This window comes from Zobellia sp. 1_MG-2023, assembly GCF_030549125.1.
GTDB lineage: Bacteria > Bacteroidota > Bacteroidia > Flavobacteriales > Flavobacteriaceae > Zobellia > Zobellia russellii.
Genome location: NZ_JAUOSY010000013.1, coordinates 1 through 57,671 on the forward strand (window position 1 = coordinate 1; position 57,671 = coordinate 57,671).

General features: G+C 38.9%; 55 protein-coding genes and 1 tRNA gene (1 of these 56 running past the window's edge). 22 read left to right on the top strand and 34 right to left on the bottom strand.

Annotation, left to right across the window (positions count from 1 at the left end; genetic code table 11):
• Positions 1-91: 91 nt before the first annotated feature.
• Together Q4597_RS18710 and Q4597_RS18715 are read right to left on the bottom strand one after the other, a co-directional pair.
• A complete protein-coding gene (locus tag Q4597_RS18710) occupies positions 92-2,347 on the bottom strand; it encodes a S41 family peptidase (protein WP_303407616.1) in 2,256 nt (751 codons plus the stop codon).
• 245 nt (positions 2,348-2,592) lie between these two features.
• A tRNA-Met gene (locus Q4597_RS18715) sits at positions 2,593-2,665 on the bottom strand.
• 192 nt (positions 2,666-2,857) lie between these two features.
• Between Q4597_RS18715 and Q4597_RS18720 the strand changes: the two genes are divergently transcribed.
• The 5 genes from Q4597_RS18720 (at position 2,858) to der (ending at position 8,657) form a co-directional block, all read left to right on the top strand.
• Positions 2,858-4,222 (top strand): sodium:alanine symporter family protein, encoded by a 1,365-nt coding sequence (locus tag Q4597_RS18720; RefSeq protein WP_215438123.1) that lies wholly within the window; start codon positions 2,858-2,860, stop codon positions 4,220-4,222.
• Complete coding sequence (locus Q4597_RS18725) at positions 4,209-4,673, top strand: RNA methyltransferase (RefSeq protein WP_289061063.1); 465 nt, start codon at positions 4,209-4,211, stop codon at positions 4,671-4,673. The genes Q4597_RS18720 and Q4597_RS18725 overlap by 14 nt, the downstream gene beginning before the upstream one ends.
• Before the next feature lie 10 nt (positions 4,674-4,683).
• Positions 4,684-5,568: a GTPase Era gene (gene era / locus Q4597_RS18730; RefSeq protein WP_289042288.1), complete on the top strand. Its 885-nt coding sequence runs from the start codon at positions 4,684-4,686 to the stop codon at positions 5,566-5,568.
• A 107-nt stretch (positions 5,569-5,675) separates the two neighbouring features.
• A complete protein-coding gene (locus Q4597_RS18735) occupies positions 5,676-7,208 on the top strand; it encodes a choice-of-anchor I family protein (RefSeq protein WP_303407621.1) in 1,533 nt (510 codons plus the stop codon).
• 144 nt (positions 7,209-7,352) lie between these two features.
• Positions 7,353-8,657, top strand: coding sequence for a ribosome biogenesis GTPase Der (gene der / locus Q4597_RS18740; RefSeq protein ID WP_289042292.1), 1,305 nt, complete (start codon positions 7,353-7,355; stop codon positions 8,655-8,657).
• 52 nt (positions 8,658-8,709) lie between these two features.
• Here der and Q4597_RS18745 read toward each other — a convergent pair whose 3' ends face one another.
• The 7 genes from Q4597_RS18745 to Q4597_RS18775 all read right to left on the bottom strand — a co-directional run bounded on the left by Q4597_RS18745 (position 8,710) and on the right by Q4597_RS18775 (position 13,553).
• Positions 8,710-9,003, bottom strand: coding sequence for a hypothetical protein (locus tag Q4597_RS18745; RefSeq protein WP_303407624.1), 294 nt, complete (start codon positions 9,001-9,003; stop codon positions 8,710-8,712).
• Between the two features lie 386 nt (positions 9,004-9,389).
• Positions 9,390-10,226, bottom strand: a complete 837-nt coding sequence (locus tag Q4597_RS18750; RefSeq protein WP_303407626.1) for a hypothetical protein — start codon at positions 10,224-10,226, stop codon at positions 9,390-9,392.
• A 127-nt stretch (positions 10,227-10,353) separates the two neighbouring features.
• Positions 10,354-11,142, bottom strand: coding sequence for a YgcG family protein (locus tag Q4597_RS18755; RefSeq protein WP_289042298.1), 789 nt, complete (start codon positions 11,140-11,142; stop codon positions 10,354-10,356).
• On the bottom strand, positions 11,123-11,560 hold the full coding sequence (locus Q4597_RS18760; protein WP_303407627.1) for a TPM domain-containing protein: 438 nt from the start codon (positions 11,558-11,560) through the stop codon (positions 11,123-11,125). The genes Q4597_RS18755 and Q4597_RS18760 overlap by 20 nt, the downstream gene beginning before the upstream one ends.
• A 3-nt stretch (positions 11,561-11,563) precedes the next feature.
• Entirely contained in the window at positions 11,564-12,163 is a 600-nt protein-coding gene (locus Q4597_RS18765; protein WP_215438130.1) for a LemA family protein, read from the bottom strand.
• Between the two features lie 83 nt (positions 12,164-12,246).
• A complete protein-coding gene (locus Q4597_RS18770; protein ID WP_215438131.1) occupies positions 12,247-12,576 on the bottom strand; it encodes a MerR family transcriptional regulator in 330 nt (109 codons plus the stop codon).
• On the bottom strand, positions 12,576-13,553 hold the full coding sequence (locus Q4597_RS18775) for a M23 family metallopeptidase (protein ID WP_215438132.1): 978 nt from the start codon (positions 13,551-13,553) through the stop codon (positions 12,576-12,578). Before Q4597_RS18775 ends, Q4597_RS18770 begins: the two co-directional genes overlap by 1 nt.
• Before the next feature lie 101 nt (positions 13,554-13,654).
• Here Q4597_RS18775 and alaS point away from each other — a divergent pair, with 101 nt between their 5' ends.
• Positions 13,655-16,270 (top strand): alanine--tRNA ligase, encoded by a 2,616-nt coding sequence (gene alaS / locus Q4597_RS18780; protein WP_303407630.1) that lies wholly within the window; start codon positions 13,655-13,657, stop codon positions 16,268-16,270.
• Between the two features lie 167 nt (positions 16,271-16,437).
• Here alaS and Q4597_RS18785 read toward each other — a convergent pair whose 3' ends face one another.
• Complete coding sequence (locus Q4597_RS18785; protein WP_303407631.1) at positions 16,438-19,701, bottom strand: two-component regulator propeller domain-containing protein; 3,264 nt, start codon at positions 19,699-19,701, stop codon at positions 16,438-16,440.
• A gap of 234 nt (positions 19,702-19,935) precedes the next feature.
• Here Q4597_RS18785 and Q4597_RS18790 point away from each other — a divergent pair, with 234 nt between their 5' ends.
• From Q4597_RS18790 to Q4597_RS18815, 6 genes are all read left to right on the top strand, one after another.
• Entirely contained in the window at positions 19,936-20,646 is a 711-nt protein-coding gene (locus tag Q4597_RS18790) for a hypothetical protein (protein ID WP_303407633.1), read from the top strand.
• Positions 20,647-21,516, top strand: a complete 870-nt coding sequence (locus Q4597_RS18795) for a hypothetical protein (RefSeq protein ID WP_303407635.1) — start codon at positions 20,647-20,649, stop codon at positions 21,514-21,516.
• Positions 21,517-21,567: 51 nt separating this feature from the next.
• A complete protein-coding gene (locus Q4597_RS18800; protein WP_303407636.1) occupies positions 21,568-22,122 on the top strand; it encodes a Crp/Fnr family transcriptional regulator in 555 nt (184 codons plus the stop codon).
• Between the two features lie 86 nt (positions 22,123-22,208).
• Positions 22,209-22,637 carry a DUF3995 domain-containing protein gene (locus Q4597_RS18805; protein ID WP_303407638.1) on the top strand — a complete coding sequence of 143 codons (429 nt, stop codon included), beginning with the start codon at positions 22,209-22,211 and terminating at the stop codon, positions 22,635-22,637.
• Between the two features lie 64 nt (positions 22,638-22,701).
• The gene (locus Q4597_RS18810; protein ID WP_303407640.1) at positions 22,702-23,658 is read left to right on the top strand and encodes a GSCFA domain-containing protein; all 957 of its coding nucleotides are present in this window, start codon (positions 22,702-22,704) and stop codon (positions 23,656-23,658) included.
• Between the two features lie 64 nt (positions 23,659-23,722).
• Positions 23,723-24,337, top strand: a complete 615-nt coding sequence (locus tag Q4597_RS18815; protein ID WP_303407642.1) for a DUF4230 domain-containing protein — start codon at positions 23,723-23,725, stop codon at positions 24,335-24,337.
• 7 nt (positions 24,338-24,344) lie between these two features.
• Here the strand turns inward: Q4597_RS18815 and Q4597_RS18820 are convergent, their stop codons facing one another.
• The 4 genes from Q4597_RS18820 to Q4597_RS18835 all read right to left on the bottom strand — a co-directional run bounded on the left by Q4597_RS18820 (position 24,345) and on the right by Q4597_RS18835 (position 28,339).
• Positions 24,345-25,601, bottom strand: coding sequence for an acetylxylan esterase (locus Q4597_RS18820; RefSeq protein WP_303407644.1), 1,257 nt, complete (start codon positions 25,599-25,601; stop codon positions 24,345-24,347).
• 38 nt (positions 25,602-25,639) lie between these two features.
• Positions 25,640-27,403: an aromatic amino acid hydroxylase gene (locus Q4597_RS18825; RefSeq protein WP_303407646.1), complete on the bottom strand. Its 1,764-nt coding sequence runs from the start codon at positions 27,401-27,403 to the stop codon at positions 25,640-25,642.
• 142 nt (positions 27,404-27,545) lie between these two features.
• Entirely contained in the window at positions 27,546-28,103 is a 558-nt protein-coding gene (locus tag Q4597_RS18830) for a DUF4136 domain-containing protein (protein ID WP_215913947.1), read from the bottom strand.
• A 77-nt stretch (positions 28,104-28,180) separates the two neighbouring features.
• Positions 28,181-28,339, bottom strand: coding sequence for a DUF5522 domain-containing protein (locus tag Q4597_RS18835; protein WP_303407704.1), 159 nt, complete (start codon positions 28,337-28,339; stop codon positions 28,181-28,183).
• A 204-nt stretch (positions 28,340-28,543) separates the two neighbouring features.
• Here Q4597_RS18835 and Q4597_RS18840 point away from each other — a divergent pair, with 204 nt between their 5' ends.
• The 4 genes from Q4597_RS18840 to hemL all read left to right on the top strand — a co-directional run bounded on the left by Q4597_RS18840 (position 28,544) and on the right by hemL (position 31,989).
• Entirely contained in the window at positions 28,544-28,873 is a 330-nt protein-coding gene (locus Q4597_RS18840; RefSeq protein ID WP_215438142.1) for a hypothetical protein, read from the top strand.
• A gap of 72 nt (positions 28,874-28,945) precedes the next feature.
• The gene (locus Q4597_RS18845) at positions 28,946-29,857 is read left to right on the top strand and encodes a 1-aminocyclopropane-1-carboxylate deaminase/D-cysteine desulfhydrase (RefSeq protein ID WP_303407647.1); all 912 of its coding nucleotides are present in this window, start codon (positions 28,946-28,948) and stop codon (positions 29,855-29,857) included.
• A complete protein-coding gene (locus Q4597_RS18850; RefSeq protein ID WP_215913949.1) occupies positions 29,854-30,708 on the top strand; it encodes a glucosaminidase domain-containing protein in 855 nt (284 codons plus the stop codon). The genes Q4597_RS18845 and Q4597_RS18850 overlap by 4 nt, the downstream gene beginning before the upstream one ends.
• Positions 30,709-31,989: a glutamate-1-semialdehyde 2,1-aminomutase gene (gene hemL / locus Q4597_RS18855; RefSeq protein WP_303407650.1), complete on the top strand. Its 1,281-nt coding sequence runs from the start codon at positions 30,709-30,711 to the stop codon at positions 31,987-31,989. It abuts the gene before it with no gap.
• Between the two features lie 20 nt (positions 31,990-32,009).
• Here the strand turns inward: hemL and Q4597_RS18860 are convergent, their stop codons facing one another.
• The 9 genes from Q4597_RS18860 to Q4597_RS18900 all read right to left on the bottom strand — a co-directional run bounded on the left by Q4597_RS18860 (position 32,010) and on the right by Q4597_RS18900 (position 38,467).
• Positions 32,010-32,249: a DUF1059 domain-containing protein gene (locus Q4597_RS18860; RefSeq protein ID WP_303407651.1), complete on the bottom strand. Its 240-nt coding sequence runs from the start codon at positions 32,247-32,249 to the stop codon at positions 32,010-32,012.
• A gap of 22 nt (positions 32,250-32,271) precedes the next feature.
• A complete protein-coding gene (locus Q4597_RS18865) occupies positions 32,272-32,781 on the bottom strand; it encodes a MepB family protein (RefSeq protein ID WP_303407653.1) in 510 nt (169 codons plus the stop codon).
• A gap of 98 nt (positions 32,782-32,879) precedes the next feature.
• The gene (locus Q4597_RS18870; RefSeq protein WP_303407655.1) at positions 32,880-33,326 is read right to left on the bottom strand and encodes a hypothetical protein; all 447 of its coding nucleotides are present in this window, start codon (positions 33,324-33,326) and stop codon (positions 32,880-32,882) included.
• A gap of 173 nt (positions 33,327-33,499) precedes the next feature.
• Positions 33,500-33,655, bottom strand: a complete 156-nt coding sequence (locus Q4597_RS18875) for a hypothetical protein (RefSeq protein ID WP_215913954.1) — start codon at positions 33,653-33,655, stop codon at positions 33,500-33,502.
• A gap of 191 nt (positions 33,656-33,846) precedes the next feature.
• Entirely contained in the window at positions 33,847-34,491 is a 645-nt protein-coding gene (locus Q4597_RS18880; protein WP_303407658.1) for a hypothetical protein, read from the bottom strand.
• Positions 34,492-34,495: 4 nt separating this feature from the next.
• Positions 34,496-34,939, bottom strand: a complete 444-nt coding sequence (locus Q4597_RS18885) for a DUF1569 domain-containing protein (RefSeq protein WP_303407660.1) — start codon at positions 34,937-34,939, stop codon at positions 34,496-34,498.
• 13 nt (positions 34,940-34,952) lie between these two features.
• Positions 34,953-35,303: a YciI family protein gene (locus tag Q4597_RS18890; protein ID WP_289061102.1), complete on the bottom strand. Its 351-nt coding sequence runs from the start codon at positions 35,301-35,303 to the stop codon at positions 34,953-34,955.
• A gap of 87 nt (positions 35,304-35,390) precedes the next feature.
• Entirely contained in the window at positions 35,391-35,975 is a 585-nt protein-coding gene (locus Q4597_RS18895; protein ID WP_246560304.1) for a Crp/Fnr family transcriptional regulator, read from the bottom strand.
• Entirely contained in the window at positions 35,972-38,467 is a 2,496-nt protein-coding gene (locus Q4597_RS18900; protein WP_303407663.1) for a zinc-dependent metalloprotease, read from the bottom strand. Before Q4597_RS18900 ends, Q4597_RS18895 begins: the two co-directional genes overlap by 4 nt.
• A gap of 461 nt (positions 38,468-38,928) precedes the next feature.
• Between Q4597_RS18900 and Q4597_RS18905 the strand changes: the two genes are divergently transcribed.
• Positions 38,929-39,336 (top strand): hypothetical protein, encoded by a 408-nt coding sequence (locus Q4597_RS18905; RefSeq protein ID WP_289042347.1) that lies wholly within the window; start codon positions 38,929-38,931, stop codon positions 39,334-39,336.
• Between the two features lie 125 nt (positions 39,337-39,461).
• On the opposite strand, the gene Q4597_RS18910 is transcribed toward Q4597_RS18905, so the two are convergent.
• The 8 genes from Q4597_RS18910 to lysS all read right to left on the bottom strand — a co-directional run bounded on the left by Q4597_RS18910 (position 39,462) and on the right by lysS (position 51,672).
• Positions 39,462-40,148 (bottom strand): HupE/UreJ family protein, encoded by a 687-nt coding sequence (locus Q4597_RS18910; RefSeq protein ID WP_303407665.1) that lies wholly within the window; start codon positions 40,146-40,148, stop codon positions 39,462-39,464.
• The gene (locus tag Q4597_RS18915) at positions 40,149-41,381 is read right to left on the bottom strand and encodes a DUF4198 domain-containing protein (protein ID WP_303407666.1); all 1,233 of its coding nucleotides are present in this window, start codon (positions 41,379-41,381) and stop codon (positions 40,149-40,151) included. It abuts the gene before it with no gap.
• Positions 41,382-41,558: 177 nt separating this feature from the next.
• Positions 41,559-42,989, bottom strand: coding sequence for a DASS family sodium-coupled anion symporter (locus tag Q4597_RS18920; RefSeq protein WP_215438157.1), 1,431 nt, complete (start codon positions 42,987-42,989; stop codon positions 41,559-41,561).
• A gap of 51 nt (positions 42,990-43,040) precedes the next feature.
• The gene (locus tag Q4597_RS18925; protein WP_303407669.1) at positions 43,041-44,432 is read right to left on the bottom strand and encodes a c-type cytochrome domain-containing protein; all 1,392 of its coding nucleotides are present in this window, start codon (positions 44,430-44,432) and stop codon (positions 43,041-43,043) included.
• A gap of 9 nt (positions 44,433-44,441) precedes the next feature.
• The gene (locus Q4597_RS18930) at positions 44,442-45,314 is read right to left on the bottom strand and encodes a sugar phosphate isomerase/epimerase (RefSeq protein ID WP_303407670.1); all 873 of its coding nucleotides are present in this window, start codon (positions 45,312-45,314) and stop codon (positions 44,442-44,444) included.
• Between the two features lie 40 nt (positions 45,315-45,354).
• Positions 45,355-46,866 (bottom strand): DUF1501 domain-containing protein, encoded by a 1,512-nt coding sequence (locus tag Q4597_RS18935; RefSeq protein ID WP_303407671.1) that lies wholly within the window; start codon positions 46,864-46,866, stop codon positions 45,355-45,357.
• 3 nt (positions 46,867-46,869) lie between these two features.
• Positions 46,870-49,608, bottom strand: a complete 2,739-nt coding sequence (locus Q4597_RS18940) for a PSD1 and planctomycete cytochrome C domain-containing protein (protein ID WP_303407673.1) — start codon at positions 49,606-49,608, stop codon at positions 46,870-46,872.
• A 372-nt stretch (positions 49,609-49,980) separates the two neighbouring features.
• Entirely contained in the window at positions 49,981-51,672 is a 1,692-nt protein-coding gene (lysS, locus tag Q4597_RS18945) for a lysine--tRNA ligase (protein ID WP_303407675.1), read from the bottom strand.
• A 218-nt stretch (positions 51,673-51,890) separates the two neighbouring features.
• Between lysS and Q4597_RS18950 the strand changes: the two genes are divergently transcribed.
• Genes Q4597_RS18950 through lipB form a run of 3 tightly spaced genes read left to right on the top strand, consistent with a single transcriptional unit; the run spans position 51,891 to position 53,538 of the window.
• Positions 51,891-52,046, top strand: coding sequence for a YqaE/Pmp3 family membrane protein (locus Q4597_RS18950; RefSeq protein ID WP_215438162.1), 156 nt, complete (start codon positions 51,891-51,893; stop codon positions 52,044-52,046).
• A gap of 10 nt (positions 52,047-52,056) precedes the next feature.
• Positions 52,057-52,794, top strand: a complete 738-nt coding sequence (locus tag Q4597_RS18955) for a hypothetical protein (RefSeq protein ID WP_303407678.1) — start codon at positions 52,057-52,059, stop codon at positions 52,792-52,794.
• Between the two features lie 27 nt (positions 52,795-52,821).
• A complete protein-coding gene (gene lipB, locus Q4597_RS18960; protein WP_303407680.1) occupies positions 52,822-53,538 on the top strand; it encodes a lipoyl(octanoyl) transferase LipB in 717 nt (238 codons plus the stop codon).
• A gap of 22 nt (positions 53,539-53,560) precedes the next feature.
• On the opposite strand, the gene Q4597_RS18965 is transcribed toward lipB, so the two are convergent.
• The 3 genes from Q4597_RS18965 to Q4597_RS18975 all read right to left on the bottom strand — a co-directional run bounded on the left by Q4597_RS18965 (position 53,561) and on the right by Q4597_RS18975 (position 56,287).
• Positions 53,561-54,898 (bottom strand): kelch repeat-containing protein, encoded by a 1,338-nt coding sequence (locus Q4597_RS18965; protein WP_303407682.1) that lies wholly within the window; start codon positions 54,896-54,898, stop codon positions 53,561-53,563.
• A 187-nt stretch (positions 54,899-55,085) separates the two neighbouring features.
• Positions 55,086-55,451, bottom strand: a complete 366-nt coding sequence (locus tag Q4597_RS18970) for a hypothetical protein (RefSeq protein ID WP_303407684.1) — start codon at positions 55,449-55,451, stop codon at positions 55,086-55,088.
• 149 nt (positions 55,452-55,600) lie between these two features.
• Positions 55,601-56,287, bottom strand: a complete 687-nt coding sequence (locus tag Q4597_RS18975) for a collagen-like protein (RefSeq protein ID WP_215913970.1) — start codon at positions 56,285-56,287, stop codon at positions 55,601-55,603.
• Positions 56,288-56,762: 475 nt separating this feature from the next.
• On the opposite strand from Q4597_RS18975, the gene Q4597_RS18980 reads away from it, so the two are divergent.
• Complete coding sequence (locus Q4597_RS18980) at positions 56,763-57,332, top strand: RNA polymerase sigma factor (protein WP_303407687.1); 570 nt, start codon at positions 56,763-56,765, stop codon at positions 57,330-57,332.
• Between the two features lie 2 nt (positions 57,333-57,334).
• Positions 57,335-57,671 carry the start of a tol-pal system YbgF family protein gene (locus Q4597_RS18985; RefSeq protein ID WP_303407689.1) on the top strand. It continues 404 nt past the right edge of the window, so the window shows 337 of its 741 coding nt (coding positions 1-337); its start codon is at positions 57,335-57,337; its stop codon lies beyond the right edge, outside the window.

The window sequence follows — 57,671 nt, forward strand, 5'->3', positions numbered from 1 at the left end:
AGACATAAAAAAAGCCCCGTAAAGAGGCTTATATGAATCCGTTCCGTGGAGAATCAACGGCTTGTGCAACGGTTACTATTGTTGGCAATAGTTATTTTTTCTCCGTCAGTTCAATGGCTTTTTCCAAGAATTCATCCTTCCCCGCTTTTAATCCTTCAATTGTGGGTTTTACATAAACGTCAGGTAGAAAACCGATTCCGTGTAATTGCGAGCCATCATGTTTAAGAACTTTCATTCCAGTCCATCTTATGCTAAACCCTTCCGATAATTTAAATCGATTAATATTACCGTTTGTACCTGCAGTTGGTTGCCCGATTATTGTAGCTAATTTATAACCTCTAATAAAACCCATATAACTTTCGGCATAGCTGATAGCTGTACCTTTGGTTATAAATATAATTTGTTTGTCACCTAAGTATGGTTTTTTACTGGGTAGCAACCAATTCGAATTTTGATAGGTTAATTTTTCTCTGTCAGGGTATATGTGTTGAGGAATTTGCATCCATGATTTTGTTGTGTCCTTTTCTTTTAATAAATAAGAAATAAAACCGTGGTTACCTCTTGGATAAAATCTTAAATCACAAATAATAGACTTCGATTTCTCCAGCTCTGGAATGAGTTTTTCAATCTCCTCCATTGGAATGCTGTTTAGATTCAGATAGAAAACGCTATCATTGATTTTTTCATAATTAGATTGTCTACCACGAGAAGAGCCATATGGATAATTATTTCTTAAAAGTTTTATGTTTTTGTTATTGACTTTAATATTTAATTTCGAGTCATGTTCACCTCTTAGGCTTAGTGCTTCGGCTTGTGAATTTAGTAAACCTTTTGTTCCAGCAGAAATTCTCGATTTTACTTCTTCAAAATAGTGCATAGCATTTTCACCATTAATTTCTGTGACAATATCGCCGACGTTTAGAGGAATTGTATCATTTAAAACATTTGTTATTACAAGTTTATCATCTATCCATTCCCAAGTAATTGGAGGTGTAGCCCATTCTGAATTTCTATTGTACGAAACTACTATATGACCGTCATTTAATGGAGAAGCAAATTTTTGTAACGTTATCAAATGGTCTTTGGGGATGGAGTCTTTAAAACTTCTTTCCAATGCTTTTTCAAGTTCATTGTTCCAGTTAACATCAACAACATCAAAGTATGGGTAAAAATGTTGAAATACGTTGTACGTATTAATAACATTACCTAGTCTAACGGACAAATCAGAAGTTTCTTGAGGTACTTCTTTTAAGTTGTCTTTTAATTTTTTCAAGCTAAGGGAATCGGATTTTGGATAAGTGCCTTTATCGTTGGAATATAGCACTAATGGTATTTGAAGATATATTCCTGCACCAACTTCTTTTTCAATGATATGACCAAAAGAAGGTTGATTATCGAAAAGTTTTTCACCTTTTTCTTCTTCTATAATTCCGGAATATTCCAAAACTGCGGATTTATTTCCTTTGTAAGAATCCGTATTTGTCAGTAAACACGAATAACCGATGCCCTCAAAATACCAATTATTAATTTTATAGTCACTAAAAGATTCTTCCTTTTCAAAATCTTGATTTTCTAATGGAACTTCTATCCATTTACCATTGTTCTCATAAAATAGCTGTGGTAAGTCATAAAGAATAGAGCCCTTACCTCTAAGGGCAATACCCAACTGAATTAATGATGTAAGAGAGTCGACTTTAGCAATAACTTCATACTGCTTCCATTGTTCATCAACAACGGGTGCTTTTTTTAAATCTGATGTTCCATCTGATTTTTCTAGTACAAGTCTTAAATATCCATTGTTGGAATGGGCATCATCTCTTTTTGCCCATGCTTTATATTTAATTCTATTACCTAAGAATTTAGCGGATTCAATTCGCATTGCAAGCTTGCTAACAACATAAGAATAATCTTTGTTTATGATTCCATTTACTCTGGAACTTTGGTAAGGTGTTCTAAGTTCGGGGTCCATGCCAATACCAACACCGCTGTGTTGCCAAAAGGTAGGTTTGAAATCCTGCGAGTTTTCTGGAGTTATAATTGTTAAATCGAATTTGTTTGATTTTGTTGTAGTAAAATTTATTGACGGTGCAATTGGCTTGAAAAGAGTGTCAAAAGCATTAATTAATTCATTGCGAGATTCGCATTTTTCAACAATTTTAGCTCCGTGAATAGCAAAGGAATTCCAATCGATTTCTGACGCACCATCACTTGGATGAAAATATTTTACGTATCCATAAGCTTTAGCAAAGGTTTTTAAATTTTCAACCTTCTGAGCGCTCTCCTTGTTTATACTTTTTTCGGTACAACTGAGAAAGATTAAAACTAGAACGTAGATAAATGGTTTCAATATTGTCATAATTATTGCCGACAATTGTATAAAGCAACTAGTTGCTATACGTTTATTTTAACGGTAATTTACTCAAATCTTGGATACTGCCAATGTATATAGGAAAATAAGAAATTATTATACGTATAATATACCTTTACAAACGCTTAGTAGGTGGTGTTTTTTTATTCGCATAGCGTAATAAAAAAAAGAAATACAAGGCATAAAAAAAGGCCTCTGATTTATCAGAAGCCTTTTTTACTTAGTAGCGGGGACTGGACTCGAACCAGCGACCTTCGGGTTATGAGCCCGACGAGCTACCTACTGCTCTACCCCGCGATATGGGTTTTTATCTCACTTGTCTTGCGACTTCAGGTCATTACTCTGACGAGATAAGGGTGCGCTACTATTTGTAACGGGCTGCAAATATACAACTGTTTTTTACTTAAAACCAAACTTAGAGCAGAATCTTTTTATGCATACCCTAAAAAATCTCCAAATTCCATACCTTCGGGACTAGCAAGCCTACGTATGGATACAATTAACGATTTTATTTCTGCAGCGCTACCCTTTACGGAGTGGCCCATGTTTCTTTTACTTATTGGAGGTGGACTTTTTCTAGTCTTCTATTCTAAATTCTTACCCTACAGGTACTTTGGTCACGCCATTGCCATAACGGCAGGTAAATATGATAATGATAAGTCAGAAGGAGATGTAAGTTCCTTTCAGGCCTTATCGGCCGCTGTTGCTGCAACAGTTGGTTTGGGAAACATTTCCGGGGTAGCCATTGCCATTCATGACGGTGGTCCGGGTGTAGTGTTTTGGATATGGGTTACCGCCCTTATCGGTATGTGTATCAAATTTTATTCCTGTAGTCTGGCCATTATGTTCCGTAGTACGGACTCCGATGGTAAATTGCAAGGTGGTCCCATGTATTATATTACACAAGGTTTGGGACCAAAAGCAAAGCCATTGGCATTATTTTTTGCGGTCTGTGGTCTATTCGGGTTTTTAGGTGTTTTTACGGCAAACCAGTTTACGGAAACTTTTATGAGCGTTGTGGAGCCCAATGAAACCATAGCCAATTTTGGCGATTTTAATTGGCAGTTGGGTATTGGGGTTGTTCTGGCCGTGGTAACATCGTTCGTCATTTTTGGTGGACTTACCAAAATTGCCAAAGTAGCATCAGCCATAGTTCCATTTATGGTGTTGGTTTATCTAGTGGCGGTGGTTGTGGTTATGGTTTTGAACGCTTCGCAGATAATACCTTCATTAAAGTTGATAATTACGGAGGCCTGGAATTTTAAGACCGTTGTAACCGGGGGTTTCTGGGGTCTGGTCATTATTGGGGTTCGTAGGGCTATGTTTTCCAATGAAGCAGGTTTGGGTAGTGCGCCTATGTACCATGGTCAGTCCAAAACGGATAACCCTATTAAAGAAGGGTTGGTTGCCATGCTCGGCCCTTTTATAGATACTATTTTGGTATGTACATTTACTGCCGTAGTCATTATATTAAGTGGTGCTTATTTAGAGGATGGAAGTGGAATAGTCATGACCCTTTCGGCATTTGAGACTACATTGTTCGGTTATGGCGATGTTTTGCTCATGATAATTGTTACGGCATTCGCCTTTTCTACCTTGTTTACGTATTCGTACTACGGTGTAAAATGTCTTTCTTTCTTGACCAATGCAAAAATCGGCAAGTTTTATAACTGGTATTTTGTACTTATGATCGTATTTGCGGCCGTAGCTTCTTTGGATTTGGTAAAGAACCTTATAGATCTTTCCTACGCTTTAATGGTCATACCCAATATGATTGCCGTACTTTTGCTGGCACCAAAGGTGAACAAAGAGGCAAGAAAATATTTTCAGAGGTTAAAAGGTGAGCACGGATAATTTTGAACATGAGTTTTTTGGTATCGGTATCCAAAACGGAAAAACACCGGAAAATTTAGGGGTGTTGTGGCGAACGGCACAAAATCTAGGGGCCAGTTTTATCTTCACGATTGGTAATAGATATGCCAAACAGGCAAGTGATACGCACCATGCGGTGAAGGCCATGCCTTATTTTCATTATGAAACGTTTGAAGCATTCTATGAAAATTTGCCCAAGGGTGCTATGCTGGTAGGCGTGGAAATGAAGGAAAATGCGGTAGACTTGGAAACTTTTGAACACCCAAGACGATGCGTATATTTGCTGGGTGCTGAGGACCACGGACTTTCCAATCAAGCTTGTGAAAAGTCGCACCATTTGGTTCGTTTTAAATCGGTAAAAAGCCTCAATGTGGCCGTAGCCGGAAGTATTGTTATGTATGATAGGAATCTATCAAAACCGCGAATGCGTTAAAAGATAAAGTATGGGAAATCATAAATCTGGATTTGTAAATATTATTGGTAATCCCAATGTGGGGAAATCTACTTTAATGAATGCCTTTGTAGGCGAGAAACTATCTATAATTACCTCTAAGGCGCAGACCACAAGGCACCGTATTTTGGGTATTGTTAATGGCGATGATTTTCAGGTGATACTTTCGGATACCCCGGGAATTATCAAACCGGCCTACGAACTGCAATCTTCCATGATGAATTTTGTAAAATCTGCTTTTGAGGATGCAGATGTACTTCTGTACATGGTAGAGATTGGCGAAAAGGCATTAAAGGACGAAGCTTTCTTTGAGAAAATAAAGAACAGTAAGATTCCCGTTTTACTTTTGTTGAATAAGGTAGATACCGCAACGCAAGAGTTGTTGGAGGAGCAGGTGCAGTACTGGCAAGAAATGCTTCCAACGGTAGAATTGCATCCTATTTCGGCCTTGTCCAACTTCAATATTAAAAATATTTTTGAACGTATAATCGAATTGCTTCCAGAGGCGCCCGCTTATTATCCAAAAGACCAATTGACGGATAAGCCCGAGCGGTTTTTTGTTAACGAGAATATCAGGGAGAAAATCTTGATGTACTATAAAAAGGAAATTCCTTATTCCGTAGAAATAGAGACCGAAGAGTTTTTTGAAGATGAGGATATCATTAGAATGCGCGCGGTAATCATGGTAGAGCGCGACTCTCAAAAGGGTATTATAATCGGTCATAAGGGTGCTGCACTAAAAAGGGTAGGGGTAGAATCACGTAAAGACCTTGAACAGTTTTTTGGCAAGCAGGTACATTTGGAGTTGTACGTAAAAGTCAATAAAAATTGGCGTAGTGATGCCCGTCAGCTAAAACGTTTTGGTTACAATAACTAAAACTTCTTAACTATTTGGTAGCGTTCTTTTAAACATTGGTTGTTTTTTAGCTAACCTTAAAGTGATCCTGAAATTTCATCTTTGGCGATTAATAACCAAACTTGAAGATGAAAAATTTTAGAAGTATTTCACTTGCCCTAGTGGCACTTACAGCTTTTTCCTGTGAGAAATTAGAAGACTTTGTTGGTCACCCGGATGAGGAGCCAATCGTAAACACATCAGAACTTACTTTTACAAAAATTGGAGGATTTGTAAATGGCTCCGGTGATGAGGGCTTCGCCGAGATTAGTGCGTATGATTCCAAAACCGGTAAGTTATTCGTGGTAAACCCTGTAGAGACCGAGGTTTCTGTTTGGGATATTTCCGAACCTACAATTCCATCTAAACAATCTTCTATTTCCTTAAGCGGAACACCTAATAGCGTTGCGGTTCACGGTGGGCTTTTGGCCATAGCCGTAGAGAACAGCAACAAACAGGCAGATGGCACTATAGAGGTTTACGAAACAGAGACTATGGCTTTGGCAAATTCCTATCCTGTTGGTGCATTGCCGGATATGGTTACATTTAGTCCTAATGGTAAGTATATTGTTTCCGCTAACGAAGGGGAGCCAAATGATGACTATACCGTTGATCCAGAAGGCTCTATTTCGGTAATAGATGTAGAAAACAATAAGGTAAATACATTGGCTTTTACGAGCTACAACGGTCAGTCTATAGGTAATGATTTTAGGGTTTTTGGTCCCGGTGCTACAGTTGCCCAAGATATTGAACCGGAATATGTTGCTGTTTCCGATGATAGTAAATATGCCTATGTTAGCTTACAGGAAAACAATGGTATGGCCGTGGTGGATCTGACCACAATGACCTTGACCGATGTTTTTGGTTTGGGCGTAAAGGACCACTCACTTCCTGAAAATGCTTTGGATGCAAGTAACAAAGATGATATTGTTGGAAACTTTAAAACATGGCCGGTTCTAGGGTTTTATATGCCCGATGCTATCACTTATGCCAAAATTGGAGGTGCAGGTTACATCATTTCTGCTAACGAAGGAGATTCCCGTGATTACGATGGCTATTCAGAAGAGGAAAGAGTAAAGGACCTGGAATTGGACGCAACGGTTTTTCCAAATGCAGAGCAACTTCAAGCTGATGAAAATTTAGGTAGATTAAAGACTACAACGGCCAATGGTGATACAGATGGCGATGGCGATTTTGATAAAATCTATTCTTACGGTGCACGATCGTTCACGATTTGGAGCCCTCAGGGCCAAATGGTTTATGATAGTGGTGATGATATAGGAAGAAGAACTTTGGAAATTGCACCTGCATTGTTCAATAATGATGAAGGTGAAGCAGATGGTAGAAGTGATGACAAGGGCGCGGAACCTGAGTCTGTTACTACCCTTAAAATTGGTGAATCTACATTGTTGTTCGTAGGCTTGGAAAGAACCGGTGGCGCTATGGTGTACGATATTAGCCAGCCTTCGGCTCCTGAGTTTTTAAAGTGGATTTTCAATACACAAGACGTTGCTCCAGAGGGACTTTTGGTAATTCCTTCCGATGACTCGCCTAACGGTGAAAACCTTTTGGTAATAACCAACGAAGTATCAAATACCGTTTCTATTTACGAGATAAAATAGTAGGTTTCAACAGACTATAAAGACAGAATCCCCTAATTTCATTTTGAGATTTGGGGATTCTCTTTTTAATTTACTTACGATTAGTGGTTTAGAATTGCGATTCCATCGGGATTAATACTATTTTTGCAGCAAATTTAAGGAAGTATGAGTGCTATTGTAGCCGTTGTAGGGAGACCAAATGTAGGGAAATCCACGTTTTTTAACCGTTTGATTCAAAGAAGGGAAGCTATTGTTGATGCCGTAAGTGGCGTTACCCGTGACCGTCATTATGGAAAAAGTGATTGGAACGGAAAAGAGTTTTCATTAATAGATACAGGTGGCTACGTACAGGGTAGCGACGATATTTTTGAGCAGGAAATAGATAAGCAGGTAGAACTAGCCATTGATGAGGCCGATGCCATTATTTTTATGGTAGATGTTGAAAGTGGTATTACGGGCATGGATGAAGATGTAGCCAATTTGCTCCGTAGGGTTAAAAAGCCCGTATTTCTTGCTGTGAACAAAGTAGATAATGCCAAACGTGCCGAAGATGCAGTAGAGTTCTATGCGTTAGGTTTAGGTGATTATTATACGCTGTCCAGCATTAACGGTAGCGGTACGGGAGATTTGTTGGATGCTTTGGTAGAAGTGCTTCCTGAAAGTGAAAAAGAAGAAAGTGAGTTGCCAAGGTTTGCCGTTGTTGGAAGACCTAATGCCGGTAAATCATCGTTCATAAACGCTTTGATCGGTGAAGATAGGTACATTGTAACCGATATTGCCGGTACTACAAGGGATAGTAGCGATACAAAATACAACCGTTTTGGTTTTGACTTTAATATAATTGATACTGCAGGTATCAGAAGAAAGGCCAAGGTAAAGGAAGATTTGGAATTTTATTCCGTAATGCGCTCCGTTCGTGCTATTGAACATTGCGATGTTTGCTTGTTAATGTTTGATGCCACACGTGGTTTTGATGGTCAGGTGGAAAATATTTTCTGGTTGGCACAACGAAATAACAAAGGTATTGTGGTCTTAGTGAATAAATGGGACTTGGTAGAAGATAAGGAAACCAATACCATGAAGGAATATACCCAGCGTATTAAACAGGCCATGGAACCTTTTGTAGATGTGCCGATCATCTTTATTTCGGCATTGACCAAGCAACGTATTTATAAGGCTATTGAGACGGCCGTAGATGTGTATAAAAATCGTTCCAAGAAAATTAAGACACGTCAGCTTAATGACGTATTGTTGCCTATAATTGAACGCACACCACCACCTGCTTACAAGGATAAGTATGTAAAAATCAAGTATATTACACAGTTGCCAACAAACTACCCTCAGTTTGCGTTCTTCTGTAACCTACCTCAATATGTTCGGGAACCTTACAAGCGCTTCTTGGAGAATAAATTGCGGGAAAACTTTGATTTTAATGGTGTGCCGGTTACAATTTATATGAGGAAGAAATAAGAGTTGTTTTTCTTACTAAGAATATATGCATAATCCTCTTAGACTATTTAAATCAGTCTAAGAGGATTTTGAATATTGAGGGTGTGTCTTCTTGAACATCTCCATCAATCTGTAAGGATTTAATAAGCAGGGTATTTGAGCAGCAACCTTCACCGCCTGATTTTTCTAGTTTTAAATTTAGGTCAAAACTATTTGAGTCTCCAATTGTTAAAACATAATCAAAAGTGCCTATTTCCCATTCAGAATTGGAGAGAGATAAAAACGTTTTCTCAGATATTTTTTTCAGTTGCAAATTCAATGGTTTCACTGCCAGATATTGCAATGACCGAAGCAGTATAGGCCTCATTAGCTAGTAGATTTTCTCTACTCTCACTATCTGCAAGTTCTATGTAAAGATTAGAGAAGCCAGATGTACAGGTTACTGCTGAAAAATCATAATCTTTTGTGTCATCAGATATACACATTGAAAGGATTAGGACTAGTGGTAGAATGAAAAACAATTTTTTGATAGTAATTTTCCAATAAGATGTTTTTAGAGGAAAATGGTTGCGTTAAACAATACCGAGATAGCTGTAATAAGATAAACGTCTCGTATTAAATCAATTATTGCGAGACCAATCCACTGAAGAGTTTAGGATTAATTACAAATTTATTTCAATGGTATAATTCAAATAGAGTTTTTCATTAGTACTTGTTGTAGGTTTATAATTCAGATTAAATTCCTGTTTGTAATTAAAAAGAATGGTCAGCGCCGCCACCGCCAAAACCACCTCCACCAAATCCGCCACTAAATCCATGTTGTTCTCCATTCTTGGCATATTCTATTTCGAGTAACCGATTAATTTCAGCTAATTCCAGTTTTAGCTTATCTCTTTCCATAATCGCAATTTTTAGCTGTAGCTGAGTCGCATTATGGACGCCACTTGTAGCTAAATGCACATATTTAGAAAGGTTTGCAGATAAAATAGCTATATCTTTTACTGTTGATAAATCACCAAGTAAACTTCCGCTGTTGCTGTAATCAATACCCCAATATCCTTCATCATCATAAACATCAATTAATCTTTCTATGTATTCTTCAACACGAAGAGATATTTTTTTCTTATTCTTAGCAAATTCAATTTGTTCTTCTTTCGAGAGTTTTTTTAATTTTTCAATTATGCTTGAAACTAAGCCTTTGATTGCATCATTACGTGTTAAATCCTTTGTTAAGCTTTCTCGTTGGGTTAAATTTTTCACCTCCTTTTCCTTTATCCAATAATCATGTTCGGTAGCTGTTTTTTCTTTTTTGAGTCTTTCAATTTCTGGGTTTGTAATTAAATGGAAGGTAAGGTCTATTTTATTTTTTGTTAGGATGGAATCAGTATCGTAGGTTACTAAGTAATCTAATGATTTTAAATTCTCAGCTTTTCGTAACGCATTCTTAACTGATGAGGTTATTTCTGATTTAACTGTGCTAGTTTTTTCTTTTTTTACTGCTATGGTTAGACAATCGGAGATGTCGGAAACTATTTTGCTTTTTAAGGATTTTTTCTTTCGAAGAAACATAAGTTTTGTCGTATTACTCATAAGAATTTTTTATTGGAACTGAGTTATTATTCAATATTTTAAATGATATCTCAGTAATAATATAGGAATTATAAAACGAACTCATATAGAGATAAGCGGAAATTCGATGAAGAGTATCATAAATTTCTCACCAACCTCCTGAAGCACCGCCGCCTCCAAAGCCTCCACCGCCCCCAAAACCACCGAAGCTTCCACCTCCACTGCCAAAGTTTCCACCACCGAAGCTTCCCGATCCATTGCTGCGTCCCATGTTACTTAGAATAATCATATCCCATAAATCAAGACCGCGAGAACGGTTTCCTCCATTATGCCCCCCACCTTTATTACCAAAGCGTCTTGATAAAATTATAAGTATAATAAAGAATATAATAAAAGGAAGTAATGTGTCAATTGTAATATTGTTATCAGACTGAGAATCTTCAATGTAGGTACCTTCCAGAATCTCAAAAATAGTATCTGTGCCTCGATTGAGCCCACCATAGAAATCACTTTCCCTGAATCGAGGAAGTATTATGTTTTCAATAATCCTTTTTGAAAGAGCATCGGTCACAAGGTACTCTATCCCATAACCTGTTTGTATAGCTACTTTTTTGTCATCTTTTGCTAATAAAATAATGATTCCATTGTCTTTGCCTTTTTTGCCAATTTTCCATTTATCAGCTAATTGAGCGGCATAAAATTTTATTTCCTCCCCTTTGGTTGAATGCATTAACATAACAAGAATTTCGGTAGAGGTAGAGTCGCTATACTTCTGTAATTTTTTAGTTAGAGAATTGAATTCGGAAGTTGATAATGTATTAGTGCTGTCTATTACGGCAGGTATGAAATCAGGTTTTTTAGGAATGATAGCTTGTCCAAAAGCATTCCCAAAAATAAAAAAAGACAATACAAGTAGGCTACCCCTTAGATACTTCATTGCTGAGTTCATTTTTATCGCCGCGCTGCCAAGGAAAATGCGCTTGGAGTTCTTTTCCGGCTTTTAAGATACCATCTATGATACCTTGCTTAAAGTTTCCTTTTTTAAATTGGTCTTGGATAGCATCTTTGGTAGTATTCCAGAAATTTTCCGGTACCACCTTATGAATGCCGCTATCTCCGTAAATAGAGAACTTTCTATCGTTTACGGCAACGTATATCAAAACTCCATTGGCTTCTTTGGTATTGTCCATTTTTAAGAGTAGAAACACTTCTTTGGCCCTATCCATTGGGTCTAGCCGCGTATGGGGTTCAATATGTACCCTGATTTCGCCAGAAGTGTCTTTTTCGGCTTTTATTATGGCCTCAACAATTTCTTGCTCTTCCTCTGCGGTTAAAAATGCTTCTACTCTGGACATATCTTAATTGAAGTCGAATTCTACGTCCGGTGCATTTTCAGAACCTGCATCTGCTTTGTACCGAGCCATATCTTCAAACCCGAAAATGCCTGCCAAGAATGACCCTGGAAATTTAGAAATGTGTATATCGTAAAGGTTTACGGTCTCATTAAACTTGTTTCGTTCAACGTTTATACGGTTTTCAGTACCTTCTAACTGAGCTTGTAGTTCAAGAAAGTTTTGGTTTGCCTTTAGCTCTGGGTAGCGTTCTACAACTACCATTAATTTACTAAGTGCACCTGTAAGTCCGCTTTGTGCTTGTTGAAAAGCGGCCATTTTTTCCGGTGTTAGGTTATTGGCATCAATAGAGGTTGAGGTAGCTTTGGCCCTTGCTTCAATTACATCTTTTAAAGTGCCACGTTCAAAATCTGCGGCGCCCTGTACGGTTTTTACCAAGTTTCCTATAAGGTCGTTTCTGCGTTGGTAGGCACTTTCAACATTAGACCAAGCTGTTTTGGCATTGGCTTCTAGTTCTACTGCGGTATTGTTAAAGCCCACGGCCCAATTATAAAGACCAAAAGCAATGACTCCTAGTACTATAAGTACAATTAATCCTTTTTTCATTTTAAAAATATTAGGTTATAGTTAATGTGTTGCTTTAAGCAAAAAGTGTATTTGGAATATTAGACCACAAAGTTGTGCAATTGTTACAACTGCTCTTTAATTTTGGTCAATTCGGCCTTAATTCGCTCTAATTTATCAATAATATCAAAGTTATTGAGCGTTTTTTGACGGTTTTCCTTTAAGTGGATTTTAGCGCCTTCCAATGTAAAGCCACGCTCTTTTACCAAGTGGTAAATGAGCTTTAGATTGTCTATGTCCTGTGGGGTGAACTTACGGTTTCCCTTTGCGTTCTTTTTGGGTTTGAGCGCATCAAATTCTTTCTCCCAAAAACGAATCAGGGAAGTGTTTACACCAAAGGCCTTGGCGACTTCGCCAATACCGTAATACCTCTTTTCTGGAAGTTCTATTTGCATTAATCCAAAGATTGATTTTCTTGTGCTGCGTATTTCAGCATATTCTCAAATTCTTCTGCGGTCAAACTACCATAGTAGAAGTTTATGGGGTTGATGCGTTCTTCATCTTTCCAGACTTCATAATGTAAATGGGGAGCTTCCGAACGGCCTGTATTTCCTACAAAACCAATAAGGTCTCCGCGTTTTACTTTTTGACCTTTTTTTACATTGTACTCGCTCAAGTGCCCATAAAGCGTCTTGTAGCCATAGCCGTGGTCTATACGAATGTGCTTGCCGTAACCGGATGAACCGTTATCGGCACGAATGACCTTACCATCTCCAGGGGCGTAAATAGGAGTGCCTTTTGGAGCGGAAAAATCCATTCCCCTATGCAGTTTACGAGCTTTTGTAAACGGATCCGAACGCCAGCCAAAACCGGAAGCCATACGCTTTAGACTTTCGTTGGTAACCGGCTGAATTGCCGGAATGGCCATTAGGAATTTTTCTTTTTCTTCGGCAAGTTTTGTGATTTCATCCAATGATTTGGATTGAATGGACATCTGTTTCTTAATGATGTCAAGTCGTTTTGTAGTAGCAATTACCATTTCGGAATTATTAAAGCCTTCCAAAGATTTGTAACGGTTAACACCTCCAAAACCGGCTCTTCGCTGTTCTTCCGGAATAGGGTTAGCCTCAAAGTACAAGCGGTAAATATTATTGTCGCGCTCTTCTATATTTGCCAAAACCTCTTCGATCTGGCCCATTTTTCTATTCAAAAGCTCAAATTGAAGCTCGTAATTTTTCACTTCACGCGCTAGCGAAAGTTCCCTTGGAGTATTGATCAGGTTGGTATTCATTAAAAATACCAAGCACATGAGTCCAAATAGAAATGACCCTACAAAAAACAGGGCGATATTGCGATAGCGCCTAGATTTTTTAGGTTCTATCTTGCGATATGAAAGTGTATCCGGATCGTAATAGTACTTTACCTTAGACATGAATCTATTTTATCCTATTTTTGTGACGTTTTACTGGGATAAACAAATATAGAAATACTTTCCTTTAAAACGTTAATTTTTGTAAAACCTTATAATTCTCTATGACTTCCAAGGAAATCCGATCTCAATTCTTAAATTTTTATAAAGAAAAAGAGCATAAAATAGTTCCATCTGCCCCTATGGTCATTAAAGATGATCCTACACTAATGTTCACGAATGCAGGTATGAACCAGTTTAAGGAGTTCTTTTTAGGGAATAGTATTGCCAAGAATCCTAGGGCCGTAGATACCCAAAAGTGTTTGCGGGTAAGTGGTAAGCATAATGATCTAGAGGAAGTGGGCAAGGACACCTACCACCATACTATGTTTGAAATGTTGGGCAATTGGAGTTTTGGCGATTATTTTAAGGAAGAAGCGATTTCTTGGGCATGGGAGCTGCTCACGGAAGTTTTGAAAATCGATAAGGATTGTTTGTATGTTTCGGTTTTTGAAGGAAGTAAAGATGCCGATAATTTGGCGTTAGATACCGAAGCTTATGATCTATGGAAAGCCATTGTGCCGGAAGACCGGATTATTCTAGGAAATAAGAAGGACAATTTTTGGGAAATGGGTGATCAGGGACCCTGTGGCCCTTGTTCCGAGATTCATGTGGATATTCGCTCTGCGGAAGAAAAAGCAAAGGTTTCAGGAGCCTCTTTGGTAAATGCTGATCACCCACAGGTAGTTGAAATATGGAACTTGGTTTTTATGCAATACAACCGAAAGGCAGACGGTACTTTGGAACCATTGCCCGCAAAACATGTAGATACGGGAATGGGATTTGAGCGTTTGTGCATGGTGCTTCAAGGTGTGCAATCCAATTACGATACAGATGTTTTTAAACCTATTATTCGCGAAATTGAGACCATAACCAATAGCAAGTATGGTAAAGATGAAGAGACGGATATTGCTATTCGCGTAATTGCGGATCACATTCGTGCGGTGTCTTTTTCCATTGCAGACGGACAGTTGCCAAGTAATACGGGAGCCGGATATGTAATCCGCCGTATTTTAAGACGTGCCGTGCGTTACGGTTTTACGTTTTTGAATACTAAAGAGCCCTTTATGTACCGTTTGGTAAGTGTGCTTACGGAGAATATGGGTGAAGCTTTTCCCGAATTGAAGGAACAGCGTCAATTGATAGAGAACGTTATAAAAGAGGAAGAACATTCATTCTTGAAAACCTTGGAACAAGGGTTGGTGCTTCTAGATCAAGTAATTGCAAATGTAAAGGGTAAGGAAGTAGATGGTAGAAAAGCTTTTGAACTGTACGATACCTACGGATTTCCTATAGATTTAACTGCACTGATTCTTTCTGAAAAGGGATTGAGCTTGGATGAAAAAGGTTTTGAGGTGGCTATGCAAGAGCAAAAGAACCGTTCAAAATCGGCTTCGGAGATTTCTAAGGATGACTGGGAAGTGCTTTCAGGAGATTTGGAGCAGGAGTTTATTGGGTATGATGTGCTCGAGGCCAATGTAAAATTGGTGAAGTACAGAAAAGTAACTTCCAAAAAGGCCGGTGAGCAGTATCAATTGGTTTTTAACCTAACTCCTTTTTATCCTGAAGGAGGTGGACAAGTAGGGGACAAGGGCTATTTGGAGATGCCCAATGGCGATGTAGTCTACATTCTGGATACCAAAAAGGAGAACAACGAAATTATCCATTTTACTAAAAATCTTCCGTCAGATACAAGCGGAACATTTAAAGCAGTAGTGGACAGGAAACAGCGCGAACGTACGCAAGCAAACCATACGGCTACGCACTTATTGCACCAGGCTTTACGCGAAATATTGGGCACGCATGTAGAGCAGAAAGGTTCTGCTGTACACTCCAAGTATTTACGGTTTGATTTTTCTCACTTTTCAAAAGTAACACCGGAGGAACTACGCGAGGTAGAAAACTTCGTAAATGCACGTATAGATGGTCAGTTGCCTTTTGTGGAGCAAAGAAACATACCAATGGAAGACGCCTTGAAAGAAGGGGCTATGGCCCTTTTTGGAGAGAAGTATGGTGATGCTGTGCGAACGGTGCGTTTTGGTCAGTCTATAGAATTGTGTGGAGGTACCCATGTTAAGAATACGAGTGAAATATGGCACTTCAAAATTAAGTCGGAGGGAGCAGTGGCTTCAGGAATACGCCGAATTGAAGCGATTACCTCTGATGCCGTAAAGGATTTTTATGCTGATAATGATAGGGTCCTTGTGGATATAAAGTCCTTGCTGAACAATGCCCAAGACCCGGTGAAAGCTGTCTCAAACTTACAAGATGAAAATGCCAAATTGAAAAAAGAGGTAGAGGCCTTATTGAAGGATAAAGCAAAAAACCTAAAAGGCGATTTAAAAAACGAACTGGAAGATGTGAACGGGGTTCAGTTTTTGGCCAAGAAGATTGACTTGGATGCCGCAGGAATAAAAGACCTTTCTTTTGAAATGGGTCAGAACCAGGATAATCTATTCCTTCTTTTTGGAACGGAGCAAAACGGAAAAGCATTATTGTCTTGTTACATTTCTAAAGAACTAGTGGCTGCGAAGGATTTGAATGCCGGAACCATTGTTAGGGAACTGGGAAAATTCATTCAAGGTGGTGGCGGTGGCCAGCCTTTCTTTGCTACCGCAGGAGGCAAGAAACCCGAAGGAATTGATGAGGCATTGGCCAAAGCAAAAGAGTATTTAGAGTAACATACTAGAAAGCCTCGCTAATTATGGTGGGGCTTTTTTCTTTTAGGGTAGACTTGACTAATCTTTAAAGGAATCATAATTCACGGTCCATTGTTGATGAAGAGGAATGTGTTCTATGTGTCAAGAAAATATTAGATAAATAAGGGTAAAATTCTTCTTGGTGATTTTTAAGACTTGATAGGTGGCTGACCGTTGTCTTTTGCTTTTTGTACTGCTATTTCCGCTTTTGGCAAGGTTAACTTAAAGGTGGTTCCTTTTCCAACGCCGTCAGACTCGGCAATTATGGTTCCCCCATGTGAAACCGCAATTTTCTGGACCATATAGAGTCCTAAGCCTGTGCCTTCTGTATTCTTGTGAAAGCGTTCAAATGGTGTAAATAGGTTTTGTAAGGCATGTTCATTCATTCCTAATCCATTATCACGTACTAAGAAGCTGTTTGTGTCACCATTATCAATATAATCTATAGCTATTGTTGGATTTTTTTGGTCACCCATATATTTGATGGAGTTGTCCAAGAAGTTGCAAAAAACCTGGGTTATCCTTTTGTGGTCACCATAAATTTGGGGCAGATTGTTCGCAATAATAAGTTCAACTTTTTCTTTGTCTAGTTTTCCTTTGATCAAATCTTTGGATAAACTCAATATATCATTGGTGTTCAACAGTTCGTTTTTATTTTCGACTTTGCCCAATTCCGCAATTTTGGTAATATCCGAAATCAATGCGCTCATATTATCGCAGGAAATATCTATTAAGTTTAGATATTCTTCTACCGTCTCAAAATCTGCCGTCTCAATAGACATGGACATAAGGCCGGCAATTCCTTTAATATTGTTAAGCGGACTTTTTAGGTCATGGGAGACGGCAAAGGTAAATTGTTGAATCTCTTTATTCTTAGATTTTAAGCTATTTGCGGCTTCCTCTAGTTTGTTTTTTTGAAGCCTTAACTCTTGGGTACGTTCCGCTACTTTTTGAACCAATACTTTTTGATTTTTCCGGAAATTTCGGACTTTGAGGTAATAGGCTAGATATAGCAATAGTAGAATCAGTACGACCAATAACAATCGGAACCACCACATTTGCCAATAGGGTGGGGTAATAGTCAGGTGTAGCTTTAATTCATTGTCTACCCAAACACCATCAGAATTGGTAGATTTCATACGTAACGTATATTCTCCGGTGTTGAGGTTGGTATATGTGGCACTGGGATTGTTTCCTACATAATTCCAATCTTTTTCAAAACCCTCTAAATAAAAGGCGTAGTCAACACTTTCTGGATGTCTCATGGTAAGCGCCTTAAAATCAATATTTATTACGGATTGGTCATGGCTGAGGGTAAGGGAATCTACTTGACTAATATCCTTCTCTAAAACTCCAAATTCATCATTGGGTAGAACTGATTTGTTGAAAATTTTAAGGTCTGAAATAAACAGGGCGAGTTTATCTTTTCGCTTAATAACATCCTTGGCCGTAAAAATGTTAAATCCGTTTACGCCTCCAAAAATATACTCTCCTTTACTGGTAACCAACGAGGCGTTAGGGTTGAATTGGTTGGCCTGCAGACCATCAACTACCCCATATTCCATTGTTTTTTCGTTACCCGTATGGTATCTAATAATACCTTCCTCCGTACTTAACCACAGATGTTTATTCTTATCATCTATAATTTCTTTAATAGCATCATTTTTAAGTCCGTTTGATTTGTTGATTATCTCAAAAGAATCCTTTTCAGGTATGTATTTGTTAAGTCCTCCTTGGGTACCTACCCAAATGGTATTTTCGGTATCCTGTATGATAGAGTTGACAAAATTGTTGCTTAACGAATTTTTAATGTGATAATGGGTGCTTGTCCAATTACCATTGTTTTCAGATAGTTTAAACAAGCCGGAATTAAGAGTGCCTATCCAAACATTACCGTGGTTGTCTTCAAATATGGTGTTTAACGAATTTATTTCTGTACCATCTACTTCAGAGGTCAGGGTAATGTCTTCATGTTCGTCTGTCTTAGGGTTAAAAACCTGTACACCCGCAAAATAATGGACAATCCAAATACGACCATTTTTGTCCTTTAAGAGGTTAACTACAATATTGGATTTCAAAAAGGAATTCTGGGTGTTTAACTCTTCGTACTTTTTACTTTTCGTATCAAAGTTGAGAATACCATTGGTCCAAGTGCCAACCCATAACTCGTTTGGTTTTGTCTGGAGTAATGAAAGCACTACATCACTGCCAAAATTTTCGCTTTTTAGAGAATAATCTTCAAACGTATTTAAACTTCTGTTCCAATAGTTTAGTCCACCACCGTCCGTTCCTATCCATATATTACCTTTAGAATCTTCATTAAAACAATTTACCAGCTTGTTGCTTAAAGATTTGGGGTTTAGTGGGTCTGATGTAAAGTGTTTAAATTTAAATAATTCTGGGTCATGGTAATTTAGGCCACTTCTATATGGGGCTACCCACATAATACCGTTGCGAGTGTTTAACAGTGCCCAAATGGAGTTGCCCGAAATGGAATTAGGTTTATAAACACTATGTTCTATATGTTGGAGCTGTTCTAAATTTTTATTGTAGATGTAGAGGCCGTTGTTTTCTGTACCTATCCACAATTGGTCATTGCTGCTTTTGGTTAAGGAGCGGATACAATAACCTGGGCTTACAACCTTTCTTTTGGTATGTATTTTTAAATTCTTATCTATCTGTAGTTCTACGAGAGATCCGTATAGTGTGCCCAGTAAATATTTGTTTTTATCTATGGTGGTAGCCGCAAAGATTTCATCTGTTTGCTGATGTCTGCTCTGGATTTCCATATCCTTGTTTATTACCAGAATATTGTAAGTAGTAATAACCAACATATAATCGCTGGTCAAGGGCATTATTTGAAGGACTCTATCTATACGCTTGTTTTTTAGTTTTACATAGTCATTTGGAAGTTTAAGGTGTTTTATCGCTCCAGTTTCGGGTTGATACCTATATAGTCCGCTTTTTTCCGTACCTAGCCATAAATAACCATGTAGTTTTGTTACCCCTTGAAACCTTTTGGATTCTATTTCCTTTCCCTCTTTCTTAAATGGATATGGAATAACAAGATTTAAACTACGGTCGTATAAACTTAAGCCATCATTGGTGCTTATGAGTATATTTTCACCGTCCTCATATAAAGAAACTACGTATTCGTGGGTAAGTCCTGTTACACCGTCTAATGTTTTGTTGAATATTTCAAAATCCTTACCATCGTACCTGTTCAGTCCATTTCTGGTTCCAATCCATATAAAACCGTAACTATCTTCTAAAAAGACCGTAGCTGTACTATGTGATATTCCTTCTGTAATGTGTTGAAAATCAAAGGATGTTGTGTGTTGAGATCTAACCGTGTGTATGGAAAGAAAAAGAATGAAAAACGTAAAAATCTTAGAACAATACTTTGAAAACATTTTTAGGCTGGTGTAGTATATTTATTTTAACGTATTTAAAGGTAAGAAATTACGTCCAAAAATAAATTTGATGCAAAGTTTTATCTACGAAACAAGAAAAGAGTTTAGGTAGTATATAGAATACGCTGGTTTTTATGAATTTTTCTGTCAAATTAATGGGCTATCTTTAACTTTGAAATTAGGCATGGGCTACAGTTTTGTGGATTGTTCTGTGGCGTAGATATTAAATTAAGTATGACTATATTTTCTTATCATTTGGCGAAAATACCATTTTCTACGGCCGTAAAAGGCGTATTCTCAAATCCTATTCCTAAGCATACAAAAGGTTTGATTCATACGGAATATATGTCTTCTATGACATTGGGTTCTGCTATTGTATCCCCATCAAGATTTTTAATTCGGGAGGTAGTGGTCTTTGCTCAATGGGAAAATGAAAATGCTATAGATGATTATTTAGAAGAAGAGAAATTTGGTAAAATTCTAGCTAACGGCTGGCATATTCGCTTGTCTTTTGTGCGAGAGTGGGGAAAATTTAAGGACTTTAATATTCCGGAACATAAATCCGAGTTAGATGGCCTAAATTCTCCTGTAGTAGCGGTTACGATTGCGAGAATGAAACCCTTTGAAATCCCACGGTTTTTACATTGGGGCAGACCTGTAGAAAAGTTGGTCCGTGACCACCCGGGAACTACGCTTTCTTTGGCTTCATTTAGATTTCCCAATACGGTATCCACATTTTCTATTTGGAGAACGGAGAAAGAAATGACAAATATGGTGCGGGGTCATAGTAAAGTGCCTAAACCCCAAAGACATGCTGTTGCAATGAAAGAAAGAGATAGGAAGAGTTTTCATTTTGAATTTACCACTCTGCGTTTTATACCCATCTCGGAATCTGGTTCATGGAAAGGTCAAGAGAATTTTGTTCCTAATCTTAAAGTAGATTAAATGGGGCTTGCTATCCTTAAGCAAAACGTACAGGATTGGATTACCCAACAGTGGGTTATTCTATTTGGGGAAAAAGTTGATGAAGATACTAGTAAGTGGCTTCTGGGGCCTTTTGGAACAAAAAACGGAATTGGAGAAAAGTTCATTCAAGAGCTGGCGCATAAGGAAGAGTTGAATCAAAATAAAAGTACCCATGCTAAAGGTATATTGCAATCCATTAATCAACTTAAACTACCTCAAACAGAGTTGGATAAATTGTCCAAAAATGTAATCGATTTTTATGAAAATACAAGTACTTATGATCTTGACTTAAAAGTGAAATGGAATCCCTTCTTTAAAGGGTTTGGTGTGCTTTTACGCCTATTGTTCAGTAATAGAATTGAACAATTAAATGTGCCTATTAAAAACAATAAAGATTCCAAGGCAATGACAAATGAAATCATTTGTTTGTTGGATGGTCAAACAAAAAAAGTAAAACGTACCATTTGGCTAAGAACCTTTAAAACCTCGGGACAAGTAGTGTATTCTGGGGTTTATGAAACTTGTATGATTCCAAAAGGGCAAACTTGTGTAAAAGCTATATTTCCGTTGCCCAATGGTAATGCTACGGTTATTTTAAGCCCGAGTGTTGGAAAGAACGGTGAATTAATTTTAACCTCTTCGGGGAAAACAATTGGTGATAGTGGATTTTATTTTTTACTGAACGATTCCAAGGGAAATAAATGGACTAAGTTTATTTCATCATTTAAAGATAAACTGGTGGTTAGTTCAGAAAATGGGAGCATTAAAGCAATACAGACCTTAACTTTGTGGCGATTTCGGGTTTTGAGTTTTGAATATCAAATCAATAAAAAGCATTCAAAGTACTAGGCAGGGCGTAGTCATATAAATAATATACCAATAGAAAAACTAAAACGCATATTGAACAGTATTCTTCCTATTACGGAAGAGGATTGGCAAGATATATTGCCTTACCTCTCAGTTGTTGGGTTTGAAGAAGGTGAACAGTTGCTCTGTCCGCCCCAAATATGCCGCTTTATTGCGTTTATCAATTTGGGGTCTTTGCGATCTTACCATACAAATGACCAACTGGTAGAAACGAATTTGCTGTTGAGGTCTGCTAATGAGTTTATTACGGACTATGAGAGCTTTGTAAGTCAACAGCCCTCTACCTTGTGGATACAGGGCATAGAAAAAGGGGAAGCTATTTTTTTGGATAGAACTGGCCTGTATTCTCTTTACGAAACCTCTTTTTACTGGAATAAATTTGGGAGAATTATTAGCGAGCAGATATTCGTAAATAGTAAACGGAGAACGGAACAACTGCTATTTTTAAATCCAACGGAGCGGTATTTGCTTCTCATGAAAAATCATCCTGAATATTTTCAAAAGTACGCTTTAAAACATATTGCGAGCTATTTGGGTATAACACCACAATCATTAAGTAGAATTAGAAATCAGGTTTCAAAGCATTAATTACCTAAAGTTAAGTCGTGATTTTGCAGTATTTCTAGAAATTAGCTCCCATTAAATAAATGGAGTAATTTTTTAAACCTGTACTTATGACTGTCATGATTTTATCCGCGATTTTATTTTTAGTTTTTGTTGCTCTCGGTGGCATCCATTTTTATTGGCTTTTTGGAGGCACATGGGCACTGAAAAGCGCGATTCCAACAAAAGGTAATGAACTGAACTCGCTCGCCATTCCTAAAATAGCCACGTTAATAGTGGGCCTTGTTTTGGTTTCGTTTGGGCTTTTATATCTTTTGAAGTCAGGTTTGATGCATTTTCAGGAACCTAATTGGATTATAAATTATGCATATTGGTTTATTCCTTCTATTTTTATTTTACGGGCGATAGGTGAATTTAATTATGTAGGTTTTTTTAAGAAAATTAAACATACCACATTCGCGAATGCAGATTCAAAAGTTTTTATTCCTTTATGCCTAGCAATTGGTATAATGGGAATACTGGTTCAATATCTGAGTTGAAGGAATTGAAAATCCTCTAAATTAGACACTATCTTTGAGTGGTAGAAAAAAGCAACAAATTAAGATGAAACTCCAAACCCAAATACCTTTACAAAAGGTCCAAAACCAAATTGACTATGAAAGTAGGTTAGTGTTGTTGGGTTCCTGCTTTTCGGAGAATATTGGGCAAAAATTCAGTTACTTTAAATTTCGCGAACTTCAGAACCCGTTCGGTATTTTATTCCACCCGTTGGCTATTGCCAATTTGGTCTCTCGTGCCGTATTGGGGAAGGTCTTTACGGAGGACGATGTTTTTTTTCACAATGAGCGTTGGCAGTGCTATGATGCCCATTCAGATTTAAGTGCGGTTTCCAAAGAAAGTCTGCTTAATGCCTTAAATGACGGAATTGAAAAAACTGCAAATCATCTGAAACAAGCTACCCATATTTGTATAACACTGGGTACGGCTTGGGTGTATAGACATACGGAAACAGATGCAGTGGTAGCTAATTGCCATAAAGTTCCTCAAAAACAGTTTTCAAAAGAGCTGTTGAGTATTGGGGAGATTACAGCTAGTCTAAACAGTATAATAGCATCGGTACAATCTCTGAACCCCAATGTACAGTTTGTTTTTACCGTATCGCCAGTGCGTCATATAAAAGATGGTTTTGTAGAAAATCAACGTAGCAAGGCACATTTAATAGCTGCTGTTCATGAAGTGATTGAAACTGCGAAGCTAAAAGTAGATTACTTTCCTTCGTATGAAATTCAAATGGACGAACTGCGCGATTATCGTTTTTATAAAGAGGATATGGTGCACCCAAATGCATTGGCGGTCAATTATATTTGGGAAAAGTTTAAATTGGTTTGGATTACGGAAGAGGCCCAAAAAACCATGCTTCAGGTAGATGCTGTTCAGAAAGGACTCCTTCATAGGCCTTTTCACCAAAAATCGGAACAACATTTAAAGTTCTTAAAATCCCTGGACCTTAAAATATCCAATCTTCAAAAGCAGTTTTCATTTATGGATTTTTCAAGTTAAGATTCAGGGTGTTAGAATCCGCTTTCCGTTTCGTCAATTTCAATATGTATTGTAACTTCATCTTATGAAAAAAGTATTTGTAGGCGTCTTGATTACCTTGGCCGCTGTTTTGGTTTTTCGTTCGTGCGTTGCCGATAGGGAGGAAAAATCCATCCTTGAAGAAAATAGTATGCTCATACAGACGCAAATAGACAACGTAAGCAAATTAATAGTTACCGAAGGTCACTTTGCGGAAGTCTACAATTACAAAGATTCTAAGATGCTTTTTGGGCCTTTTATTTCCGCGGAAAAGAAAGCGTTGGTCGTGGTAAATGCCGATGTTACCATTGCCTACGATTTAAGTAAAATTAATTTTGAAGTGGATGAGGCAAACAAGACTTTACACATCAAAAGCATACCGGAGCCGGAAGTAAAGATCAGTCCGGATTTTGAGTATTACGATGTTACTTCGGACTATTTAAATATGTTCGATGCCAGTGATTATAATAAAATCAAGAAAAACGTAAATGCTTCCCTTATGAAAAAAGTAGAAGCATCGGCTTTAAAAAAGAACGCTGAAAACCGTCTGATCAGCGAACTTCAGAAATTCTATATTTTAACCAATTCCATGGGATGGTCTTTGGTCTACAATGGTCAGCCGGTAGAAGAGAATCTGCCCCAAATACTTTTCAAGGATTAGATTTTACCTATTTGGCAAAAGTATCTGCCCAAATCATGTATTGGTCCCAGTCGTATTCGGTTACATCGTGTTTTCCGGCTCTCATATGGTAGGCTAGGGTTCGCTGAATAGGCTTGTCAACCTCATGAACATCTGTAAGGGACAGTCCTTTTTTTCCATATAGCTCATACACTTTAGACGCATATTGCGAAGATAAGAACTCACCTTTGGGGTCTGCCCACTCATCTTCAATGGCACTGGCTACGTACAATGGCCTTGGAGCGATCAATGCCAGTAACTGATGCTGGTCTACAGGTAGTGTTTCTTCTCTGTTGCTGTATTTTTTAAAGCTTTGGGAAAACCAATGTGGAAAGGAAGTAGTAATGTGCTCTATGGTCTCTCCATACTTTCGTTTGGATAAGGCCGCACCTCCACAACCCGAATTATTACTGATTACACCGGAGAATCTAGGGTCTGTTACACCTGCCCATAAAGCTGCTTTTCCTAGCCTTGAGTGCCCAAACACTATTACATTAGAAATATTAGTGTCGTTTTCTAAGTAGTCCATAGCGCGACTAAGTCCAAAAGCCCATGCGGCTATGCTGCCCCATTCGTTGGTCCTTGGCCGGGTCTGTTCTTCGGTATAGTATAAACTGTGCAGTCCATCCGAAAAGTCATTTTTATCCGGGTCAATTTCTCCATAATATACTGTGGCGAGACCGTATCCCTTTTCGAGCATTTTGGTTATGGGCCAGCGGTTGGTTCGCACGCCTCGCGAAGCTTCTGTAGCTTTGTTATTGCTTATCTTTAAATCGTCGTTGTTGGCATTCCAAGCTTCGGTGATTATGACCTTGGGGTCGTTCGTTACCGTGTGGTTCCCATGAAAATTATAGCCTAGGAATACAGGTGCGTTTTCATGTCCGTTAGGAAGGTATAAAAGGATGTTGAAATTTAACGTCCGTCCGTTTTTCTTTAAGCCAACCGCAATTTGTTTGCGTTGTGCTTTTCCCTCAAATGCATTATTATCTTGTTCTATGACTTTAAAGGAGTACTCGTCCAACATGGCAGGGACCTTGCCATATATTTGCTTTTCAAAAAACTGATAGATTTCTAGTTTTCTATTTTTTTCCCACTGATCGGTATCCGTTATCGCTCGCCCACTAAAAGAGGTGAGAGGGTCTGGAACTGAGAATTTTGGTATTCTGGTCTCATCGTAATTAGCTTCGGGTTGTGCCAATAGAATGGTACTGAAAATTATAAAAAAGAGAGAGGTTATTCGTTTCACGGCGGTTTGGTTTGGGGTCAATTAGGAAATATAGGTTTCTAGTTCAAATTTTCTGTTTCACATGTTTGGTTTACCAAATTTAGGCCATCATCTATTAAATGTCCAACCTTTGGATTGTTCAGTTTTACTGATTGTAAATGTTCGGATATCTCATGGGCAAACTCATGGTCTCCGTTTTCTTTGGCAAGCTCGTAGAGTTCAACGGGCAGGAGCCAATCACCTGGGTAATTATCCCTTATGGCTTCAAAAACCTTGTGTCTGGAGATAGTAATGTTCTTGCCTTCCCGGAAGTGTCGAACCTGTTCGTAATATTGTTCCAATTGGCTCTGAGAAGCGTTTCCTTCTGATTTTATGGTCGTGGATGACACTTTATGGGTAACCAGGTCAAAACTGTTCAAATCTGCCGGACCGTTAAAAGCCGAAACAATTTCGCTACCTACGGCCATACTGTAAAGCTCTTCCTTGCTTTTAAAAAGAACATTGTCCTTATAGGTTACCTTACAATCTTTAAAGGTGACCAGAATAATATCTCCTTGCAGGTTTCGGGTTCCCGTAACGATTTCTCCGGCTATTTTTATATGTCCTTCAAATTCTAAAGAAATGCGTTGGCCTTCAAAAATATTATAAGCTTTTAGGTCAAGCGGACTCATATCCTCAATAGCCAAGTTTATTCCTTTTAACTTGCCCAATGGGGACCCAAAACCGGTAGCGTGCTGTTTTGTACTGTGCCCTACCAATTCTTTGTCGCGGAAGGATAAAGCCGTAGCTCCAACCGTCTGAAAGAAAACAGGCTTACCATCATGCGCTATAACGCTATCAAAATTACCTGAGATCTGTAAGCCGGTACTCAGTTCTATAGTGCCCAGCTCTTTGGAGGCAATCAGTTTTTTAATTCCGCTCAATCCGCCTTTGCGTAAAGCCATGGTATTCGCAAACTCCTCTAAAACTTGACTCAAGTAAGCAAAATCCGGAGTAACAAAAAGTTGAGGTTGGGGTTGTGTAATGTCAAAAGACGTGTACGCCGCATCTAAGGAATACGGTTTTTTCATGACTTCATCCGTCATGCACCAGGCGCTTTCTCCAATAGAAGAAAGTAGTCCTGCACCATAAATTTTAGGATTTTCAGGTGTTCCGATAAGTCCGTATTCTACGGTCCACCAATGTAAATTTCTTATGAGTGCAATTTCACTGGGTTCACCCATATTGTTCTGAAGATCTTCAATATGTTTTTCGGCTTTGTCAATTTCATCCTGTGGTGTGCCTTGGGCCTCTTTTATAATTGAAAGGTGGCGCACCGCTTCGTAAAGCTCATAGTCTTTGGCATTTGAAATGGCCTTTGAACCAATCTCGCCAAATCTACGTAAGTACTCTGCATATTCAGGATTGGCAATTATTGGGGCATGCCCTGCGCCTTCATGAATAATATCTGGGGCAGGCGTATATTCTATATGGTCTAATTGCCTAATATCCGAGGCAATAACAAGCACGTTGTATGCCTGAAATTCCATAAACGCAGAAGGCGGAATAAAACCGTCTACGGCAACGGCCGCCCAACCAATTTCTTTTAAAATACGGTTCATACCGTACATATTGGGAATGTGGTCTATAGAAATTCCTGTTTTTTGTAACCCATCTAAATAGGAAGAATGTGCTACCTTACTTAAATAATCTACGTTTTTGCGCATTACATATCTCCAAACGGCCTGGTCAATAGCCGAGTATTCATTGTAGTCTTGCGGTTTTATATACTGCTGCAAATGTGCAGGTAGTTTATCAAGTACAGGATTACTAGTGTATGTCATACAACAAAATTTTCTGTTATAAAGATACAAAAAAGGGTAGAGCGCTTTTTCTAATATTTACAAGGACTAAGTTGGGTGTAAAAAAAAGCCCTTTTTGATGAAAAGAGCTTTTGTCATTAAGACTTATATTAGTTAAACCAACCTACTTTGTGGCAACAATGTTGGGTGGGTATTGCATTAAGATTTCTGATACAAATTCTCTAATTCTCTCTTCTTTCTTGGCAATGTTACTAGTGTTGGTAAGGTTGCCAACGCCTTTACCTTGCCACACCAATTCTTTGCTTTTGGAGTCTATAAGGTCTATGTATAATGAACCTTCCGTACGAGTGCTGACGTTATTTCCGCCCCAACCGGGACCCCAGTAGTATGGGTTCCAGCCCCAGCCCCAACCACCGCCCCAGTAGTTGTTATAAATGTCAACCTGTTCCTTTTCTTTAGTGAAAATGCTTATCAGAATGTCTGGGTTTTCAGATTTGGTAAAACCACGTTTGGTCATTTCGGCTTCAATAGCTCTTAGAATTCTCTTTTTGTCCAAATCGGAAATCTGGGCTTTGTCAATTCCGGTTTTATAAAACGCGTAGGATTTATAACTGTTGAAGTTAGCCTCTTTGTCGTAATCCGAAAGCACACGTACCGATGTGCAGGAGCTTAAAAACAACAACACGAGCATTGGCACCACTAAAATTTTAATCTTTTTCATAACGGATAATAGTATTTGGTGTTAACACATCATTTTCTTTTTAAAATAGTCTCAAAAATCATGCCGAAGAACCGTATTTATTGACGGTTAATCTTAGGGTCGTAGCCGTATGGGCAATGTCTGCAACCACTCTCGCAACAATACCCTCTTTTTAAGTGGTACTGTTTTGTAAATACTCTATACCCTTCTTCGGTTAGGTAAAAGTCGCCTTCCTCGGGCGGAATTATTTTTTTCATTAATTTATCTTCCGATACCTTGTTTAGGTTAAAATTACTGCATTTTGTTGATAGAGTACTTAAATCCATCTTAAAACCGCACATTTTACAGGGTTTAGGTGTATTTTAACGAATGATTACAATTATTGGCAACAAAGTTGTGTTATCCCATTAAGATGGTTCAACAACAATCAATTTTGTTTTGTACCATTTAAACCTTTGATTATGATCTTAGTCTTTAAACATTTTTTTTATAAGAATTATGTTGGTCTATCACTTTGGCCATTCATTATTCTTAAGCATGATGAACTCAAAGAAGATATTGTCTTGATCAATCATGAGAAAATCCACTTAAAACAACAACAGGAACTACTTATTGTTTTCTTCTACTTTTTCTATATATCGGAATGGCTTATTAGAACGGCCATTTATTTTGATAGTTATAAGGCATATCAAAACATTAGCTTTGAACGCGAGGCTTATTCAAACGAGAAAAATTTGAATTATACTAACGAACGCAAAGCCTTTAGTTTTATTAAATATCTTTCAAATTAGCCTGTACAATACTTCCGGTCTAATTAAAACAGAACTTTAATACCACTGTTTTTCGCCCTACTTTTGCGGAGTATGCGAGAAACTGTTAAAAATCAAGAAATTCATTTACCCATTTTTGAACAAAAAAAGGTAACCCTTGTACTTAAGAGGGAGGATCGTATTCATCCGTTTATTTCTGGAAATAAATACAGAAAACTCAAATACAATTTAGAGGAGGCAAAATCTAAAGCGCTGAACACCCTGCTTACATTTGGAGGGGCGTATTCCAATCATATTGCCGCAACGGCCTATGCCGGAAAACTACACGGTCTACAAACCATAGGGGTAATACGTGGGGAAGAACTGGCTCAAAAATGGCAAGAAAATGCTACTTTAAAACTGGCCAATTCCCATGGTATGCAGTTTAAATTTATTTCTAGGGAAGCTTTTAGGAATAAGAATAATGCACAATTCATCAAGGATTTGAAAGAAGAATTGGGCGCTTTTTATCTTTTGCCCGAGGGTGGAACCAATCCTTTGGCCATTAAAGGTTGCGAAGAAATCTTAACAAATACCGATGCTGGTTTTGATGTAATCTGCTGTGCTGTAGGTACGGGCGGTACTATTGCAGGAATAAGTAATTCTGCTTTTGCGGCTCAAAAAGTTTTGGGGTTTCCGGCGCTCAAAGGCGATTTTTTACAAGAAGATATTCGTAAATTCGCAGCAAGGGAAAATTGGGAACTTATAACGGACTATCATTTTGGAGGTTATGCAAAGGTCAATGAACACCTCATACATTTCATAAACGATTTTAAGAGTAAGACCCAAATACCTCTGGATCCGATTTATACGGGCAAGATGATGTATGGTATAGTAGATCAGGTCACAAAAGGATATTTTCCCCCTAACACAAAAATTTTAGCAATCCATACAGGAGGGCTCCAAGGTATTGACGGAATGAACCGTAATTTGCAAAAGAAAAATCTACCATTATTAAGCCTATGATACGTAGCGTTATAGCAGTAGCTCTTGTGAGCCTATTTTTTATTGGATGTAAAGCAAAACGAACGGTAGCCACCCGTAGTGAAACTCCACGGAAGAAAACGGAAGCTGTAGTGGTTAAGAAGGAGACTAAAAAAGCAGATGACGGTCTGTACCCTATGCCAGATGATACGGGTGAATTTATTCATTTTAGTATTGAATCTCCGGAGGAGTATGTTGAGACATTTTCTGAAATAGCCCAAATGGAAATGAAGGCTTTTGGTATTCCTGCCAGTATTACATTGGCACAAGGGTTGTTAGAAAGCGGACTGGGAAAAGGGGCTTTGGCCTTAAAGACCAACAATCATTTTGGAATAAAATGCCATACCGGTTGGGAGGGCGATTATGATTTTCATGATGATGATGAAAAAGGGGAGTGTTTTAGAAAATATAACCACCCCATGTATTCGTACCGCGATCACAGTATATTTTTAAAAGGTCGTTCACGTTATGCATTTTTGTTTGATTATAGTAACGATGATTATAAGAGGTGGGCAAAGGGCTTACGACAGGCCGGTTATGCTACGGATAAACATTACCCGCAAAAATTGATATCGCTTATTGAGCGGTATGAATTGTACAAGTATGATACTGAGATTGCCAAACAAGGCTATGGCAAACCAAAAGAAAAACCCGTAATAGCGGCGCGTACCCAGAATAAGGTGCACGTGGTCAAGAAGGGAGATACGTTATATTCAATTTCCAGGGCGTATTCTGTTTCTGTTGATGATTTAAAACGATGGAACTACATGTACGACAACAATCTGGATATTGGTCAAAAACTTACTGTTAAGACTCAAAATTTCAATAAATAGATGTTATATCAAAGAAGTAGCGCCCTATTTGCCGAGGCGCAAAAATATATACCTGGAGGTGTCAATTCTCCAGTACGTGCTTTTAAGGCCGTAGGAGGCGACCCAATTTTTGTAAAAAAGGCCAAAGGTGCCTATTTGTATGATGAAGATGATAATCGGTTAATTGATTATATCGCTTCATGGGGTCCGTTAATTTTGGGCCATGCCCATGAACCTGTACTTAATGCGGTAATTGAGAAAGCAAAATTAGGAACCTCCTTTGGAATGCCTACGGAGATTGAGACCCAGTTAGCGCAACTGGCAGTTTCCATGGTACCCAATATTGATAAAATTAGATTTGTGAACAGCGGTACGGAAGCTTGTATGAGTGCAGTACGTTTGGCCCGAGGGTATACGGGAAAGGATAAAATCATCAAATTTGCAGGGTGCTACCATGGCCACTCAGATTCTTTTTTAATACAGGCGGGTAGTGGTGCCGTAACTTTTGGTAGTCCCAACAGCCCTGGGGTAACCCGAGGTACCGCAAAGGATACGCTTTTGGCCACCTACAACGATATTGAAAGCGTACGAGCATTGGTTGAGGCCAACAAAGGGGAAATTGCAACCATAATTATTGAACCTGTAGCAGGTAATATGGGTTGTATTATCCCTTCGGATGAATTTATAAAGGGACTTCGCCAACTGTGTACCCAAGAAGGTATTTTATTGTTGTTCGATGAGGTCATGACCGGTTTTCGTTTGGGCAAAGGTGGCGCTCAGGAAGCACTAGGTATAGATGCTGATATTGTTTGTTTCGGAAAAGTTATTGGCGGAGGTTTACCGGTAGGTGCTTTTGCGGCAAGAGCTGAGATTATGTCTCATTTAGCTCCTGAAGGCCCCGTTTACCAAGCAGGAACATTGAGCGGTAATCCATTGGCAATGGCCGCAGGTCTAGCTATGCTAACGGAACTTAACAATAAACCAGAGGTTTTTGAAAGTCTGGACAAAAAAACCGCTTACCTTCATGAAGGTTTGGATTCTGTTTTAAAGACGAAAGATGTTCCGTACCAAATTAACCGATTTGGAAGTATGATATCCGTACATTTTACGGAAGAAGCCGTGGTAGATTTTAATAGTTCAGCTAAGGGAAACAATGATACCTTTAAAAAGTACTTTCACGGTATGTTGCAAAACGGTGTGTACTTACCACCAAGTGCTTTTGAGAGTTACTTTTTGAACGATGCCCTCAGCTATGCAGATATAGATGAGACTGTTGCAGCTTTAAAGAAAGTGAATCTATAGGTAGTTGTTACAATGCCGGATTATTCAATATCCGGCATTGTAGCAAATTCTTTTCTTTTGTTTTCGAACCAATCTTGCATACCGTTAGGAGATTTCATGAGATTTTGCATCTGTTCCATTGCTTTTAGATGCGCCCCATCTTTTTTCTGAAACATTTCCATACCGTGCTTTTTACTGAGTTCGGCAATTTCTTCAAATGTATTGGCCGAAAATTCCACATCACAGGCACCGCCCAATTGTTTACATGTCATTTTTTTCATACTACTTGAATTTTAGAGTTGCTTAAAGTTCGTTATTTTGGATGAGTATTTTATGTAAATCCGGTTGGTCTTTTGCTTCGTGAAAGTAAAGTAATTGCCATTTTTGGGTCATTGTAGCCTGTTTGCTTGTCGCCTTGTCCCATGGTGGGTATACCCTAAAACCCCGTTTGCCCTCTTTTTTCTGGGTAGAAATAATCCCTTTTTTAATCAGTACTTCTTTCGGTATTACAAATTGCCCCAACAAATCGCCTTTCTGTACATTAATAATAAAATAATCAAAAGTATCTTGCTCTTCAAATGGGGAAATAGGGCCATTTTCAATTCGCTTCCAAAAAGTAACGAACTGTCCCACTTTTTTGGGAGTAATTTTTGAATCTCTGTAGATAATGGTACGGTTTTTCAATTGAAATCTACAAGCCTTATACTCTTTACTTTCCTGTTCTAATTCAAAATTTGAGATGTTCAGGTTGGAAGTTTGGTAAACCGTACTAAAAATACCCTTAAGTTCTTCTGTATTGGTTTTTATGGACATGGCTTAAAAATAGTGAAATCTAAAGTCTTCGTTTAGGTATAGGGCAAAAAAAAGGGCTGCATGTGCGTGCAGCCCCAACTGTATAAATAAACTTCCCCCTACTTTCTTGCTTTACGTCTTTCTCTTCCTTCTTTGGAATGTCGCTTTCCTTTTTTATGGTTCATTTTTTGCCATTTTTCAAATTGGTCGGTAGAGAGTATCTCTTTCATTTGTGCTTTACGAGCAATCATCTTATCTAATTTGGCATTTTGCATGGCGTAACGCTCTTCAGATGTTGGTTTTTTGCGTTCGCCTTCTTCTCTTTGGGCCTTACGTTCTTCTAGTTTTGTCTTGCGCTGTTTTGCTTCGTCTAAGTTAATGGCCTTCATTTTTGTTTGTTGGTCCGGGGTTAGGTCCAAGGCCAAGGTCATTTTTTTTGTGTGTAAAGTTGCTATTTGCTCAGCGGTCAAACCTTTCATTCCATCTCTACCGTGGTGACCTTTTTCTCTTTGCGCCATTGCGGTCAACCCTACCATACATACTAATGCTATAAGTATCTTTTTCATCTTTTTTAATTTATTGTTTATACACCTTAGAGTGAAAAAGTAGTGGAAGGTTTAACAGTGATATTCTATTTATGTAATAATTAACATCTGAGAGACTGGGGTTTGGGCGTAAAAAAAGGGCGAAGAAATAATTCTTCGCCCTCACATAGTAGGTCGTTCAATGTGTGTGTATTTTAATCCAATGTCTCAGGACTCATAACTTGTTCAATGTCCGCCGAAGCCATTTCTACAGTCTGGGGAGACTGGTCAGAATTGGTTTGATTGTAATATATTACTGAAGCAATTACGAATCCGGCTAGGTATAGAGAACTTTTAAGTTTTTGAGACATGGTATGTATTTTTTGATTCTGATACCAAGTTAAGTAAAAGAAGAAAGCAGTTTTGTAGGTTGTTGCAAAGGGAGCTCAGAATGTGGTCAACAAGCCCAATTTTGTTGTTTGGAAATTCACTTTGGCGAGGTTTGCTGTATTTCGTCTATGCTTTACTGTTTTAAATTGAAACAATTGCTGCCAAGTTTGCGCTATCCGTGTAGCATATCTTTTAAAGTTAACAAGTGAGATATAAAGACAACAGGAACAATGTAAGTGGGTAGATAGATGTAAGGGAACTGTAAGACTGCTAGATTGGGTTGGTCAAATGCAAGTAACTGTATAGGTAATGGAGACGATAATACGGCTATTAAGACAATGGCCGTTAGAAAAAGAAGACCCAAAATATTCCAAGACAAAACAAAAGATTTGGATGGATTCTTTTTCGTGTACAGCATGTAAAAAAGAATGAATGTGGCCAATATTCCCATTAAAATGTCAAAATTCCACCCTTTAAAAGTCATCAAAAGAGGAACTTTCTTTTGAAGAAACAATTCAAAAAGTATGAGTTCAACAGGAATACGGACTACATGAACAGCCACGAGAAACTTAGGTTTAATTCTGTTTAAATCAATCGTTCTATAAAACCATATAGAGGCAATTATAGTAGGGATAACAGCAAAAATGAACCTAGGTGGTTTTTCTTGGGTGTTTTCAAAGTATCCATTATATGAAATTAGACCTATACTAAGTAACCAAAATATGCTAAAAACAAGCACCCTTTTATCCTTTCCTGTTCCTTGATAGAAAAGAATTAGGGACAAAAGGGTTGTTGCAATAAATAGAAATGGTAGCATAGTGCTAGCTTTTAAATTGCCTTAAATGATGGTCCGTATGTTTGTAAACAAAAACACCAATCTGCTCCTTGGTCATTTTTCCAAAAAATGGATGTACAAAATCAGGGTTTGAAAAGGAGTCATATGCTTGAAGCAATTCAATCCATTTTTTACGTTCATTCTCAAAGTTGCCTGTGCCGGTAATTTTAAACTCAGGATGGGTAGGTTGATTTTTCTTCATCGGTTGCTCGTCTTTTACAATGCCGCGTAATGCCATGCCGCCAAATAGTTTACCGATGAACAAGCGCTTGTAGCTTTTTTTTCCATGGAACAACTCTTCGCTTAATGTACAATGTTTAAGCATTTGGTAAGTGTTCATTTTGCCCCATTGTGCCTGATGATGTACTTGCAGGGAATTTATTCTATCAACCAATTCGGCAACTGTGTTGTTATCAAAAATTGTTTTCATCTTTTGCCGTGTTTTAAGCTTCCATTGGTATTATGCCTCGTACTTCTACGGAACCGCCCATGGAAAGAATAGGGCATCCTTTTGCTATTTTGGTAGCCTCTTTAAATGTGGTGGCTTTAATGACCATGTTACCACTTAGCGTTTCGTTGTCCGCAATGGTAATTCCTGTGCTAACGTTTAATTTATTATCGATTAAAACACCCTCAAAGGCCAAGCGGGTAGTGCTTACAAGTTTAGCCTGAGCGGCAATGCCACCAATAAAGGCACCCCACTTTTTCTGCATTTCGCTTATTTGGTCAGATGTGGGTTGTTGGTCATTTGGTTGCATCCGAAATAGCAACATGAAGTCTTGAAGATTTTCCATTGTTTCAAAGTTTTATGGTTCATATATTTCAATGAGGCTAAGCTACCTGCATTTCAAAAAATAAAACTTGTCATAGGGCAAGAAAACCTATTCGCTGGAAATCTCTTTTCTAATTCGGCTTAAAGAAGTGTCCGTGACACCTAAATATGTGGCAATATGTTTAAGCGAAATGTTCTGAATAATATGTGGTTTTTCCCTTAAGAGCTTCAGATACCGCTGGGATGCTTGATCGGCGATCATAGCTACGCTTTGTTCTTTTAACGAGAAATAACTGTTAACCAAAGTTGTACGTCCTTGTTCCCTAAAACTGCGTATGCTATGAAAAAGTTCCTGAAAAGTATCAAAATCTAATTGCCAGCATACGCAATCCGTCAAAGCTTGAATGTTCTCTCTAGTAGGGTTTCTAAGGAAAAAAGAAGTCCAATCAATAACAATATCGCCAACAGTATAAAAGTTCGTGGAGATGTCTTTGCCTTCGGTATTCACCACATAAGAACGTACAAACCCACTTTCAATAAACCAATAGTGGTTTTCGGTTTTCCCTTGTTCTAATATAAAGTCGTTCTTGGAGAAAACCACTTTTTTAAACTTAGGAATAATCGCAGCAAGTTCTTCATCGGAAAAATCGGAAGGCTTGAATATGTTATTTAGAAAATGTCCTTTGCTTATCATTTTGGCTCTAATATTTGCTCTATACGCCCGCTTACATCCTCTAAGTGATATTTGCTCATGGTATCGGAGGTACGGCCAATGGCACTTTTGATTATTCGTTGTATACTCTGTAACTCACCACGTGCTACTGAACGAATGTCCGATTGGTTGGTATGCACCACTGTTGATTTTTGATAGCCGCCAAAGTCTGGTTGTTTCTTTTGGTCTTTTGCGGTCATTAGGTAATTTAAGCGTTCAACGTGTGCCTTTTGTAAGTTCCTTCTATAGGTGTCAATAGCGCTTCCGGTATTAAGTTCTGACCAGATGCCGTTACGCAGTTGGTTCATCATATCCGTTAAACTATAGGCTTCCGCTTTATTGGCGGTTTCGTTTTCCACCAAACGCTGTAGTTTTCCTAAACTTAGGATGTTGTCCAAAGTTTTGGTTTGTGTGACCCTAATTTTTTCCACAAAACCTGAGTATTGAATCTTGTTAAAGATGTTTTGGTCAATAAGCCACTGGGGTGTGGTAAAAAGTTGTTCTTGTAAAAAAGACATACAATTTTGCTGATGTTCCTTAGTGACCGGAATGTAAACGGCACCTTCTTGGTCATAAGTTTTATGGTATTCATAAACACCGCCAATATTGTTGGAAACATGCCCCATATAACGGTTAAACTGCGCAATAACCTGACCGTATAATTTGTCTAGGTCTTCATAGGTTTTACCGTCTTCTTTGGTCCATGTAATAAGGTTGGGAACTATGCGCTTTAAGTTTTCTATACCGTATTGGCTGGCTTTAATGGCGTCATCGCCTAGATCCTCCGTTTGCGAACTAGGGTCAACTACATCTCCCACCTGTTGATGGCCAAAACGATATAAGGGGTCTCCGGCGTGCTCTAAAATCCAAGTGTCCAAAATCTTATTTTCTTCCTCAGTGGAAACGTCTAAAATAGGCTTGTACCCCCATTTAATAGCATATTTGTCATAGATTCCAATATTGGGCATTAGGGCCACATCACCATCTTCCGGTTGGGCTATATAGTTGAAACGGGCGTAATCCATAATAGATGGTGCCGTACCGTATTTCTCGGTAAACGATGCCGAACGAAGAGAATCTACCGGGTATGCAACGCTACTTCCCATATTGTGGGGTAGACCTAAGGTGTGCCCCACCTCATGAGCCGAAACAAACCTGATCAAACGCCCCATAACTTCATCTTTAAATTCGGTTCCGCGGGCATCTGGATTTATTGCGGCCGTCTGAACAAAGAACCAGTTGCGCAACAAGGTCATAACATTATGGTACCAGTTGATATCCGATTCTAAGATTTCACCACTTCGTGGGTCGCTTACATGTGGGCCGTTGGCGTTGGGAATAGGTGATGCCAGATACCGTACCACGGAATAACGTACATCTTCCGGAGACCAATCCGGGTCCTCAAGAATAGTTGGGGGTTCCTTGGCAACAATTGCGTTTTTAAAACCGGCCTCTTCAAATGCCACCTGCCAATCTTCAATACCTTGTTTGATATAAGGAATCCATTTTTTTGGAGTAGCTCTATCTACATAATATACAATCTGCTTTTTGGGCTCAACCAATTCTCCATTTTTGAATTTTTCTAAATCTTCATCCTTTACTTCCAAACGCCACCGGTCCAAAAACTTCACGGTTTTACTTTCTTGAACGTCCAGACCATAATCTGTTTGAGCGCTGGCAAACCAACCAACGCGCTCGTCAAAATACCGGCGTCTCATGGGTTCTTCGGGAAGAAGAATCATAGAATTATTGATTTCTATGGAAATTGAACCCAAACTACCGTTACTGGGCGGTTTTTTTGCCAAGTAGGTTTTTACGTGACGTGCTTCTACATTTAAAGGGTAACTTTTAATAGCCTCAATATAGCTTCTAGCTTCATCTAAACGTGATACTTTATATTTTTCCCGGTAAAAGTCAGGCATTCCCAAGGCTTGCACATCTTTTTCAAAAAGTTCGTTTACCTGAATTACCGTAGACGGATTAACGGTATCCTTTTTAATGGCCTTGATATCAAAGGCAAAGAGTACAGGCTCAAAATTGGAGTTTACAACAGCTTCATGAACGGGTAGGGAATCTGCGGCAACAACACCATGGCTTACCACACGAAGTAAAACTTTTTTGGGCTTTTTTTCCCAACGGAGTACTTGGGTATTAATTTTTCCTCCACCAAAACCAATGCCTGTAGCTGTTTTTGAGATGCGGCTTACCATCAACATTTCCTTGCTGAAAAGGGAATCCGGTATTTCATAAAAGTGATTTTCATCAACCACATGCACATCAAAAAGCCCTTTATCCGTTTTGGCATCTTTGGTAATTACCTTATTGTAAGGTTTTATTTTGTCCTTTTTGTCGTCTCCTTTTTTGTCTGTCTTTTCAGTGTTGTCTTTTTTCTTTTTGAAAATTTGTGCTTCCGCAGATAGGGAGCTGATAACTAATAAAGAAAAAACCAATCGGGTAAAAACTGTTTTGAGCATGTAATTTTGGTTAGAGTTTTGAGTACTATACTTGAAAAAGGGAAGTCATCTATAAAGATGATTCCTACTAATGTTTGTAAATATAATATTTTTAGATGCTTTATCTTTTAAGGTTTGTTTAAAGTGATTTTAATGATATAGGCCGAAGCAGCTTTCCTATTTTCAATTATTTCCTTTCTCTAGGCTTCGATGTAAGGCGTAAAAACTCCGATTAGCTAATACTCTGCTTGTTAGGTGCAATGTAACGGAAATAAATGTGAATTTTTTCGACGTAAAAATACATTAGATTAAGTGCGTGTATGACAAATTGAAAGATGTTAAAATGCGAAGTTCATATCGTTTTAATCCACTTTTTGAGAATATGATTATTTCACTGTTTTTAGGAAAGCTCCCACAAAATAAAAAGAACAATAAAGAGATGTTTCTGCGTTATATAGACTCATAAACAAACCTACAACGTTATGAACAAGAAGAGTTTAAAAATAAGTATGCTATTGGGTCTTATATTTGCAAACGGAGTTTTTGCAGCTGACCCTTTGACCGAAAAAGATGAGACGGTTATTCATTCTATAAACTATATAGATGAGGATACCTATTTTGATTTAGGCTTTGATACTGCGGATTATTTACCGGAAGATTTTGATGCCAATGACATCTATGTCAATTTAGATGCAATTAGTTTTATTGAGGCCGAATCTGAGATAAACATCAACACAGAAAAGTACCTTCCACAAAGCTTTGATGCGTATGCATTCCCTGAAAATGTTGAAGGGTTCAATTATATTGACGAGAATGATGAAATTGCTCTAGATTTTGATACAAAAAAACATCTACCTAGCGGGTTTGACCCGTATATAAGGAACAATTAACCATTGTAAATTATTTGAATTAGCTAGCTAAACCCCTGTTGAAATCAGGGGTTTTGTTTTTTACCTATGTGTGGTTCCTAATTTTGTTGTTTTAGGAAATGTGCAAGTGCATGTTTATGAGTTGTTTAGTGGCCTCCATAGTAATAACCGTACATCTGATAGATAAATAGGCCTATTCCTGCAATGATGAGGTAGACATTGGCCGCTTTGTAAAAAGCGGAAAAACTCTTTTTGGATTTCCACTGTGTGATTATAAAAACAATGGGAATCAATGCACAAATCTGTCCCAATTCCACTCCAATATTAAAACTGACGATTTTTGCAAGAAACTGAGAACTTCCTACATCAAAAGACTGTAGTCTAGTTGATAAGCCAAAACCATGGATAAGCCCAAAAATAAAGACCATCAATAAAAGGTTGGGCGATTCAAATTTTAAGTACTTCTTAAAACCGCCCAAATTCTCGAACCCTTTGTAGAGGACACTTAAGGCAATAACGGCATCTATTAAATGTTCATCTGCCTTAATGCCTAAGTAGGTGGCCCCAATTAGGGTTACACTATGTCCTATGGTAAAAACGGTAATAAAGCGTACGATGTCTTTGAATCCGCTTAAATAGAAAATTACCCCCACTAAAAACAAAAGGTGGTCATACCCGGTAACCATGTGTTTTGCCCCAACATAAATGTAAGAGAGCAAACCACCATTATTGAGTATTTGTTGGTCTTCTGAACTTACGCCGTGAGCAGCCAATAATAACGGAGTAAGCAGAAATAGTAATGTTACCGGAAGTTTTTTTAAAAGTGGGTTCATTTATTGTTTTCTGTTAAACCAAAAGAATAATATAGCTACTAAAAATAAGCTGCCTACCCAATAAACGTAAGAAGGGATTTCTTCTTCTACAGCGGCATGGGTATGTGTATCCGCTCCATGCGCGTGAGAAACCTCAAAGGTTAGGGTGGACCAGTTAGACTCATGTGTAATTTCTTCCTCTTCCAGGTTTTCTAGATGAATGGTCTGTAAATACCAGATTCCATCTGCGGTAAGTTTAGCGGTTGCCATTCCTTGGGAATCGGTTCTAAGCTGCTGTCCGGAAGTGTGGGTGTGGCCGATCACCTCTGGATCATGACTATGGGCGTTTTCTTCTTTAGGGTCATGGCTATGGGTTTCTTGGGTTGTGCCATGACTATGATTTTCTTTCGTGTTATAATTATGGCTATGAGTTTCTTCCCCTGTTCCATGGCTATGACTTTCTTTCTTTTTATGATCGTGGCTATGTTTTTCTTGTTTTTTTTCGTGACTATGGACTTCTTCCTTGTTGTGGTCGTGACTATGATTTGTCTCGTTGTTTTCTGGTGTATTGGCTTCAGGATTACTGGTATGGCTATGCGCATTCTCGCCCATTCCATGACTGTGTTCTTCCGAACTGCCTTTGTAATTGGCGTATACCAGTTGGTTTGCTAAAGGCTTCCCCTTGAATAACAGTTTAAATTTGAAATCGTCTCCGGTATTCAATTCATACGGATTATCAAGTGGTATAAATTCAATGGGGTACCCTAGTTCTTTCTGCCAATCATCCGTCCGTTTGTCCCCAACTTGAAAAATAGTTTTTACATGTTTGGAATACCGCTCATTGGCATCGTTTTCTAAAGCACCATTGTCTCGTCTCCATGCTAGCATATCTTGTATGCCTTCATGTTCCAAATAGGTGTTGAATGCTTCGGCATCCATTTCAATAGACCTAGGTGCTGTAGAAACTCCTACTACATAAGTACCGGGTTCACCAGTTCTGAAGTTTAAAAAAGTAATGCTGTCCTTTTCGCTCCACTGAGATTCGTCTACTTTAACTCTCTTACCGTTGTTTAGCAGGCTAACATCTAGCATGCGATCTCTGTCTATTACATTTTCACTCTTGTCAAAAGTGCCGTTAAACAGTTGGATCGTTGCAGATTTGTTAGGTTTTAGAAAATAAGAATCCAATTTCAAATACATGATATGACTGCTGAACAGTACTAGAGCTAGTAGTGGGAGAACTATTTTTTTCATTAAGAGCGATTAAATTAGTGGATAAGTGGTAACGCTATTTTTTTGTTATACCGAATTTGATAAAAATAACAAAATGAAGGAACAAGCAGACCGAACTTCTCATAAAATCCGGCTTTTTGTGGTAATGACCCCTTCCCTTAAGATAATATGGATACAGGGCTAGGTGTTTGGCCCATTTTAAAATAGTAAAGGCACCACAAATTGAAACATCAAAACTAATAGGGCAACCGCAATAATATTTAGGATAACACCCACACGGGCCATTTCGTTCACTTTTACATAACCGCTGGCAAAGACAATGGCATTGGGCGGGGTCGCCATGGGAAGCATAAAGGCGCAACTACTGGCTATGGTAACGGGAATTAGCAAATAAAGAACGGGGATATCCAAACCAATGGCTATACCCGCCACTACTGGGGCCAGTACGGCAATCAAGGCTACGTTACTCATAAGCTCGGTCATAAAGAGCATGAGGGTAATAAGGAGTATGGCCGTAAACAGTATGCTAACGTTACTGTCTCCAATTGCCGCCGAAACCATATCTACAATACCACTAACGGACATGCCTTTGGCCAATGCCAATCCGCCACCAAAGAGGATCAAGATGCCCCAAGCTAATTTTTGGGTGTCTTTCCACTCAATGATAAAATCTGCCTTTTTCATATTATAGGGTATGGCGAACATAGCAATGGCGGCCATAATACTGATCATGGTGTCGTTTAATTTAAGGGCAGGGAAAATACCGTTTATGACCGTTCTAAAAATCCACAGGAAAACAGTAACACCAAAAATAGCAAGGACCATTTTTTCCTTTCCGCTCATGGGGCCTAATTTTCTTAACTCATTATGTATGACGTCTTTTGATGCTGAAAATACAAGGTCGCGATTGGGATACATCCATTTTACCAGAACCAAATAACTGATCCATATCATTAAGGCGGAGAATGGCACGCCTAGGACCATCCACTTCAAAAAGGAAATTTCTATATTGTATTCGTTTTCCAGAAGACCGATCATTACAGAATTGGGTGGAGTGCCAATAACTGTGGCAACACCTCCTGCATTAGCTGAAAAAGCAATGCCCAGCATCACCGAAAGGGCAAAATTCCTATCGCTTTTGGTAAACCCGTCCGCATCGTTCACCAAAAGATTTATAACGGACATGGCAATGGGCAACATGACCACGGTAGTGGCCGTATTACTGATCCACATGCTCAATGCCGCCGTGGCGATCATAAAGCCAAGGACAACTTTGTTGGGAGTAGTACCCGTTATTTTTATAATATTTAGGGCAATGCGTTTGTGGAGGTTCACTTTTTCCAAAGCCAAGGCTAGAACAAAACCACCAAAGAACAAGAAAATTATAGGACTTCCATAATTTGCCCCAACCTCACCAATATCCATAATCTTTAATATAGGAAAGAGGAGTAAGGGAAGGAGTGCGGTTACGGAGATGGAAACCGCTTCGGTAATCCACCAAACTACCATCCAAACGGCAACGGCAATTACGGCATCTCCTTTATCGGAGACCAGGTCAAACGGTAAAAAGCGAATAATGAAAAAAAGAATGGGGCCTAAAAAAAGTCCCGCTTTTTTACTGGATTCCATAGTTTTGAATTGGTGCTCCTAAAACTAGACTTTTTCTTTTTCTTTTGAAAATTAATATACAATAGTGTCCGATGCTATTGGTGGAAGTTGGTAATTGCCAAAAACAACGGTAATTTTTGAAGTATTCAAAGAAGTGTTCTCAGGTATAGCTTCCGTATCGTGCAAATAGAGCTTTTGTAAGCTTTTTAGTTTGTCTAAAACTGCTAGCTGATTTGCCTTGATGGCCGAGCTTGTTAGGTTTATGGATTTTAGATGCTCCAATGAAGTTAAAAGTTGAAAGTCCTTTCCGGTAACAGCAGTATGGTCTAAAGAGAGGATGGTCAGGTTTGGTAATTGAGCCAGTTTGGAACAAATGGCATCGGTAACTTTTGTATGTCCCAAATCAAGTCTGGATATCTGTTCCTTAATGGGTAGTAACAATTCAAAATCGGCATCTGTAAAATCGGGTTTATTAATGCAGGAAGCACTCAAGAAATTAGAAGAATTACTTATTTGATCAATATGTACACCAGACTGTTCTATAGCTTTGATCTGTTCTTGGGCTACAGCAGCTATTTCTATGTTGGGGTGGTCAAAATCCTCTTTTTGAGGGAAGAAAGAAAGAAAAAGAGTTTTTTCTAGACCGGATTGGGCTATGGTTTTATCAAAAGGTGCATCTGCATCTATCCAAGCACGTACCAGATCTATCTCTTCTTTTGATGGCTGTGTTTTCCCTTCGGGAGGCATATGGTCATCATTATCCATAGGCAGTATGAGTCTCGTGAACAGCTCACTTTCCAATGCTTTTGAGGCTTCAATAATAGCACCGCTCTCTCCACCGTTTAGAATACCTTCCTTGGAATGTAATAGGAGTTCGCCTTTTGCTTTTTTAGGGTTATGACAACTTACACATTTGTTGTTCAATATAGGTTTTATTACATCTTCGTAGAGTAGTGCGTTTTGCCAATTGGTTTCGTTTAGGCTAATTTCTTTCTCTTCAAAAGTTTCATAACCTAAAGCTGATTTTATAGAATTAGGTAACGGTTCGATCAAATACGTTTCGCCATGGGTAATATTCCCGCCTTGGTGACCTGTAAAGGATATCAATATAAAAAGGGAAATACCCCAACCGACTGCGGGGAGCTTCGATAAGAAATCAAAAACTTGAATTCCCTTTAACTTGGCATACATCAAAAAAGATAACAGGGCAGTGGCAATGCCCGGCCATAAATGCCATTTTACCGTATCAAAGGCATACCCTTCACCCAAATATTGTAAGTAACCTGTAATGCAGGCAAGGGTGGCGGTAATACCGGCCCAAAGGAAAATAATGGAGATCGTTGCGGTGTTGTCTTTTTTCTTTCGATCGTACCATTGCAAAAGGAGCCCCATAAGTATGAACCCTATTGGTAGGTGAACCACAAGCGGATGTAACCTTCCTAGAAGTTGTTTAAGAACGTCCATACAAATAGCTTAATTTATGTTGAAACGTTCTTTTAATAACTTCATCATGTAAACGTTTGCTTTCCATTGGTCGGCTACGGGTAATTGGGTGTAGGGTAAAGTGGGCATATAGTCTGCGGGGCCAAATTCTGTAGTAATCGTAAAAACGTCTTTGCCTTCCCATTGTTTTTTAATAATTTTTTCCCAAATGTTCATATGACGCTCTACGGCTTCTTTCCATTCAGGGGCTTCGGGGTCGTTTACCTGTGGACCTTCGGCATGGCCTACACGCGCATGAATATGGTGCGACCGATTGATGACTTCTTGCAATTCTTCTTCCTGTCCCTGTAAAAGAGACTCATGAACCACCATCCAATGGCTGATGTCCAGATTCAATTTTAGTTCTGGAATGGCGGAAAGGTATTTTTTTGTATCGGGAAGATTAAAACTAAAACGCCCACGATGCGTCTCATGATAAATAGGAATATTATGCGTTTTGGCTATTTTGTTGGCAGCATCTATAAAGGCCTTGTTCTGTTCAAAAGTAAAAAAATCACTTCCCGTGTGGCAATTGATGTAGACAGGGTTCCAAGAGACCAGTGTTTTAAAATGCGTGGTGAATTGCTTTAAACTTTCCTCAAAAGGAACGGATTTATTGGTGCCGTTTAAGAAACCGACTTTTAAATTGTATTTCTTTAAGGCGATTTTTAACTCGTTCTGACTTTTTTCATCTCTAGGAAACCATGTTTCTATACCATCGTAACCTGCAGCTTTTGTTTTTTCGCAGAAGTGATCCCAAGAAACCTGTCGGCCCCAATCGGTCTGAAAAAATTGCAATTTTTTTTCTTGAGAAAACCCTAAAATTGAAAACAATAGGATAATGAGGGTAAAGGGTACTTTCATGAATGGTTTGGTTTAATGTTAGGTTGATGTTTTAATTACTCTAGGCTAGAATTTCTTTGATGATATTCCCTTCTACATCGGTTAGTCTAAAGGGTCTACCCTGAAATTCATAAGTAAACTCTTCATGGTCAAAGCCAAGTAGGTGTAAAATAGTAGCATGTACGTCATGGACCGATACACGACCTTCAATTCCAGAGAAACCAATATCGTCCGTTTGTCCGTGTGAAGCTCCTTTTTTGATGCCTCCACCGGCCATCCACATGGTAAAGGCATCGCCATGATGGTCACGCCCTTTAAAAGGCATTTTTTTGTTTCCCCTGTTTTCTTGCATGGGCGTTCTACCAAATTCGCCACCCCATACAATTAGAGTATCGTCTAGGAGTCCACGTTGTTTTAAATCCATGATCAGGGCGGTTATAGGTCTGTCTATTTGCCTGCATTTGTTTCGGAGTCCTTTATCAATAGATCCGGAACGAATTACACCATGGCTATCCCAACCCCAATCGAACAATTGAACGAAACGTACACCGTCCTCAACCAATTTTCTAGCAAGTAGGCAATTATTCGCAAAAGACTCTTTACCCGGTTCCACACCGTACATTTCTTTAATATGTTCAGGTTCGTTATTGATGTTCATTACTTCCGGGACCGCTATTTGCATGCGATAGGCCATTTCGTATTGGTTGATACGAGCCAGAATTTCCGGGTCTGCGTACTTGGCGTACTCCTCCTTGTTTATTTTGGTAATGGCATCTATAGTACTTTTCTTCAAGTCTCTAGAAATCCCATCGGGGTCTTCAAGATAAAGTACAGGGTCTCCTTTAGAGCGGCATTGTACCCCTTGGTAGACCGAAGGTAGAAATCCGCTTCCCCAGACACTTTTTCCGGCATCCGGAGTGTTTCCGCCGGAGGTCAAAACAACAAAACCGGGTAGGTTCTGATTTTCTGAACCTAAACCATAGGTGGCCCATGAACCAATACTAGGGCGACCTAAACGGGTACTACCCGTATGCATAAAAAGTTGTGCGGGGCCATGGTTGAACTGATCGGTATGCACAGCCTTTAAAAAGGCGACATCGTCTACTACCTTTTTAAAATGGGGCATAAAGTTCGAAACCCAATTGCCAGATTCTCCTTCTTGTTTGAATTTGGCCTGTGGTCCCATTAATTTTGGAGTACCTTTTATAAAGGCGAATTTTTTCCCGGCCAAAAGGGATTCTGGGCAATCTTGACCGTCTAGTTTATGTAAAGTTGGTTTGTAATCGAACATTTCAAGTTGCGAAGGTGCTCCCGCCATGTGCAGGTAAATAACCGATTTTACCTTAGGGCCATAATGAGGAGCTAAAGTTGCCAATGGGTTAAGATCACGCTCGGAAAAAGTAGAAGCTGATTTTTTGCCCTGCTTGGTTAACGGGTCACACCCCATAAAAATGGAACTTAGCGCCAATCCGCCCAGTCCTTGGGCACAACTTTTTATAAAGTGTCTTCTTGTTTTTTCCTGTGCTTCTCTAGCCAAGTGTTCTTGAACCAGTCTTTCTATTTGGTCTTTCATGGCCTATACTTTTGTTAAAAATTCATCTAAGTTCATAATGGCGTTGGCCACGATGGTAAGGGCACCGAGTTCTGCCGTTGGCTTTTCTTCAAACTGAAGAAATAGTTCATAAGCTTTGCTATTTTTATTGAATTCCGCTAAGGAGGTGCGGTAGAGGGTTTTTAGCGCCTCTAGCCTGTTGGGACTTATTTCTTTAAAAGTTGCTCTTTTATAACTTAAGGCAATACTTTGGTCAATATCATTTTCTCTGTAATTGTTTTTCGCCAAATGGTAAGCAGTTTCCAAATAAACGGGGTCGTTCAAGGTAACCAGAGCCTGTAATGGGGTATTGGTAACCGTTCTTCTAATAGTAGCAACCTCGCGGCTACCGGCATCAAAAGTCAAGAAAGAAGGGTAGGGGCTTGTTCGCTTTAAAAAAGTGTAGATACCCCTGCGGTAGCGATCTTCGCCTTTGCTTTCAATCCATTGGGCATCGCTGTAAACGGTTTGCCAAACGCCATCGGGCTGAGGAGGCATTAGCCCTGGGCCGTTCATTTTACTGCTTAAGAGATTGGATACGGCCAAAGCTTGGTCCCTGATCTGTTCCGCTCCCAAACGCATTCTAGGGCCACGGGCATAAAGTTCATTTTCAGGGTCTATTTCATACATTTCAGGGTTGCTTTCGGAACTTTGGCGGTAGGTGCCGGACATCACAATTTCTTTTATCAGCTTTTTCATGCTCCAGTTGTGTTCGTTCATAAACCGCAGTGAAAGCCAATCTAACATTGCAGGATGTGAGGGCGCGTCCGATTGAGAACCAATGTCTTCTACAGTAGATACAAGGCCTCTGCCATAGATTTGATGCCAGATTCTATTTACAAGTGTACGTGCTGTTAAAGGGTTTTTCTTGTCTACGATCCATTGTGCAAGACCTAAGCGGTTGGAAGGCCAATCTGTGTTCCATGCATTAAGGCTCTCTGGGGTGCCCGGTTCTACAGTATCAGTTTTTGACATCCAGCTGCCACGATCAAAAACTTGCGTTGTGCGCTTCATGTAATCTGGATTTTCCACCATGATAGGTACCGTTGGTGTTTTCACGTTAAGTGCTTCCATGAGATTGGTTCCTATTTCTTTATATCCGTTTTGACCTTCGCCCGGTAAATCGGGAAGAAACGCTACCCAATACAAATTCATAAGATTTGCTTCTTTCTTGGTATTGGCGTTATGGGTTTCGATATAAATATCGCCCTGACGGTCTATTTTTTTAATAGGAAAACGGGCCGTGGTATTCTGTTTTTGTTTGTTGATGGTGAATTCACCAATAATGGGACCCTGGGCATTCTTTTCACGAATGATCATTTTTGTTCCATCATAATGCGAACGATAGTTGAGGTACACATAACCGGCATTGTTGGTGTATCCGTTTTCTATGATGCAGTTTCCTTTGTCCCAAAGAACTACCGAAGCATGATCATCGTAAGAACCATTGTTGATTTCCTTGAAAAAATGCGATTTATAAACAGGTTCTATAAATTGCAGAAAATTCTTGTAGGTTCTGGCCTGCGCTTCACCTCCATGTGTTTTGGCCCAATTGATTACCCTGTCTACTTTTTGCTGTTGTTCGGGCGTATAGAATTTGAGAACGGGAGATTCACCGGGCGTGTCTTCGTCTCGCGAATTGTTGAAAAAGGCCATCAACTTATAATATTCCTCGTATTTGAATGGATCATATGGATGGCTATGACATTGTACACAGCCCATGGTGGTACTCTGCCAAACCTCAAAAGTGGTATTCAAACGATCAATAACGGTAGCCACCCGATACTCCTCATCATCAGTGCCGCCTTCGTCGTTGTTCATTGTATTTCTGTGGAATGCCGTTGCTATGAGTTGGTCGGGAGAAGGGTCTGGTAATAGGTCTCCCGCTAATTGTTCAATGGTAAATTGATGGTAAGGAAGGTCTCGGTTAAAAGCTTCTATGACCCAATCACGGTATCTCCAAATACTTCGCTCCAAATCTTTTTCATAACCTTTGGAGTCTGCGTACCTAGCCAAATCCAACCACCAAGTGGCCCATTTTTCACCGTAAGTCTTTTTGTTAAGTAAAGTGTCTACCAAGCCTTCATAGGATAAATCTCCAGACTCAAAACGATTGAGCAATTTTTGACTAGGCGGAAGCCCCACGATGTCTAAGGATAGCCTTCTGGCAATTATATTTTTTTCTGCGGAAGGATTGGGTTGTAGTTCTTTTTCGTTTAGTCGGGAAAGGATAAAACGGTCAATATCATTTTTTACAAAACTGGAAGCACTTTCAGAAGCAAAACTCGCTTCCATATTGACTTTAGGAACTTCTACTTTTTGGGGAAGTGAATACGCCCAATGTTGCCCCCATTTAGCACCTTCATCTATCCAGCGGGTCAATAGCTCAATCTCTTCGTCTGTAAGTCTGGGTTTCTCGTAAGGCATGCGAAGCTCAGGGTCTTCTTCATGTAGTCTTTTTATCATCTCACTACCCGCAGCATTACCGGGTATTATAGCCGCTACGCCCGATTCCGTTTTGGCAAAAGCTTCATTTTCAAAAAGAAGACTAAAGCCGCCACTCTTTTTAACACCGCCATGACAAGTAATACATTTATTGTTGAGGATAGGTTTTATTTGAGTGCTAAAATCAACGGGAGGTGAAGATTGACAAGCATTGAAGAGTACTACACTCATTACCATGGAAAGATACTTGAGGCAATTATGTAATGATTTTTTTTTCATAACCGGGTGTTGTGTTCAGCTCAAAATAGACTTCAATATAGAAAACTTAAAAAATTAAGACCTTGGAAATCTACGCAACGTGTGCAACATACTTTGTATTGAGTTAAAGGCTATTTATGGAAAAATCCCCCAAAGCCTAAATTCAAATAATTAAAATTAAAAGAGGAGAATTACCGGTAACGTAATAATGTATTTGGCACTAAAGGTGCTTTGTAGTTGTTAAAATATGAAAAATAAGAAGATAAAACAGAGATATAAACAGTGAATTTGCGATTTAAGATTGCAAATCCGTAATAGGCGAAAAATGGGTCAAACGAAAAGAGCCAATTCATCTAGATGAATTGGCTCAATTATATAAAGTGAAGTAAAGTTTTACTGTTTTAATTGTACTGTTTTATTGTCACCATCAACAACAACGGAAGTAAGTCCGTGTTTTGATAATGCCTTCATGGATTTGTCCCATTTCTTGCCGCTTAGTCCAGCTTTGGTCTTCAGTTCTGCCAAGTCCATTTCACCAGTAGGTTTTAAAAGGGCAACAATTGCTTTTTCCTCATCCGTAAGTTCAACCGCTTTTTTCTCCGGTCTCATTTGCGGGAAGAACAATACCTCTTGTATAGAAGAATTGTTGGTCATAAGCATGACCAAACGGTCTATACCAATACCGATACCGGATGTTGGTGGCATACCGTATTCAAGGGCACGCAAGAAATCCTGGTCAATGAACATAGCCTCATCATCTCCTTTTTCGGATAATTTCAATTGCTCTTCAAAACGTTCACGTTGGTCAATTGGATCGTTCAACTCAGAATAGGCATTTGCCAATTCCTTACCGTTTACCATCAGCTCAAACCTCTCGGTAAGTGCAGGGTTATCTCTATGTTCTTTGGTAAGCGGACTCATTTCTTTTGGATAGTCCGTAATAAAAGTAGGCTGAATGTAATGATGCTCACATTTTTCGCCAAAAATCTCATCTATCAATTTACCTACCCCCATGGTTTCATCCACTTCAAGGCCAAGTTCTTTTGCTGTAGCACGAAGTTCTTCTTCGCCCATACCGGCAACATCTTTACCGGTGTGTATTTTTATAGCTTCAAGAATGGGCACACGGGCATAAGGAGCCTTAAATTCAATTTCGTTTTCACCCACTGTAATTTTAGAAGTACCGTTGGCGTCAAGAGCAATTTTCTCGAGAAGCTTTTCAGTGGTATCCATCATCCAGTTGTAATCCTTGTAGGCAACGTAGAGTTCCATTACGGTAAACTCCGGATTGTGGGTACGGTCCATACCTTCGTTACGGAAATCTTTTGAAAACTCGTAAACACCGTCAAATCCCCCTACAATCAATCTTTTAAGATAGAGTTCGTTTGCAATGCGTAAATACAATGGAATGTTCAGGGCATTGTGGTGCGTTAAAAACGGTCTTGCAGCGGCACCACCTGGTATAGGCTGTAAAATAGGGGTTTCTACCTCTAAATATCCCGCGGCATTATAAAATTCTCTAATACTGTTCGTAATCTTGGTACGCTTGATGAAGGTTTCTTTTACCTTAGGGTTGACCACCAAATCTACATACCGCTGGCGGTATCTCATTTCCGGGTCGTTAAACTCATCGTACACATTGCCTTCGGAATCCTTTTTGGGCAACGGTAACGGACGTAACGATTTGCTTAAGAGCGAAAAGTTTTTGACCATCACGGTTTTTTCGCCTACTTGTGTAGTAAAGAGTTCCCCTTCAATACCTATGATATCACCTATGTCCAACAATTTTTTGTAGACGCCATTGTAAAGGCCTTTATCTTCACCGGGACAGATTTCGTCTCGGTTAAAATATACCTGTATACGGCCTTCACTATCCTGCAACTCGGCAAAAGAAGCCTTGCCCTGAATTCTTCTGGACATTAAACGACCTGAAATGACCACCTTTTTACCCTCCTTGTAATCAGATTTAATGCTCTTTGATGTAGCATCAACAGGGTATAGTGCAGCGGGGTAGGGGTTAATGCCCAATTCGCGCAATTTGGTCAATTTTTCTCTTCTAATAATTTCTTGTTCCGAAAGTTGCATTTTTTACTATTTAAGGCTGCAAATATAAGCTATAGGTGGTTTACTATATGCATGATACAATATGAAATTACAAGCTTGGCACTTTGTTTGTTACGAGGAATGAGTTGGAGAGCGGTGAAATTTAAAATTACTGAGTTCTTTTTGCTCCGTATTCTGTAACAAATTATAGATATAAGCGTCAAAGAAGTACATCATCAATCAATAAAATAATATCAAAAATGAGTTTTTTACGTGTTTTACTGGCAATCATCTTTCCTCCGCTTGCGGTCATCGGAAAAGGTTGTGGGTCCTTTTTAATTGTTCTACTTTTGACCTTCTGTGGCTGGGTACCTGGTGTTATAGCTGCATTGGTTATTTTGAACAACCCCAATTAAAATCCAAACTATGAAATTTTTTAGAGCATTGGTAATCGTATTCATTACCGTATTATTCGTAGCCTGTAATTTTACGGAGGAAATACATTTTAACGAAGATGGAACGGGAAAGATGAACATTGGCTTTGACGGAAGCGAAATGCTCCAAATGCTACCTTCAACGGATTCTACGGAGCTGGAAGAAGTTATAGATTCTACCTTGGTCTTTAAAGATTTGCTACGCGATAAAAAGGATAGTATAGCCCAATTGTCTCCTGAACAGCAAGCTCAATTAAAAAAGTTAGAGCCTTTTAGCCTTCATATGTTGGTCAATGCCGAAGAAGGAATCATGAACTTTGATATGTTTACGGACTTCAAGGACGTTTCCGAAATTAACGATGCTTTTAATGCTTTTCAAAGCGCGAGTAGCATTGGTCCGGCGGCAGGAAGTAAAACCATGCCAAAAAATTCCGCTAACGAAGCTACGGAAGTGAGATATAGTTTTAAAAAGAACAAATTTAAGCGTTCCGCAGCTATTGTGGACCAAGACTTGTTCAAGCAAAGTATAGATAGCCTTTCAAGTGCCGAAATGTTCTTGTCCGGTTCTAAGTATACTTTTAAATACCATTTTCCCAAACGGGTAAAATCTACCAACGTGGAGGATGCTACATTTTCAATGGACGGAAAGACCATGATCTACGAGGTTAGTTTTATGGAAATGCTCAAAGACCCAGAGTCTATATTGATCGAGGTAGAATTAGAGAATTAGGACATTACCTTTTCATATCTTTGTATCATGAACAAAAAGGTCTTTTTACAGGATTTAGGTTTAAAGGATTATAAGGAAACTTGGGGTTACCAAGAAGCCCTGTTCAAGGAGACCGTAGATTTAAAAATAAAGAATCGTAGGGGACAAGCCAATGAACCCACACCCAATCATTTTTTGTTTGTAGAGCACCCACATGTTTACACCTTGGGCAAGAGCGGTGATTTTGCCAACCTCTTGATTAGCGAGGAAGAACTAGCTGCAAAAAACGCAAAGTTTTATAAAATCAACAGGGGAGGAGATATCACGTATCACGGCCCTGGACAAATAGTAGGTTACCCTATTTTAGATTTGGATAATTTTTTTACGGACATTCACAAATACCTGCGATTTTTAGAGGAAATGGTCATTCTTACTTTGGCTGAATATGGTTTGAAAGCCGAACGCTCCGAAGGAGAAACCGGAGTTTGGTTGGATGTGGGCACTCCGTTCGCAAGAAAAATATGCGCCATGGGCGTACGTGCCAGCCGCTGGGTAACCATGCACGGGTTTGCTTTAAACGTAAATGCGGATTTAGGTTATTTTGATTTAATGATTCCCTGTGGCATAAAGGATAAGGCCGTTACTTCTTTAAATTTAGAGTTGGGGAAACAAGAAGTAGACCTGAACGAAGTAAAAGAAAAGTTGCTGAAACATTTTGAAAGTCTCTTTGAGGCAGAATTGATAAAGGAAAAAACCACGGCATGAGCCGTGGTTTTTTCCTTTAATCTTAATCAAAAGCCCATACATCGTTCATGTAACGATCTTCACTTGAAGAGCCTCCAATGACCCATAATTTGTTGTCAAAAACAGCGGTGGTATGATAAGTTCTTCTTGAGAAAGAAGCCGCATCAGTAGCTTCTGTCCAGGTGATGCCGTCGTCGCTGTACCAAACGTCATTTTTGAGTGTTCCATCATAACCCGCAATGATCCATAATTTGTTGTCAAAAACAGCGGTGGTATGAGACTCTCTGGCCGAGAACGGGGCCGGAACGGTAGCCTCGCTCCAGGTAACCCCATCTGCGCTGTACCAAACGTCATTTTTTCTAGATGTTGCATCAATTCCTCCAATGACCCATAATTTGTTGTTAAATACAACGGTATCATGAGAATCTCTGGCGGAAAACGGAGCATCTGCCGTAGCTTCGGTCCAGGTAAACCCATCGGTACTGAACCAAACATCATTTTTGAGCCTTCCATCATTGCCCCCAATGACCCACAATTTGTTATCGAATACAACTGTGGTGTGATAATATCTGGCGGAAAACGGGGCATCTGCCGTAGCTTCGGTCCAGGTAATGCCATCGGCGCTGTACCAAACGTCATTTTTTCTAGATGTTCCGTCAATTCCCCCAATGACCCATAATTTGTTGTCAAAAACAGCGGTGGTGTGAATACTTCTTGCGGAAAAAGGGGCCGCATTGGTAGCCTCGGTCCAGGTAAGACCATCTGCGCTATACCAAACATCATTTTTATTTGTATCGTCATAACCACCAATGACCCACATCTTGTTGTCAAAAACAGCAGTGGTATGACTAGACCTTCCCGAGAAAGCAGCAGCAGCGGTTACTGGGGTGTTATCAAATTTTAGCCCCCTTACGCTAAATTCGTTAACCGTGCTGTTCATCGTGGCATTTTCGGGATCCTTGGCTACCACTTTCCAGTAATAGAAGTCATAGGTATGCAGGCGCTCTGTTACTTCAAAAGAGGTACTGGTAAGGTCTGCCGTGTATAGTTCAGTAGGGTCTTCTTCTTTGCCCAAATACAGGTCGTAGGTGATGGCATCCCCATCTGGGTCTGTAGCGGCCTGCCAACTAAAAGTAGGGTATACGTCTACACCAACGGCACCGTCCGTTACCCCGATCAAATTAAATGGCTCGGGTGCGAGGTTAGCAGGTTCTTCTTCTTCTTCTTCTTCTTCTTCTTCTTCGCTAGGATTTTCCTCCTCTTTGGGTTGTTCTTCCGCAGCCGGGGGTGGAGCTTCCGGCCCATCGTCTTTGGAACAAGCGGCGTTTAGTAGAAACATACCTAACAGTAGAACGAGATAGAATGTTGATGGTGTTTTCATAATATTTTTTTTAGGGTGATACGTTTAGTTTCACTTTAATGGTAGCGGAAAGTAAAGGTTAACATTAGGGTGTAAAAAAACCTCAGTGTGAGCCGAGGTTCCTCGTCTTCTGGGTGTAAAAGCAGGCCTTTGATACTTCTTTATAACGGCTGGCTAACAGATTAGGTTCTTTACTCATGGTTCACGATTAGTTTTTAGAATCTTCTGATTTAGCATCATTTAACATCTTATTGACCTTTGCTTTGAGTTCTTCTTTCTTTGTGGGGTCGTTGCCTAAATCAATTATTTCGTATTGTTCAGTAAGGGACTGCTTCATTTCATCTGACATATCCATGTTTTCTATCAACTCAAGATAGTTGGTCGCATCGCCTACGGGGTTATCCGCTCCCGCTCCCATCAGATTAAAAACTTCACCAAAGACCTTTGTCTGCTCGTCTAGAAGGTTCATTTGTTTAGTGGTATCTGTTTTTGATTTGTCTTGAGTTTGCTGCGCTTGGCAAAATGTAGTTAAGCCAAGGGCGACTATTGTAAGTGTTATTTTAATTGTTTTCATTGGTTTTTGTTTTGTTTAGTGTTAAAGAATATTACTCATGCCTTTATTTACAGCGTTTTATAAAAACGTTTCTCTTGGATAGAATTTGCACGGAAAGATAAAAGTGGATATAAACCTCAAACCTGGATTAACATTTATGTTTTATCTGCTTAATATGCTATACCATAATAATCACAAACAGCGTAGTAATCATTTATATCGATTCCATTATTTGAAAGTTCTTTTTTAGTGTATTCAAAAGAGTTTTTAATTGATGGTGAACTAGCATTTTTACCGGTTGCTGTATTGGATGGAATAATTACATATCGAAAACGGACTCCTTTATTTTCTGGGTTTAAAGCATCTGGTTCCCAGAGATACTCTCTTGGACTTAAATTCCGAGAATATGAAGTTATTTTAACGTACATCTTATAAAAAGTAGGCCTTATATCAATAGTGATGGACTTGTCTATTGTTTGTCCGTCAATATGATAGCGATAGTAGGGAATGTGGTAAACATGGGAATAAGATGAATTATTTTCATATTGATCATAGTAATAAACCAGTAGTACATCTTCATTTACGTTGTAATTACTTAGTGGTAGGGGTAAGGTCTTATGGCTATCACTACTACTCGTAAAATCTGATTCTGTGGGTTGGAACCAATCGGAGGCTACTACATTGGCATTACCGTCTTTACCATCAACTCCATCTTCACCATCTTGCCCAGGTTCTCCTTGTATTCCTTGTTCCCCTTGCAGTCCGTCTGACCCTGGGTCACCATCTTTTGAACATCCAATGGCCACAAGGCCAATACCTAGAAAAATGTAGGATAAAAATTTTAAAGTAGTTTTCATAATATGTAGAATTTGTTTACGGCTTTTAATGAAACCAGAAATAAAAGGTTAACGACCTCGTATAATTTCTTTTTAAAAGAGGTTGTGATTTTTGGGGTATGCTCATTTAGTGAGGTAAAACCAGCTTTTAAATTGCAATTGAATTTTCCATACTGGTTCGGATACTTTTAATTGTTTCAATTGGATTTTTTTAATATTGAAACAGTATAGTCATGAGTAACAATAGGGTAATGACGAAGGCTGTTATGAATATCCACTTTAACAATTCTAATTTTTCATAAGTGTTCATAATTTTCATTTTTCGGTTCATTATTTAATATGAAAACTTAGAAAGAGGTTAACATGACTGCTACTTTTTATTTTTTAATTGCTACTATATCCTTTCTGAAATTATTAGCTCGTTTTCAGGGTGGGCAAACAAAAAATGTTAAATTAGATGCCACCGCTGTTAACCTTCTCATTAGATATGCATTAAATGGAAAATATACAGGCAGAAATAACGCTTGAAGATTTACGAAAAGGGTCTGATATTCTTTTAAAAAAGGTGTATGAGTCCAATCGCACAAAATTTTTGAATTATGCGAGGCGCTACAACCTTTCTGAAGAAGAAAATATAGATGTATATCAAGATGCCTATATTATTTTCTATGATAATGTCATGAGCGGAAAACTAGAAAGCTTAACCAGCAGTATTTCTACATACCTGTTTTCTATTGGCAAATATTTAATTTTTGACAAGATGAGAAAGAATAAAAAAATGGTAAGTGGTGATTATGATTTATCAAGGGTTGAAGAAACAGATGAGCAGGTAAATACCTTTGATTTGAAAAGACCCGATCTTTCCGAAGAACAGGTTTTATTGAAAAAGCACTTTAGTACTCTAGGCGAAAAATGCCAGCAATTGTTGACTCTTTTTTATTACTGGGGTTATACCATAAAAGAGATTATGGAGGCTGAAAATTATAATAATGAGAATGTGGTCAAAGCGGCCAAATCGCGTTGCATGAAAACGCTTAGAGAAAAAATCCAAGCAAATACCTACTAATCATGGATAAAGAACTTTTGTTGTATAATTATTTTTCCAACCAATTGACGGTTGAACAGCAGCATCAATTTGAGGAGTTGTTGAAAACGGATATCGGTTTCAAGAAACAATTCGACTTTGAAAATAACTTAAAGGGAGTTATTAGAGAGAAAGAAAATGAAAACCTAAAGGCTAAGCTAAAAGGTTTTGAAAAGGAGATAGAAAGTGCTACACCGGTGCGTCAATTACCTGGAACAAACTATAGGAAATGGGCCATGGCAGCATCTATTGCGTTGTTGATAGGTTTAGGTTGGTTGGGATACAATAGTTTTTCAGGACCCGATTATGAAAACCTGTACC

Bases quoted from the DNA above. Each gene is read 5' to 3' on its own strand.
- Q4597_RS18720 (WP_215438123.1), top strand. From the start codon at position 2,858: ATGGATACAATTAACGATTTTATTTCTGCAGCGCTACCCTTTACGGAG.
- era (WP_289042288.1), top strand. From the start codon at position 4,684: ATGGGAAATCATAAATCTGGATTTGTAAATATTATTGGTAATCCCAAT.
- Q4597_RS18735 (WP_303407621.1), top strand. From the start codon at position 5,676: ATGAAAAATTTTAGAAGTATTTCACTTGCCCTAGTGGCACTTACAGCT.
- der (WP_289042292.1), top strand. From the start codon at position 7,353: ATGAGTGCTATTGTAGCCGTTGTAGGGAGACCAAATGTAGGGAAATCC.
- Q4597_RS18745 (WP_303407624.1), bottom strand. From the start codon at position 9,003: ATGAGGCCTATACTGCTTCGGTCATTGCAATATCTGGCAGTGAAACCA.
- Q4597_RS18750 (WP_303407626.1), bottom strand. From the start codon at position 10,226: ATGAGTAATACGACAAAACTTATGTTTCTTCGAAAGAAAAAATCCTTA.
- Q4597_RS18755 (WP_289042298.1), bottom strand. From the start codon at position 11,142: ATGAAGTATCTAAGGGGTAGCCTACTTGTATTGTCTTTTTTTATTTTT.
- Q4597_RS18760 (WP_303407627.1), bottom strand. From the start codon at position 11,560: ATGTCCAGAGTAGAAGCATTTTTAACCGCAGAGGAAGAGCAAGAAATT.
- Q4597_RS18765 (WP_215438130.1), bottom strand. From the start codon at position 12,163: ATGAAAAAAGGATTAATTGTACTTATAGTACTAGGAGTCATTGCTTTT.
- Q4597_RS18770 (WP_215438131.1), bottom strand. From the start codon at position 12,576: ATGCAAATAGAACTTCCAGAAAAGAGGTATTACGGTATTGGCGAAGTC.
- Q4597_RS18775 (WP_215438132.1), bottom strand. From the start codon at position 13,553: ATGTCTAAGGTAAAGTACTATTACGATCCGGATACACTTTCATATCGC.
- alaS (WP_303407630.1), top strand. From the start codon at position 13,655: ATGACTTCCAAGGAAATCCGATCTCAATTCTTAAATTTTTATAAAGAA.
- Q4597_RS18785 (WP_303407631.1), bottom strand. From the start codon at position 19,701: ATGTTTTCAAAGTATTGTTCTAAGATTTTTACGTTTTTCATTCTTTTT.
- Q4597_RS18790 (WP_303407633.1), top strand. From the start codon at position 19,936: ATGACTATATTTTCTTATCATTTGGCGAAAATACCATTTTCTACGGCC.
- Q4597_RS18795 (WP_303407635.1), top strand. From the start codon at position 20,647: ATGGGGCTTGCTATCCTTAAGCAAAACGTACAGGATTGGATTACCCAA.
- Q4597_RS18805 (WP_303407638.1), top strand. From the start codon at position 22,209: ATGACTGTCATGATTTTATCCGCGATTTTATTTTTAGTTTTTGTTGCT.
- Q4597_RS18810 (WP_303407640.1), top strand. From the start codon at position 22,702: ATGAAACTCCAAACCCAAATACCTTTACAAAAGGTCCAAAACCAAATT.
- Q4597_RS18815 (WP_303407642.1), top strand. From the start codon at position 23,723: ATGAAAAAAGTATTTGTAGGCGTCTTGATTACCTTGGCCGCTGTTTTG.
- Q4597_RS18825 (WP_303407646.1), bottom strand. From the start codon at position 27,403: ATGACATACACTAGTAATCCTGTACTTGATAAACTACCTGCACATTTG.
- Q4597_RS18830 (WP_215913947.1), bottom strand. From the start codon at position 28,103: ATGAAAAAGATTAAAATTTTAGTGGTGCCAATGCTCGTGTTGTTGTTT.
- Q4597_RS18835 (WP_303407704.1), bottom strand. From the start codon at position 28,339: ATGAAAAAAATAATTCCGCCCGAGGAAGGCGACTTTTACCTAACCGAA.
- Q4597_RS18840 (WP_215438142.1), top strand. From the start codon at position 28,544: ATGATCTTAGTCTTTAAACATTTTTTTTATAAGAATTATGTTGGTCTA.
- Q4597_RS18845 (WP_303407647.1), top strand. From the start codon at position 28,946: ATGCGAGAAACTGTTAAAAATCAAGAAATTCATTTACCCATTTTTGAA.
- Q4597_RS18850 (WP_215913949.1), top strand. From the start codon at position 29,854: ATGATACGTAGCGTTATAGCAGTAGCTCTTGTGAGCCTATTTTTTATT.
- hemL (WP_303407650.1), top strand. From the start codon at position 30,709: ATGTTATATCAAAGAAGTAGCGCCCTATTTGCCGAGGCGCAAAAATAT.
- Q4597_RS18860 (WP_303407651.1), bottom strand. From the start codon at position 32,249: ATGAAAAAAATGACATGTAAACAATTGGGCGGTGCCTGTGATGTGGAA.
- Q4597_RS18865 (WP_303407653.1), bottom strand. From the start codon at position 32,781: ATGTCCATAAAAACCAATACAGAAGAACTTAAGGGTATTTTTAGTACG.
- Q4597_RS18870 (WP_303407655.1), bottom strand. From the start codon at position 33,326: ATGAAAAAGATACTTATAGCATTAGTATGTATGGTAGGGTTGACCGCA.
- Q4597_RS18875 (WP_215913954.1), bottom strand. From the start codon at position 33,655: ATGTCTCAAAAACTTAAAAGTTCTCTATACCTAGCCGGATTCGTAATT.
- Q4597_RS18880 (WP_303407658.1), bottom strand. From the start codon at position 34,491: ATGCTACCATTTCTATTTATTGCAACAACCCTTTTGTCCCTAATTCTT.
- Q4597_RS18885 (WP_303407660.1), bottom strand. From the start codon at position 34,939: ATGAAAACAATTTTTGATAACAACACAGTTGCCGAATTGGTTGATAGA.
- Q4597_RS18890 (WP_289061102.1), bottom strand. From the start codon at position 35,303: ATGGAAAATCTTCAAGACTTCATGTTGCTATTTCGGATGCAACCAAAT.
- Q4597_RS18895 (WP_246560304.1), bottom strand. From the start codon at position 35,975: ATGATAAGCAAAGGACATTTTCTAAATAACATATTCAAGCCTTCCGAT.
- Q4597_RS18900 (WP_303407663.1), bottom strand. From the start codon at position 38,467: ATGCTCAAAACAGTTTTTACCCGATTGGTTTTTTCTTTATTAGTTATC.
- Q4597_RS18905 (WP_289042347.1), top strand. From the start codon at position 38,929: ATGAACAAGAAGAGTTTAAAAATAAGTATGCTATTGGGTCTTATATTT.
- Q4597_RS18910 (WP_303407665.1), bottom strand. From the start codon at position 40,148: ATGAACCCACTTTTAAAAAAACTTCCGGTAACATTACTATTTCTGCTT.
- Q4597_RS18915 (WP_303407666.1), bottom strand. From the start codon at position 41,381: ATGAAAAAAATAGTTCTCCCACTACTAGCTCTAGTACTGTTCAGCAGT.
- Q4597_RS18920 (WP_215438157.1), bottom strand. From the start codon at position 42,989: ATGGAATCCAGTAAAAAAGCGGGACTTTTTTTAGGCCCCATTCTTTTT.
- Q4597_RS18925 (WP_303407669.1), bottom strand. From the start codon at position 44,432: ATGGACGTTCTTAAACAACTTCTAGGAAGGTTACATCCGCTTGTGGTT.
- Q4597_RS18930 (WP_303407670.1), bottom strand. From the start codon at position 45,314: ATGAAAGTACCCTTTACCCTCATTATCCTATTGTTTTCAATTTTAGGG.
- Q4597_RS18935 (WP_303407671.1), bottom strand. From the start codon at position 46,866: ATGAAAGACCAAATAGAAAGACTGGTTCAAGAACACTTGGCTAGAGAA.
- Q4597_RS18940 (WP_303407673.1), bottom strand. From the start codon at position 49,608: ATGAAAAAAAAATCATTACATAATTGCCTCAAGTATCTTTCCATGGTA.
- lysS (WP_303407675.1), bottom strand. From the start codon at position 51,672: ATGCAACTTTCGGAACAAGAAATTATTAGAAGAGAAAAATTGACCAAA.
- Q4597_RS18950 (WP_215438162.1), top strand. From the start codon at position 51,891: ATGAGTTTTTTACGTGTTTTACTGGCAATCATCTTTCCTCCGCTTGCG.
- Q4597_RS18955 (WP_303407678.1), top strand. From the start codon at position 52,057: ATGAAATTTTTTAGAGCATTGGTAATCGTATTCATTACCGTATTATTC.
- lipB (WP_303407680.1), top strand. From the start codon at position 52,822: ATGAACAAAAAGGTCTTTTTACAGGATTTAGGTTTAAAGGATTATAAG.
- Q4597_RS18965 (WP_303407682.1), bottom strand. From the start codon at position 54,898: ATGAAAACACCATCAACATTCTATCTCGTTCTACTGTTAGGTATGTTT.
- Q4597_RS18970 (WP_303407684.1), bottom strand. From the start codon at position 55,451: ATGAAAACAATTAAAATAACACTTACAATAGTCGCCCTTGGCTTAACT.
- Q4597_RS18975 (WP_215913970.1), bottom strand. From the start codon at position 56,287: ATGAAAACTACTTTAAAATTTTTATCCTACATTTTTCTAGGTATTGGC.
- Q4597_RS18980 (WP_303407687.1), top strand. From the start codon at position 56,763: ATGGAAAATATACAGGCAGAAATAACGCTTGAAGATTTACGAAAAGGG.